Below are 57,671 nucleotides of genomic sequence, written 5' to 3' on the forward strand. Positions count from 1 at the left end.
AATGATAAAGAGAGTTCTTTTAAAGCTATGTGCGAAGGCAAGTGCGGAATTGACACTATTACTCTTTTTGACCCAGAAAATTACAGCGTAAAAATTGCGGGAGAGGTTAAAGATTTTGACCCTTCAACGGTTATGGAAGCAAAAGAGGTCAAAAAAGCGGACAGATTTATCCACCTTGGGCTAAAAGCTGCACAAGAGGCTATGGCTGAAGCTAACCTTCCGCAAGATACTGACATGGAGAGATTCGGTATAAGTGCAGGGTCAGGTATCGGAGGCCTTCCTTCTATCGAGAAAAACTCTATTATCTTAGAGACCAAAGGTTCAAAAAGAATAAGTCCGTTTTTTATCCCTGGAGCTCTTGTAAATATGCTTGGCGGTTTTGTCTCTATAGAGCATGGAACAAAGGGGCCTAACTTATCAAGTGTAACTGCATGTGCCGCAGGAACTCACGCAATAAGCGAAGCGGTAAAGACAATTATGTGCGGCGGAGCGGATAAGATGCTCGTCGTCTCTGCAGAGTGTGCGATCACAGGTGTAGGTGTCGGCGGTTTTGCTTCGATGAAAGCGCTATCGACAAGAAACGATGATCCTAAGAAAGCTTCTCGCCCTTTTGACGCAGATCGTGACGGTTTTGTTATGGGAGAGGGTGCTGCTGCACTTGTTTTAGAGGTATATGAAGATGCGGTTGCTCGCGGAGCAAATATCTACGGAGAGATCATAGGTTTTGGAGAGAGCGGTGATGCGAACCATATCACTACTCCAAGTCTTGACGGTCCAGCTCGTGCTATGAAAGCAGCGTATGCAATGGCAGGCAAACCTAAGCTAGACTATGTAAATGCGCACGGAACAAGTACGCCGATAAACGACAAGAATGAGACTACTGCGGTAAAAGAGCTTCTTGGCGGCAAAGAGAACTGCCCTCCGATGAGCTCTATAAAAGGTCAGATCGGTCACTGTCTTGGTGCTGCCGGCGGTATCGAAGCTGTTGTGTGTCTGATGGCTATGCGTGATGGAATAATCCCTCCGACTATCAACTATGAAACTCCAGATGAGAATTGTGATCTGGATATCGTTCCAAACAAGGCTAGACGTGCCGAACTAAATACTGTTATGAGTAACTCCTTTGGGTTTGGCGGAACAAACGGCGTTTTAATATTCAAAAAAATCTAAGTATAAGGATCTGATTTGGCAACATATTTAGACTTTGAGTATAAGATCAAGTTTATTCAAGAGGATATAATCTCCGCACAGGTTCGTCATGACGAAGTTGCGGTTCAAAGCCTCCAAGAGAACCTGGACAAAGAAGTCTCAAAGATATTTAACAACCTTTCTCCTTTTCAAAAGCTTCAGCTTGCTCGTCATACCGACAGACCTTATGCGCTTGATTATATAAATCTGCTTATGAGAGACAAGTATGAGATACACGGAGACAGACACTTCCGTGACGACGCGGCGATCCTCTGCTACATCGGCTATATCGCAAATGAAAAAGTTATGGTCATCGGTGAGCAAAAAGGGCGCGGAACAAAGAACAAGATAAAAAGAAATTTCGGTATGCCGCATCCTGAAGGTTATAGAAAAGCCCTTCGCGCAGCAAAACTTGCAGAAAAGTTCAACTTACCCGTACTGATGCTTATTGACACTCCGGGTGCATACCCTGGTATCGGAGCTGAAGAGAGAAACCAGAGTGAGGCTATCGCTAGAAATCTTCTTGAACTCTCAGAGCTTAAAACACCGACGATCTCCGTGGTCATCGGAGAGGGCGGAAGCGGTGGCGCCCTTGCTATCGGTGTTGCGGACAAATTCGCGATGATGAGATACTCGGTATTTAGCGTTATCTCGCCTGAGGGGTGTTCGGCAATCCTATGGAACGATCCTGCAAAAGCAGAAGCCGCGACAAACGCTATGAAGATCACCAGCCAAGACCTAAAAGAGCTTGATCTTATTGATGATATTATAGCTGAGCCGCTGATAGGCGCTCATAGAGACAGAGACGGCGCGGCTGCTGCCATCGGCGAGTACTTTTTAGAAGAGCTTGCAAAACTTCGCGCAATGAGCGAAGAGGAGAGAATGGAAGCTAGATATAAAAAGCTTACAGGCGTCGGAGCATTTAGCGAGTAACTACTCTTTTGCTTCTTGAAGCAGAGGGTCAAACTTAGGTCTCTTAAGTACCTTTGCCTCTTTTGAAAATTTTATAAGATCCTCAACACTTTTTACACTCTCATCCAAAGTTCCAAGCGATAGTTTAAAGAGCTCAAACGTAGTCAGTACATCGCTCATCGCTCTGTGGTGAGTGGCACTCGGATTGAGGCTGAAAGATTCGTTTAGATACGAGAGCGCATATCTATACGATGCAATGGTCCTCTCGGCTAGAGAGAGCGAACACAAGCTTCTGTTTAAAAGAGGTGCAAGTCCCACTTTTTGCATGCTCAAAGAGATAAATTTATAGTCAAATTTTACGTCGTGCGCAACAAAGACGGAGTCGGACAAAAAGTTTTTAAACTCATACATAACCTCTTTTAGGCTCGGTGCATCCTCTGTGTCCTCAGTTTTTATACCGGTTATCTCTGTTATGTGCGGATTTATCTCTTTGCAGTTGACAAGAGAATCGAACGTATCAATGATCTTGCCCCCTTTTACTTTTACCGCCGCTATCTCGATTATTTGGTGTTTTTCTATTTTTGAGCCGTTTGTCTCGATATCAACTATGCAAAATATGGCACTCTCTAGAGGGATGAATTTGGTGGCAAAATAGAAATTTCCCTGCTGTTTTAATATCTCCAGACCTTGAGAGTGCCAAAGCTGCAGAAGGAACTCCAGATCTTCGTCTATCTGCTCTTTTAGGCTCTTTAGGGAGAGACCTTTTGATGAGAGCTTGTGAATACTTTTTGAGTCTAAAGAGAAGTCGTTACTAAGCATTATTACAATTTACTTCTTTGCATTTTTTATGAATTCTCTGACTTTTAAAGCGTCCTTCTCGCCGTAAGAGAGCTCTACCCCGCTGCTGACATCCACGCCGTAAAAGCCGTACTCTTTAAGTGATGAGACGTTTTGCGGATCCAACCCTCCTGCAAGGATTATCTTTGAGCAGTCAACACCTTTGAACCACTCAATGTTCAATCTTTTGCCGCTTCCGCCGTAACTCTCACAGTAGGCATCTACCAGTCTGTACTCGTCGCTGAATTTTAAAATATCACTTGGCTCTTTGGCGCGAACGACTTTTATATATGGAACAAATAGCTGCTCGTAAAGTTCATCCGGGGCTTCAAAATGGATCTGAGCCAGAGTAGCGCCGGCCTCTTGGCAGTAGGAGTTTATGACCTGTGCGTCGCTGTTTACAAAGAGAGCGACCTTTTCGACAAACGGGGGGAGTCTTTTGATAATTGCATGAGCCTCTTTTGGAGAGATATATCTAGGTGAAGGCTCATAAAAAACAAAGCCCAGTGCATCCGCACCGGCTTCTATTGCTATCATCGCATCTTCATAAGATGTAATCCCGCAAATTTTAGTGCGCATTATCTATTATCCGTCCGACAAAGGAATTACTTCCTTTGTCTTCGCTAAGACCGCTGTGGTCACTGAAGCTTTATGCTTCGCATAAGAAATCATATCTGCAAACTCTCAATGGCTTCTTTTTTGTTTGCATGGTTAAAAACATAGCTTCCCGCAACGACGATATCTACACCCGCATCTTTTAATAGATGCACGTTTTTATCACTTACGCCACCGTCAACCTCTATAAGACACGCAGGGTTTATCTTGTCTCTCATGGCACTTAGTTTTTTTGCTTTTGGCAAGACCGTCTCTATAAAGCTCTGACCGCCAAAACCAGGATTTACGCTCATCAAAAGAACCATGTCCAGATCACCTAGCAGATACTCTATCGACTCCGGCGGAGTGTGCGGGTTTAGAACGATAGCCGGTTTAATGCCAAGTGAGCGGATCTTTTGGATGAGTCTGTGAGGATGCTTCTCCTCTTCTATATGAAAAGAGATATATTCAGGTTTTAGAGGGGCAAAGAGGTCTACAAAGAATGTGTTGTTCTCCACCATAAGGTGTATGTCAAGCGGCTTTGTCGCACACGCGGCAATAGCCGAGACCACAACGGGACCGATTGTCAGATTTGGAACAAAGTGTCCATCCATTACATCTACGTGAACAAAGTCACAGCCTGCTTCGCAGATGGCTTCAACATCTCTTTGCAGGTTGCCAAAATCAGCGGATAGAACGCTAGGAGCTACTTTCATTTATCTTCCTTCTTTAATTGCGAAATTGTACAGTTTTGTATCTTTTATCTTGTTAAGAAAAATATGAATTTATCATCATTAAAAGAGAGTTCTACCTGAACGCCTTTTCTGTTCTCGACTACTTCAAGCAGACTGTCTATGTCTTGATAGGTTCTTGGAAGAGTTATATTTACGGAGATATCTTCATCAGCAAGCAGAGTTTTTATCTTTCCACCCACTATATTTACAAGTTCTGCCAATGTGTCAAGGATCATATCCAGATCGTTCGTATCTTCGCCTATGAGAAGTTCACACGCTTTCTTTGCGATGCCTGATGGAAAAACCAAGACAACCATACCGTCCAAGTCACCGTAGTAGCCGATAGAGCTTGCGATCTTCCCCTCTTTTTTCTCTATGATGAGATTTTGAACGCTTGCCGACTCTTTATGCGCCTTTGAGTTTGTCATCATCTCTATGGTGACGGCTGCGGCGTTTATGAATTTTGGAAGTTCTATCACGGTCTCTTTGTTTATGACCCTTTTGTTTTTGATGTTTGCGGCACTTGAAGCCCCGAGCTCTTTTAAAAGCTCCTTGTTTTGGAGTATATCATCCATATGGTCATAAAAAAGTATTCCCGCATCTTCCATATTCTCTTTAAATGAGAGCGGAGTCTTGTCAAACTTCATACCTACAAAGCAGATCGTTGCGTTGTATTCTGCGGCTGAAGTTGAGAGTCTAGAGAAGAAGTTTAGGGCGTGAATGTTCATACTGATGACTTTATATGCGTCAAAGATAAAGAGCCTAAAACCTACGTTTAGAGAGTTGTTGTGGTACTCTATGTTAAAGTTGTCGCCTATTTCAACATCTAAAAAAGAAGAGATCGTATAGATGATCGCATTTCCGCTTACTCTTGTTGCCACCTTTTGTCCCATCTGACCCAAAAATGTCGAGTCGATCACATAGTCAAAAGCCCCTTTTTGCTCTTTTTTTTCGTTGTATTCGCTAAGTGTCTTTGCTATTGTCGGATTGTGACCGTTGTCATGCAGCTCAATAGCAATTGCAGAGCGCTGAGATTTATCATCGCTGTAGATGAGAATGGTTTTGTTCTGGTTTTTGTAGCTTGAAGAGAACAGGTAAGCGATATCCAGAGTCTTAAAGAGCGAGAAGTTGATATCCTCTTTGTAAAATCTTCGTATTGCCGCATACTTGTTCTGGTCATAGTCGCAAAACCCTACGGTAGCGCTGTTTGTTTTGCGTATCTTGGAAAAGAGCTTTATAAAGATATCCAGACCGTTGCGGTTGAAAAAGACGACCCGCTTAAGCGATACCAGGATCATATCTACCTTTAGTTTTGTAGCAGCCTCCACATCCTCAATGCTTAGGTATGATGCCGCATTGTTGCCATCAAGAAAGCCCTGCGGCGAAAATGTAGCTATGCCATCTTTGATTACGGCTTTCATTCTATCTCCATCAGCGAAGAGAACTCTTCGTATATATCGCCTATATAATCTATCTGAAAATCAATAAAGTCGTTAAGTCCTGCTTTGATAAATAGCGGGTTTGAGAGCTCGTAAAAGAGCAGAAGATGCATCCACTTTCCCAAGAGGTCTATCTTCTCATCTCTTGACGGTTTTACGCCAGAGGCTGCTTGAACTATATTGGAAATGTCTCTGTTCATCCCCCATTTCTGGGCGATCTGGGAGCAGATGTCAAAAAGATCGACTCCGCAAAGACGCTTTAGAATCGTGTTGTAGTCTATTGCTTTTGTAGTTCTTAAAAGATTCACGTCATCTATCTTCTCTTTAAAAAGAGCCTCTGCTACTATAATACTTGCAGGAAGAAGCGTTATAGCATCGTATGTCTCTTTATCCTCTATCTTTAAGTGTTCAAGTATTATCTGCCACTTCTTGGATAGGTTAGCCTGAAGTTCATAAAAGAGGTGGGAGTTGAGTTTAAAGAGGCTCCAATCTTTCGGACTGAGCAGAGAGACCATGTAGTTATAAACGCTCTGTCTTGCAAGTGAGACACCGAGGATACCGAATATTTGCCCTATATCGCTTACCTCATTGGCAAAACCGTATATTGGCTTGTTCACTATGTTCTTGAGATATGACTTGAGTGCCAGATCACCCTCTGCAACCTTTGCCGCTTTTGTAAGCTCGCCTGCTCTAAGAAGGGCAAACGTCTCATTTAATACCTTGGGAGCAGGCGGAATTTTCTCTATAAAGCTCTCTATTTTTTCTTTTGTTACCATAATCTCTACATATTATTAATTTTGATTATTTTATCTCTAAACGCATAAAACAAATATAAAAGGGTTTTTCAAGCCCTCTTCGTTACGGTTTTGCTTAAGCAGAAGTTTTGTTTAGGCTTGCTATAATTCGCAACTTTAATAAACCTAAACACAAGGAAGCTAGTATGGCAAGAAGATGTGCTATCAGCGGCAAAGGCCCAATGAGCGGAAACAATGTTTCTCACGCTAAAAATAGAACTAAACGTCGTTTTTTGTTAAACCTTAGAACAGTACGCATCACTTTAGAAGATGGTACAACTCAAAAGGTTAAAATCTCTGCGAGAGAGTTGCGCACACTTAAGAAAAACTCTTAAGCAGAGCAGGAAATTAGCTTGAATCTCTTAGAGAAGATTCGAAAATTTCTACACTGGGAGTCATCTCCCAAACCCCATATTACGCTCAATAGTGAGCTCTATTCCCAATTTTTACCTTTTAGAACACCGTTAATATTAGTACAGCTGCTTATGCTCATAGGTACTTTAGGCTATATCTATATTGAAGATTACACCATTATGGATGCGATTTTTCAGGCAGGATATACATTTACAACGGTCGGCTTCGGCTCATTAAAAGAGAGTGAGTTCTCGGCTGCAGGACAGATATTTACCGTAACTCTTATCATACTCGGTTTTACCGTATTTACTCTTGCGATCGGTATCGTCGTCGATGTCGTAGGAAAGGGAAATCTTAGAAGAATTGTAAAGGAGAGAAGAATGCTCTACAGTATAGCAAGGCTAAAAAGACACTTCGTAGTGTGTTACCACAACGAATATACACTTGAAGTGACCAAAGAGCTGAGAAAAAATCATATACCTTTTGTCGTGGTAGATCCGCGTGAAGAGATACACCAGTGGGCGGAAGAGCACAACTACACGACATACCTTAAAGCCGAGCCGCATGCGGAGCTCACTATGTTAAAAGCGCATCTCTCCTCTGCAAAAGGGCTTATCACTCTCTCAAATACAATATCTGACAATATCGCTCTTATAGCTTCGGTCAGGCTCTTTGAAAAGGAGCATTTTCTTCCAAGACCATACTATGTTATCTCTTCTGCTGAGAGTGTCAGCGATGTGGACAAACTAAAAAAGCTCGGAGCTGACACCGTAGTTTCGCCTACAAAGCTCACCGCTCAAAGAGTAAGTGCTATGGCTGCGCGTCCGGATATGGAAAACCTCTTGGAGGAGTTTTTGTATAAGAGCGACAACCCTCTTGATATGGAAGAGATCGAAGTGCCGAAATATAGCTGGGCTGTTCTTAAAAAGCTAAAAGAGACCCATATCAGAGAGATAACTAATACCTCGATAGTGGGCATTACCAAAAAAGACGGAAAGTTCGTGACCATGCCAAAAGGCGACGTACTTATAACTAGTGAGTGTAAGCTTCTTGTTATAGGAACGCAGCACGGCATCAATATTACCAAAGAATTATTAAGAAGAAGAGATAAGCCAAAGGAGCTTAAATTTGTATAATATACTTTATTCACAAGGCGGAGTCTGCGCAAGTGAAGGTTTTTTCGCAGACGGTGTAAGCGCAGGGCTTAAAAAAGAGAATGCCAAAGATATGGCGTTCATATACAGCGAAAATGAGTGCGAAGTAGCATCCGTCTTTACGACAAACAAGATGTACGCGGCTCCTATAAAACATTTTCGCTTAATGGGCGATTTTAAGACAAACTTTGTTCTAATCAACTCAAAAAATGCAAACGCAATGACCGGCAAAGCGGGAGTTGAAGATATAAATGAGGTTCTCTCTAACTGCCCGTCGGGTGTTAAAAATCCTATCATGAGCTCAACCGGCGTTATCGGAGTAAGACTTCCAAAAGCAAAGATTATCGAGGGTATGAAGCTTTTTGACTTATCAAAAAGAGACTCTGCATCTGCTTCAAAAGCGATAATGACAACTGATAGTTTTGCAAAAGAGGTGGCATTCAAGGTTGCTCTGGATGATGGAAGCAGTTTCAACATAGGCGCCATTGCAAAGGGTGCAGGGATGATAGACCCTGCCATGGCAACAATGCTCTGTTTCATAACTACAGATGCAAAAGTTGGCAAAGGCGAGATGCAAGAAGTTCTTGATGAGGTCGTAAAGACGACTTTTAACGCTATAAGTGTGGACGGCGACACATCGACCAACGACACCGTTCTGGTGCTCTCAAATGGCAGAAGCGGCGCGTATGAGAGAGAGGCTTTTAAAGAGGCTCTATTTAAAGTGATGCACTTTTTAGCACTCGAGATGGTACGAGACGGCGAAGGTGCGACAAAGCTGGTGACATACAAAGTGACCGGTGCAAAAAATGACAAAGAGGCTGAGACAGCGGCTAAGGCACTCTCCGACTCGCTTCTTGTCAAGACAGCACTTTTCGGCGAAGACCCTAACTGGGGAAGAATAGCTTCTACTATAGGTGCGAGCGGAGTAGAGGCTTACGAAGAGAAGCTCAAAATCTCGTTTGACAACCTTTGCGTCTATGACAGAGGCGAGATCCTTTTTGACGCAGAGATGGAGAAGAAGTGCGCAGTCGTTATGCAGCATAAAAAATTCACTATCTCATGCGACCTAGGAGTAGGCGAAGGAAGCTTCAAAGCGTACGGATGCGATTTAGGACATGAGTACGTAAAGATCAACGCGGACTATAGAACTTAAAAAACTACTTTCTTGTTCTATGTCATTGTTTAACACTCTTTTTTTGCATATACTAAGTGTAAAAAAAGGAGCAAATTATGTCAAAAGTAGTTCTAATCACGGGTGCGACCTCAGGAATGGGTGCACTTAGTGCAAAATTTCTTTCCGATAACGGATACATTGTTTATGCAGGTACGAGAGACGAGAGTGCGCAAATAGGCGAGGGAAATCTCAAGAACATCTACATAGACGTTACAAAAACAGACACGATCAAAAAAGCGGTCGATACCATCATAAAGAACGAGGGAAAGATAGACGTACTGGTCAACAATGCGGGCTACGGTCTGCTCTCGACACTTGAAGACGGAACTGACGAGGAGATATTTAATCAGTTTGACGTAAACGTGTTCGGGCTTATAAAGACAACGAGAGAAGTTCTTTCGCACATGAGAGAAGCAAAGAGCGGGGTTATTATAAACATCAGCTCATTTTTGGGCAAGATGGGCTTGCCGCTGCTCTCACACTACAACGCTTCAAAATATGCGGTAGAGGGGATAGTCGATTCGCTTAGATTTGAGACTCTTCCTTTTGGCATACGCGTTCACTCTATCCAGTCAGGGCTCTTTGGCACGAACTTTGTAAAAAAAGGTCTAGTCGCAAACGCAAAGACGACAAGCGAAGACTCTCCATATAAAGAGGTCGTGGCTCACTTCGTTCCTATCGTGGCACAAGCTATAAACGAAGGACCTTCGCCTCAGCCTATCGCAGACGCTATCAAGATGATCATAGAGAATGAAAATGCGCCGATAGCCATTCCTGTGGGAGTAGAGGCTACAACATTTGTTCCTCTTAGAAAAGAGCTTAGCGATGAGGCGTTTGAGCAAAAAGTAAAAGAGACCTTTGGCATATAGAGCATGAAAAAGTTTCTCTTAACCATAGTCGCTATTTTTTTTACGGTAGTTACAACCGTTATTTTGCTGGCGGTTTTAACGACCGAAAAAGAGATAAAAGAGTACAGTGACGATGAACTAAGAGAGATGGCTCTAGGCAAAGGGCACGGCTCCTTCCCATCTACATACGAGAAGCTTTTAGAACTTGTAGATGATGCCTCCAACCCGATGAGCGATGAAAAAATAGCTTTGGGCGAAGAGCTCTTCTTTGATACAAACCTCTCAAAAAACAGGCGTACAAGTTGTGCCACATGCCACTCGTTTGATCGGGAGCTTGAAAACAGGGGCGCGATGCTTAAGATGCTCTCCCAAAAAGATACAAAGATAAGTGATTGTGCGGCTTGTCATCTGCAAGACCAGAGCGGAGTTGACAGATTTACCTTCGCTCAAGGCGATTCGGGAGTGATGCATCCGTATCTTTTAAATACTCAAAGCATTTTCAATGTAGGATTTGCAAAGTATTATACCTGGAGCGGCGAGATCGGCAGCATCAAAGAGCAGGCGATGAACTCTTTTGAGGCTTACTACAAGATGAACATAAAACCTCAGGAGCTTCTGCTCAGGCTAAATGAGAGCGCAAAGTACAAGGAGATGTTTGCCAAGGCGTTTGATGATGGTGTATCGTTCGAGAATGCGGCAAAAGCGATAGAGACCTATGTCAAAACATTGGTCACCAGAGCGCCTTATGACAGGTTTTTGGAGGGCGATAACGATGCCATAAGCGATGAGGCAAAGAGAGGACTGGCTAATTTTATAAGTTTTGGATGCAAGGGGTGTCACAACGGGGTGACTTTCGGCGGTCAGACTATACAGCGTTTTCCGCTTAGAGAGTTTGCCCATGTCTACGATATAGAGCCAAACTTCGAGATCCTCCCGCAGATAAAGAGGCTTGATAGAGAGTTCCCTTTTGAGAACAGCGGAGGATTTTTGGGAAAAGATCAAGAACATCTATTTCGCGTTCCCATACTTAGAAACGTAACAAAAACATCCCCATATTTTCATAACGGAGCGGTTGCAAAGATAAGAGAAGCGGTAAATGTTATGGCTAAACATCAGCTTGGGCGTAACCTGACTCTGAGTCAGATAGATGAGATAGTGGCATTTTTGCGAACATTAGAGGGCGATATCGTAGATTATAAAAAGGAGCAAAGATGAGAAGACTCTTTGTAAAGGTCGCTCTTTTTATGATGTTTGTAAGCGGCATCTTGATGTATGAACCGTTTGAGCTCTCTTGGGAGAACTTCAGGCTCATCCAGCCTCTGCATATAGCAGGCTCTATCATGATAATGCTCTTTTTTATGGATTCGTTCATATATAAACATATCCGCAGATACTTCTTTATAAAAAAGATAAACAGCACGGAGGGGTGGCTTCTTCTTTTAGCTTTTGTTTTGGTCACACTTAGCGGTGTTTATCTCTTTTTTATCGGCAACCGCGGCGGAGATATGTTCGGGATAATCTCCTTTAACATCCATCTCTATGGTTCGCTCGCTTTGGCGGCTCTTTTTCTGTGGCATATCATAAAGGCAAAGGGCCAAAACGCACAGCCGCTGGCTCTGCTTAGCGCAGTTTTACTTGCATATCCATCTGTTTCGTACAGCAAGGTCACGGAGCTCTCTCTTTTTGAGATAGAGGAGAAAAGAGAGGCTTATCACAGCGAGGATTGGACTAACTCTGCAAAATGCAAATCTTGCCACAGCGAGATATTTGAGCAGTGGAGCAACTCGAACCATAAACATATGGCAGGCTCGAATCCTTACTATATGGTCATGGAGACGCTTGCAGGAGAGGTCGAAGGACAGGAGTTTCGCAAATGGTGCATGGGGTGTCACAATCCAAGCGCTCTCTCGGTTGGACTTGCTAAGAGCACGCACGCGATGGATGGCAATTTTGTAAGTAACGAGCATTTTGAAAATGGCGCAAAAACGCTTCTTGCGGATTTTAAAGAGCACGGCAACTTCAGGCTTGAAGAGGGTGTCTCATGTATCGCATGTCATCAGATAACCGATGCCTCAAGCAAAGGAAACGCATCTTTTAGAATCTCTTTAGATAGGCAAAAATACGCATTTGAGGATTCCAATTCGGATCTTGGGCGCTGGTTTAGCGAAAAACTTATCAACGCAAACCCTCAAGTCCATAAAGAGAGCTACTCAAAAGAGTTTTACAAAGAGAGCCGCTACTGTGCTTCGTGTCATGATGAGTTTCACCCGCAAAACGGCATAAAGATCGTCTCAACATTCGAGGAGTGGAAAAAGTCGCCGTTTAACAATCCAAATGATAAAACTAAACACAAAACCTGTGTAGATTGTCATATGACATATTTAAAAGATGATAAATTCGCACCTCTAAAAGGTACTTCAACTGAGGGCGGCGTTATAAAGGACGATGTTAAAGTTCACTACTTTGCAGGCTCTAACCACTTTCTGGCAGGGCTTAGAGACAAAAAGCATGAAGAGCAGACACTGCAACTTCTTAGAACTTCTGCAAAGCTTGATATAGATATAAAAGATGGAGTTTTGGAAGTAGGCGTTAAAAACGTCGGAGCAGGGCATCATCTCCCTACGGGTGTTGCTGATTTTAGGGAGCTGTGGCTTGAGGTTGAGGTCAAGGACAGAGAGGGCAGGGTCATCCTCTCAAGCGGAAGATTAAAAGATGACGGCGACATAGAAGATGGAAGCAGACTCTTCCAAAAGGTCTTTGGCGACGAGGAGGGCAAACCTGTTGGGCTTCTGTTTTGGAAGTATAAAACGCTTTTAAGCGATACAAGAATACCCGCAGGAGAGAGAAGGGCGGAGAAGTTTGCGCTGGGAGAGAATTTAAAATATCCGATTCAAGCGAGCGTAAAACTAAACTTCAGGATATATCCGCAGTGGGTGACTGATGCCGTACGAAAGGTATTTCCGGTTCTTGGAAACCCAAATGTGGTCGAGCTTGCAGGTGTGCAAAAAGAGTTTAAATGAAGATACTCTTTGTTCTGTTTATAACGACGGCAGCGCTTTTTTCAGAGCATATAAGATGGCAGAGTGATTTTGACAAAGCTCTGTTTGAAGCAAAAAAAGCCAAAAAAGAGCTGCTTCTTTTGGTGTTAAAAAAAGAGTGCGCGGAGTGCAGAGAAGTTTTTGTAGAGGTCTTTAGTGATGAAGAGGTACAAGAGGAGGTTAATAGAAAATATATTGCCGTCGTCGCTTTTTTTGAGGATAAAAACAGTTACCCTATAGAGCTTTTTTACACACAAGCCTTTCCGAGCCTCTTTTTTGTCTCAAGCAAGGACGAGTCCTACCTGCAAAAACCTCTAAGAGGCCATTTTACAAAAGATGATGTTTTAAAAAGTCTTTGAAATCCACTTTACGTCTTCCAAAGAGCTTGATCATCCGAATAAAAATAGACTATTTTTCACAACTCCACGCTACAAATGCCCAAAAAGTCGGCTTTAGAGAATCTTGTCTATTTTCTACATGTAGCTTAAAGTACTCTTTTGCTTTTTCTTGTTGTTCATCATTTAAAGAACCCAGGCTCCAGATTAAAGATGTTACAAATTCATCGGCATTTGAGTATTTTACGCTTCCGTCTTTTGTTGCTATGTAGTCTATTTTAGGTAGATAACCGTCTTTATAAAGCAGTATCGGGATATACCAGAAATCAGGTTTTGTTATGATTTTTTTCCCTATATAATCCAATATATCCATATCAACAAAACTGCCGCCTGTTTTGTAGGTAAGATAGCATGCCTTTTTTGCATGAGATGACATTTTTGATAACGCATCTTCCAGATCTAGAACTTCAATACTCCTTGAAGCAACGGCAATATCTACCTGCGGTAGATGACTCCAATCATCTTCCCAGCCGATATGGTAAGTCGTGATATTCTTTACTCCCTCTCGCGCGGCATAAGCTTCAAGTTCTTCTAACATCTGCGATGAAAAATCTATGGCTATAACATGTTTGACTTTTTTCGCAAGCGGAATCGCCAAAGTCCCGGGTCCGCAGCCGATATCTAGCACTGTGTCCTCTTTTGATATATTCATGCGGGATATAAAATCTTCAACATAGTGAGATTTTTGCATTCTCGGAGCCATCTCTTTTGATTTGTTATCCCAATCACCGCTATTCTTACCTTTAAAAACAGTTTTTTGTTTATGTTCTTTATACATGCGGGCAAAATTAATCGGTTCTAAAAACATTTTTTTTCCTTTTTTTATTTTCTTTTTTGGTTGCCTAAATTTAACTAAATAGTACAAATCTACAACTTCTTTTTTAAGCCTGTTTTTTCTCAAATAGATATGAAAAAAGACAAACAGGACAAAAATAACTCCGGCACTTACATGTAGAGTATCTGCTGCATAATGAAAGTGTAAGAGATAACCGCTAGAGACTACAATAACAACAGATATGCTCATCAGCAAAACTATAGCCAAGTTCAATATAGCTTTAACTCTCATATATGCCCTTTTTCATGCATATAAAACTATCGCTGCACCATCTTCTAAAAAGGCAGTTGTAGCAAGAGTTTTTTTTAGTTGAAGTGATTAACTCATCTTCATCTTTATCCAGTACAAAATTTTCGCATAGAGCTGCAGACTCTATGGCTTTATCATAATTTTTTTTGCCATATTTAAAAACAAAACTATTATCTCTTTTATAAAACATGCAAACCATCAGTAATCAAGCAGATCTTCTTTAACAAGAGGCTTGTAAAAACCTCCGTATTCTTCAAGAAGCAAAACTGATTTATGGTCAATAAATACTCCTTTTAGATACTCGTCTATGATAATAAGACCGTTTTTATCTGCTATTTTGCCATGTTTTAACCTTACTTCCTCAAATAAACCCTTTTCTAATAGTTCTGAGATGGCAATAGTTTTTTTACGGAGTCTTATCTTCCCTTTTATACGGCCGTCATTTCCGTACGCTCTTAGAGCAACTCCCGCTAAAGCACCGATTATACCGTTGCCTTTGTTCTTTACCTCTTTTAAAAAAAGTTTTTGTGCAGCCGCTGTTTCATAGGCACTCTCTTTGGTTAAAACTATTTTTTTCGCATCAAGACCATAAGCAATAAGCGCATCTCTATTGCAAATATCTCTCTCAAATCCCATGCACACTCCGGGCGATGAAGAGGGTGCACTTTTGTCTGCAACGTATGAGAGTATAAAATTTTTGACTTGCTCAAATGTTTCTAAATCAAGCTCACATGTAAAACACATGGAGCTGTTATGAGAGGTGTAGGGAATCCTATCATCAAGCAAGAGCTGATGGCGCGATATAGGTGTTGTACGAGAGTGATTTTTATCGATATACTCTCTAATATCTTCACAAATTTCTCCCGTGGATGTATAGTATCCTATCTCGTCCGTATCGTCTATGGCTATATATACTTTATGTTTGTTCATAATAGCTTCTTTTTAAAACTTATACTCTAAAGATGCGAAGAATTCTCTGCCTGCCATAGGGTATGCCATATCGTATCTTACAAGTTCGTCCGTTAGATTTTTCACGCCTATTTCAGCCGTTAAGTTTTTTGTAGGCTCATAAATCGCTTTCAAATCAAAAGTTGTGAAGCTAGGGGTTGTGACATAGCTGCCGTCTAGCTTATTTTCATAAGCACCGTTGCGATACTTTGCGTTTGCATAAATAGAAAAACCTCCCCCGATTTCTTGTTGTGCGTAAGCAAAAATCTGGTGTTTTGGAACATCCACTATCTCAACACCGCTATTTTCTTTATCTTTGATGCTTATGTAGGTGTAGTTACCCCCGACATCCAAAGTATCTCTTTTGTAGTTGAGTTCTAGTTCAACGCCTCTATGATCAAATTTCCCTACATTTTGGTTTTGAAGCAACCCTGATGGAATATGAACGACACTTTGAATCGCGTCATCAACTTTTGTGTAGAAAAAATTAGTGCGACCGATAAATGCGCCAAGCTGCTTTTGATAGCTTAACTCATAGTGCGTAGAGATTTCACTTTCCAAATCAGGATTTGGAACAGCAGTTCCAAGTTTTCTAGAGTATCTATCCTTCATGGACGGCATATATGTTTTTCTTGATACGCTAAACTTAGCTTTTGAACTCTTATCCGGTGAGTAGATAATCGCCGCTTGTGGACTAAAAGAGCTTTGTGTCTCCAGAGCCAACATGTCAAGGTAAGCTGTATTTGTGTCAAAAATTTCATCGGCAGTTTTTTTGTCGTAACTTATTCCTGCTAAAAGTTCCCAATCAGATGAGATAGTGTAAATATCTTCTAAACCCAGAGAGAGCGTGTGATCTTCATATCTTTCGGTAAGAGTCTGGGCATCAGTTGTTTTGCTTATATCGTAGCCTCTGTGAACATCTTTTTTATAGTTTGCGGCAGCTTTTAGGAAATTGTTTCCTAGTTCAACTCCATATTCTAATCTGGCACCGTAACTGTAGTCGTCATATCTGCTTTTAAATGCCCAGTTTTTTGTAATAGAGCTAAAAGTGGCGTCGTCATATGAGTAGAGTGAGTTTTTGCTTTTGTCATAATACGCCAAAGCTTTTATATAACTGCTCTCAAAGTTTTTTTGCCCCGTAATAGAGATAGTCTCTTTATCCCAATATGGCCAATCCCAATTTTTGTTTTTTGCAAAATCTGTGTCTGTTACGGGAGGCTGCTGTTTTTCGCCCTGCTGATTTACATAAGAGATTGCTATTTCGCTCTTATCGTCTGCAACATAACCGGCTTTAAGACTTACTTTTTTATCCTCATTTTCACTTCTTAGCCTCTCTCCTGATGGTTGAGTAGCAGTAGTTTCATAATCATCGCTGATTTTAAAATGGTCTTGTTTGCTGTAAGAAGCACCAAGCTGTGCATAAAAATTCCCCTGTTTTGTACCTACATTGATACTCTCTACATGTCGAGCCATTTTTGCATCCGAATCTAAAACAATTTTACCTTTGACATTGCCTTCAAACTCTTTTGTCGGTTTTCTTGAAACAATATTTACAACACCGCCCATTGTGTTTCCACCGTAAACTACGGATGAATACCCTTTTGAAACATCAATAGAACCGATGTCTGTGGTTAAAAATCTACCGTAATCAAAATTGCCGTCATAAGGCACATAAACGGGAATACCGTCTATAAAAACACCCACTCTTTTTGCATCAAATCCTCTGATGTAAAGAGTCGATTCGCCGCGGCCGCCTTGTACATCTTGATTTATGCCGCTTAGGTTGTCCAATGCTTCACTTACCGTATCCGAGCTGTTTTGTGAAATAACCTCCGGCGATATACTTTGTTCAAATAAATTTATATCTTTTACATTATCTTGAACACTCACCTGCCCAAGCGTAAAACTCTCCGCTAGGAGCATAGATGTCGCTATAGATATACCCAATATACCTTTTTTCATTTTTTCTCCTTTTTTTTATCGTATTTCAAGCTACTAAAATGACGCTCGAAGCTTTAAATACGGCATATACGGTGTCGTTTGCCTTGATATCGAGATCTTTGATGGCATCGTTAGTTACGACGGCACAAAGTTTGTTCCCGCCGATAGAGAGTTTTACCTCGCTGTTTACGGCACCCGTTACAACTTCGGATACTTTTGTCTTTATGTTGTTTCTAGCAGTTGCTTTTAGCTTCTCTTTGCTAAGAACAACAAAAGAAGACTTTATAAGAGCAGATACATCTGAGCCGATTTTAAGCACTAAAGAGTCTCTTGCATCATTTGTAATCGTTGCGCATATAGTTATCTCCTCAGAGATTTTCACTGCAACCTCGCTCATTACACCGCCGCTTTTCAATTCTACTACAACTCCGTTTAACTCATTTCTTGCACTTGTTTGCATCTTTTTTCCTTTAAATTTTTGGTTTGATTTTTTGGCTAAATATTTTTAGCATCCCTTTTGTTATGTTCTCATCGCTTGAAGCAACTTTTAGTGTTAAATGCAGATTTTTTATCCTCCTTTTTTATATAAATGAAGAATCTCGGCAAATTCTTCTTGATTTGGTTTATAACCAACGAATCGTGTGTAAAAGCTAGAGCTTTCTTTTTGCATATCTATCTCTTTAAACAATGCAGGATAAAAAGTTTTTGCTGCCCACAGAAGCATAAGAGGCTGTTCAGATGTACGGTATGCCCAAAGATGAATACCTCTAGGTGTAGCAAATATTTGTCTGTTTTTCACTGCATTTAATGTAGAAAACTTTTTATTTTTATATAAATCATCTATATCATTAGGATTGCTCAAAACAATAATGTCTGGATTTGTAAGAATAATCTGCTCAATTGAAAATGTATATTTTTCTATTTTTCTATTGCTATCACTTAAAGGGATTCCTCCTGCATTGCTTATCCACCAGTCAACAATCAAATGAGGCGTTGTCATTGTTCTATAATCAAAATATAAAACTTTTTTCTTCTCTTCTTTTGGAATTGTTTTGATAACAGAACTTACATATTTAAGCTTTTCATCGAAATAATCAAGATAAGAAATTGCTTGTTTTTTGGCATCTAAAACATCCCCAAGTAAAAGCATAATTTTTTTAATATCTTCTGCTTTTTGCCATTGTAATGCAATAGAATTGATTCCTTTTGATTGCAAATTAGCCGCAACAAGAGGGTCCATCGTAAAAACAATGTCCGGTTTGATTTTTAGGAGCGCTTCTACATTTACATCACGATTCATTCCATGTGTGAAATTAGCAGAGGCATAGGGTGCAACGTGATTATAAAAATTTACTGTTGTCGATGAGTGTTTAAATTGATCAGGGAGTTCATTTTTAATCAAATCACCTTTTCCAAGAATAAAAATAAAACTACTTATTACGGGAACTGAGCCGATAGTTATAATGCTCTCTACTTTTTTTGCCATAGCATCTACAAAGAGGATGCTAAGAAGTAAGAGAATTTTAATTATATGGCTTGTTTTTCGCATTAGAATTTTGCACTCAATGAAATAACCGCAGCAAAAGGTGCCCCAGACATGTATGATGTAGTATTGTTTAATGAAAAATCATTATTGCTGATGATACCAATGTATTTTTCATCAAAAACATTCAGTAAACTAGCATTAAGAGAAACCTCTTTCAAAGATAACACATTCTTTAAGTTATAGCCTGCATGAATATCTACAACACTGTACGCATCTACTTTTTGAGTATTTTCAGCATCTCCATATCTAGAATCAGAATAACGAACAATGGGAGAAATAAAGAAATCTCCTGTCTCATAAGTCATACCTAATTTAACAAGTAATTTTGGAATATCAGGAACTTGATTGCCATCTGTTTTGACTGTTTGTGTAGCAGATATTACAGTATCACTATCGTATTTTGATATCGTATAAGATGGCGAACAAAATAACGATAACGTTGGTGTTGCTTGATATGAGAGTTCCGCTTCAGCTCCATAAGCATGAGCTTCACTCGAACTGATGTTATATCTTTGTCCAGCCTCAGCATCATAAATATTTAACTCCTTATCTGTATATATAGAATAAAACAAAACAGGTTTGAAGTGAAGATTTTTATTATTGTACGTCATAGAAAGCTCAAAATTATCTGCCATTTCAGGTTTTAGCATGTCAAACATATCTTGCATGGTATGATTGGCTTTATATGTAACACTTGCTTTTTGATAAGCAACAGCTTGTGGACCCCAGTCTGGTCTTCCGTATGTTTTTGAATACTGCAAAGCGCTTGAAAGCAGATTGTCGAACTTATAATCAAGTGAAATGTTTGGAAGTACTCTATGGTAAGTTTGAGATTTAACATTTTCTCTGACTGCTGGTGTCGCAGCACTAATGGCTTCATCATAAGAAAGAGTACCCGGAAGCGTATTTATATTTTCGTAATACTGAAGATCCGCTGTTTTCCAAATCAAATACTTTAAACCACCCGAGAAAGTAAAATTATCAATGCTTTTAACACCAGATACAAAAAAAGTATGTAAAAGATTATCTGTTTGTTTAGATAGGGTTGAATAGTAAGAAGGTAATTGATTTCCGGATGCATCAAGTAAAGAGTCTTTTCTATAAACAGGCGGTGGCGGAGCTTCCATATTTAAAAAGTCATAGCCGATAGTAAACTCGGTGCCTCCAATGTAAGCATCAATCTTTGTAAGCAATCCAAACTGTTCATGTTCAATATCCCATCTTGTAATTTTATTGCTCCCTGCACTATATAATCTATACCCATCTTCAGCCCAATAGTGAGGCTTTATCGTTAAAATAGCTTCATCTGCAATTACGGCTTTGATGTCAGCAATAATGGCATACGATTCATATTCTTGTCGATTATAGTCGTAATATTTATCGTTATCAGTAGCCCCAGAAGTAAGTTTTGAGTTAAAATCATATTTGTAGTATGTATCTAAATCACTTGCTTGTGCAAAGCTTAGCGATCTATAATCATGTGTTTTTATTTTGCCATATGCAGCATAAATATTTGCAGTTACTTTATCTCCAAAATTTTGAGTATAGCCTAAATTAAAATTCTGTTTTCCATCAGGACTACCACCTTCTCCTTTCCATTTATCGCCGGAAGTATTTGAAAAAGAGAGAAAAAATGAACTGTCCGTGGAGAGTTTACCGCTGTCAATTCTTCCAAATGTTCTTAGAAAATTATTGCTTCCAAAGCTTTGTTTGATACTACCTCCAAAATCTTTAGAAGGTGAAAGTAAATTGGCATTGATAACGCCACCCGATGTTGAAAGCGAAAAACCTTTGTCTGAAGCTACAGCACCTTTATAAAGGTTAAGTTCACTTAAATTTTCCATATCAAAAAGCTCACCGCCCCCAATAGCATTAGCACCTACTACACCTGTAAGCGGAAGATCTTCAATGGTTCGACCAATATGAAAAGAACTTTTCCCTCGAACCTTGATATTTTGCGCACCTATACCTGACATATCTGCTGTTTGTACATTCACCCCGGGAAGTATGTCAAGCGCTTTATAGTAGTTACTTTGTGCCGGACCGCCAATGTTGTCAAGTGCTTTTTTAGTTAATGTGTTTGTACTAACGGCATTGACGGGTTCTTTTGCATATATGGAATTTTCTTGCTGCTCATAAACAGCTTCAACACCATCTAATGTATAAACTTTTGATGCTGTTTTTTCTTCCGCCAAAAGATTATTGCTTGATAACAATAAGATAGATGCGATATAACTCACATGTATAAAGTTGAGATTTTTCCCTTTTTTCATCTTTTTCCCTTTAAATTTTTGGTTTGATTTTTTGGTTAAATATTTTTAGCATCCCTTTTGTTATGTTCTCATCGCTTGAAGCAACTTTTAGTGTTAAATGCAGATTTTTTATCCTCCCTTTTATATTTAAGATATGTTCAATACAATCATCTACGCTACCGACAATAGCAGCTTCCATAAAAGTTTTTGCATCAAAAAAAGCGTATCTTTGAGCTAAAAGTTCATCATAATTTGCTTTGTTAAATTTTGGTTGTGCTCCTTTGGCTTTTACGGCTCTCATGGACTTTACAAAGTGGTCGGTTGCCGGCAATGCTATCTCTTTTGCTTCTTCTTTTGTGTCTGCTACTGCAAACACTCTCATAAGCACTGTTTGCGGGTAAAACCCTGCTATATTTTTATAACTCTCTTGCGCTTCTTCACAAGCACCCAGCGTTGCCCCTTGAGAAAACATTAGCCCATAACCGTTGTGTGCAGCAAATATGATTGTCTCTTTCGTCGCAAAAGTTGCTATAAAAGTTGGGATTTTTTCTTGAAGCGGTTTTGGTTGAAACTGCTCATCTTTGTAGAGTTTTTGCTCTATATCTTTTACATTTACATAAAGTTCATCTCTAAGAGTGTCGGAGTTTTTGTTAAAGTACTCCAAATCAAGAGCAAACCCGCCTTTGGCAAACCCTGCATTAATGCGTCCACTCGATAGATTGTCAAGTGTTGCTATCTCCTCTGCCAATCTTGTAGTGTTATAAAACGGTGTCAAAAATGCAGCCGTCCCGATACGGATGCTCTTAGTTTTTGCTGCCAAATAAGCCATCATAAGAGATGGATTGGGGATAACGCTAAAAGAGTTAAAGTGATGTTCGGCAAACCACACTTCATCAAAACCTAACTCTTCAGCAAGAACACCCAGCTCAACATCATTTAAGATGGTGTTATGGGCATCGTCGTGAAAGTTTTCGGTAAGTAAAAAAATACCGAGTTTCATGCCATCTTGATTGTTAAAACTTAAATTCATAAGATGCTCCTATGACTCTTCCCTGATTTTCAAATCCAAATATAGTTACATAGTTATCATCCGTAAGATTTCTACTATATATACTTAACTTGGCATCGTTTCCGAGCAGTTTATGGTTATAGTCCAAAGAGAGATTTATAGAGATAAAATCCCCTATATCATGATACTTTTTGTCAATCGTAAAAAAGTTTGATTCATAAGCGCTTAGATATTTACCGGAAAAGTTTAGAGCATAGTCCCCGATTTTCTTCTGCAAAATTGCCGATACGGTGTGTTTTGGTATTTCGTTGTTTTTTACATCTGCCGTGGCATAGGCATAACTAAAGGAGTAATAAAGTTCTTTATCCGTGCCCTCAAAACCTAGTTCACCGCCGTATCTTTTTTGGTCTATTTGATTAAAAACTATATACGGATCCGTATTTGTTCCCAGATAAATAGGCGATTTGATATTTTTATTGTCGTATAAAAATAGATTTAAAGTAGGATTGAAATATTCGTTTATTCTTTTTTTAAGTCCCGCCTCATATCTATAGCTTTCTTCGTCTTTCATATCCGAACCGTCGGCACTCAAAGCGTCGTCGGGAGTCCCGGAAGTTAAATACGCAAATCTTGCACTCCCCTCTAAGTTGTCGTCGAACTTATAAATTGCCCCCAGAGATAAAGCTATAGATGATTTTGCCCATTGATCTTCTATAATTGAGAGTTCCGCATTATTTAGTTTTGTGACATTTCCTGCCAATACAGAGTTTGGATCATACCTCTCTATAGAAGAATCTATATGTTTTCTATCAACTCTAAAAGACTCGTCAATAGTGAGTCTGTTATTGTCAAATGAGTGTGAAGCATGTATAAAAGTGCCGTAGATTTGCTCTTTTCTCTCATACCCTTCATAAAACAGCTCTCCGTCGGGAGCATTATAGAACATTGCCTGCACACCGACTTTTACTAAAGTATTGTTTAATTTAATAGCATGTCGTAAATCTATGGAGTCGGTGCTTTGTTCCCCTTTAAAGTAGTATGGAGGTAGTTGTGAGGGGTTTGTTCTGTCATAATCTTGACTCCATGTCGTTTTTGTATGTGAAAGCTGTAAGGTTGTCTTATTGTTTTGGTTAAAATCTTTCTCAAGTATGGCAGAAATAAACTCATTTTCCATAGGCTCGTATTTCCACTCGGAAGAGGTGACTTTGCTAAGTGGGTCGGTCGCTTTTTGTGTTTCTTTATCCGCATTGGAATAGTATGCACTTATTGTTGCACTAAAGCCCTCATCTATATAACCGCTTCTGACAAATACGCTGCCTCTCTCCTGGGCGGTATTGAAATTGTCTCTTCCATCGGTAAAATAACCACTTAAACTTGCCAGATAAAATATCTTATCGTTTATGCCTCCATAGCTTATATCTGCGATTTTCGTGTTGAAGCTCTCATAAGCAAATTTTGCCGAACCGCCGTCTCTTTTTGGAAGCTTTGTTTTTATAACGATATATCCCAAAGTCGGGGAGCCGTTTGGAGTTCCAAATCCTGCAATTGGTCCAAGGGTAAGCGCACTCGCATCCCTGATGACCTCAATAGACTCTATAACATCCATACTTAAAGATTCCATCATTCTTAGCGATGACATAGGAGCTAGAAGAGCGCCGTCTAGTATTACGCCAAATGCCGCGGCACTATAGATGTTGGGGCTGCCTCTAAAGGTTATGATAGCCGAGTTTTTTCGCCCTTGAAACTGAATATTCGCACCGGCGGTCATATTGATGGCTTCAAATACATTTTTAGGGTTTGCTATCTTTATCTCTTCCTCGGTAAGCTTGTCTATCGTAAGCTTTGAAGTTTCAGGAGCACTGAATGCTTCATTTTGCATAGGTGCTTTTAGGCTGCCTTCTTGTGTAACCTCTACTTTTTTCAAACCGTAGCTCTCGTTTGCAAAAGCATACATGTTCACATTTGCTATTAAAGCCAAGCTTAAAGCTATTCTTTTATTCATTTTATCTTCCTTATTTTGTTATAAAAACCCACCAGCCGCTCTCATCGTCGATTATGGTGTGTGACGCTGGATTTAGTTTTTCCATTATCTGCGGCAGTGCTTCTCGCTCTGCTTTGATTCTATCTTTGAATGAGTCTCTCCAGTCAGGTTTTTCTTTACTCATGTGAGCGGTTATCTGCTCTTTTAGCTCTTTTGTACCAAATCCGCCGCCTATATAAGCATGTCCTCCTACTTTTAAAACCCTCAATATTTCGCTGTACGCTCTATGCCAATCATCCCAAAACGGCGATGAACCACGGCTTATTATCAAGTCCATACTCTCGTCTAATAAATCTATATTATGGATATCCCCTTCCAGAAAAGAGCACTCCTTTATGCCTTCTTGCGAGGCGTATTTTGCGGCAAATCTCAGCATCCCTATCGATTGATCAAGAAAAGTCACATGCAAATCCGTAATAGCGGCTATCGCACGCCCAAGTGCTCCCGTACCGCACCCTGCATCTAGACATCTGCCTGATGTCGTGAGTGTTTTTGCTACTATTTGCTGTGCAATAACAGGGTAAATCGGTGCAAACACTTCACGCACTATGCGGTCAAAACCTTGAGGATTTGTTCCGCCCTTATGCTCTTTTGTTTCTCTGTTCTTATCTTTATCTATCACTTTAACTCCTTTGCTATATAATTTTTCACATAACGCTATATAAAAATATACCTTTATGCCCAGTCTAAAAGTCGTCTCTCACCTTCGATTTTCTTTATATCCGTGATATCTTGGGTTATTTCGACTACGCCTTTGTACTTTTTCTCTTTGTCTCTAAGTGCAAAATAGCGGATGTGAATGAGCCGCTCATTAAAAGTAATCCAAAACTCCGCGCTATCTTTGCTTCCGTTTTTAAACGCTTCTAGTATAGTTAGTACCGTATCTACGCTTTTTGGAGGATGGCAAAATTTCACCTCTCTGCCTATGATACTTGGGCTTCTTGGAAAAGTCCTCTCCGAGCCTTTGTTAAAAAAAACAACGCGGTCATTCTCATCGACAAAAGTAATATCAAAAGGCAGATGAGAGAAAAACAGATTGAGTTGTGTTTGCGAGAGAGAACCTGTTTGCAGCAATAGTTTATCAAGTGTTGTATTTTGTATATCTTCGTCGCTTGATTGTGGCCACATCGGCGGATTTTCTATAAATACATACCCTATCTCATCTTTTGATTCTTCCTCTTCTTTGCGAATTTTGATCCACTCTTCTTGTGAAAGAAGCTTCACGGAAGTAGGCAAAAGCATCTTCTCTTCTCTTGTGGTCATGTCAAAAATATCTTTTACTGTCTCCTTCATAAGCTTTGATGTCTCATCATCTAATGTGTGTGTCTCAACCGCTTTTGTTACAGTTTTGAGATTTGCTCTCATCTCATCATGAAATTTCCACATACCCGTACTTGGATAGGTAAAATTGTGTTTTTCAAGATAAGGAAAAAGCTGATCCTCTTTTCTCAAATAGTGAATATGGATTTTTGACAACTCATGAAGCATCTCCAATGTCGGTTGATAAGTTTGCAGCTTTGTTACATCAAAAATATTTTCTATTTTCATGCAGATTTCTCGAATCACGATATTTTCATCAAGATAGTTGGTAACGGGGTGTCCTTTGGGAAATTTCAAAGGGTCGGATTTGACTCTGTTTTTGATTACATCAAGAAAAAAATCTCTTCTTTGTTGAGATTTTGCTTTATTGGGATTTGCTTTATGCGGACCGTCTTCATCAAATACTCTTTGATTGGCTTTAAAGAAGTGTTCGATATTTATCTCTCCCATCTCTTTAAGCCATGCTTCTCTCTCGGCTTGGCTCATATCATCAAAAGATCTGTTAAATTTCATAATCTTTTCTATCCTCGTTTGCTCTTCGTTCTTCATTAAAAATTCACTCATTGCTTTCTTCCTTTTATTTTAAATTAAATGCGACAGGCAATACTATCGACATGTTGTTTTGTGGAGGAGCATCAAACGGAGATACGCTTAAAATGGTATCTATGGCTTGTCTGTCCAAACTTTTGTGTCCGCTTGAGTTTTTTATCCGAATGGATGACTCTCTTACGCTTCCGTCATCTAAAATCTCAAACGCCACGATACTCTCTCCCTCTAGCTTAAGGCGTTTTGCAAGAGGCGGGTATCTTAGATTTTCTTGGATTTTTATTCTGATTTTAGATAGATACAGCGCTAGCTCATCTTCACTCTTTTTAGACTTCATCTCTTGTTTTTCTCTTTTTTCTTGAGCTACAAGAGTCTCTTTTACCTCTGTGTTTATCTCGTTTTTAACAATTTTTGGAGCCTCTTTATAGAGAAGAGGTTCTTTTTCAACGATAGGTTCTTGTTTGATTATCGGTTTTTCTTTAACGAAAAGTTTTGGCTCTATTTTTGGTTCTTTTTTAATGATAGGCTTCGGTTTGATAATCGGTTTTTCTTTGATAACAGGTTTTGGCTTGATTATCGGTTTTGGTTCTTTTTTTGGTTTTACCTCCTCTTTTTTTTCAATCTCCACTTTGTCTATCAGTGATATCTCCACGGCTTTTTGACTAACGATTTGCGGCTGATTTACGGTACTAAGAGAGTAAAATATCGAAGCGTGCAAAATCGTAGTTGAAGCTATGGAGATAAGAGTTCTTTGCCAAAAACTGTTCATCTGTTTTGCTCTTGTGTTTGGATTGAGAACTTTGAGATATTGTTTTGTTTACATGTATCGATAACTTTTACTACATGTTCAAACTCTGTTTTTGCGTCGCTGCGAAGAATAACACCGGTTTTTGAAGCAATATCGCTACTTCCCTGCAAAGCGGTACTTAGATTTTTTATCTCAATCTTTTTGTCGTTAAAATAAAGAGCTCCCTCTTTATCGATAGTGATTATTATCGGCTTTGCGGGTTTTGACACCTCTTTGTGCTGCGTGGCTTTTGGAAGAGATATGGCTATTTTGCCCTGTGCGACAAAGGTTGCAGTAGCCATAAAGATAACTAAAACTACAAGAACTATATCCACAAAAGGGGTCATGTTTATCTCTGATATTTCGTTATCTTCGTAAGCGTTAGAGGTTTTCATCTCTCGTTTGCCTCCATCTCAAGGAGCATCATCTTTATTTTTCTTACAAAATAGTTATAGGCAATAACGCTGGGAATCGCTACAAAAAGCCCCACGGCTGTTGCAACTAAAGCTTCGGAAATACCTCCCATAACAGCGTTTACTCCAAATTCGCTTCCCTCTTTTGAGAGTGAATGAAAAGCGTTGATTATCCCGAGAACGGTTCCAAAAAGTCCGATAAAAGGAGCGTTGTTCCCAAATGTGGCAAGGATACCCAGCCTTTTTTCAAGCAACACTCTTAACTCTGCTTGGTTTAGATTTTTTAAAGAGTTTTTTACATGTATAAACGCAAGCACCCTCTCCACAATCACTCCAAAAGAGATAACGCTCATAGCTATAAGCACCCACAACACAGGCTCAACCCCGATGATGGCGACTCCTAAAAGTTTTTCTATTAACATTTTCAATTCTCCTTTAGCTGAGGAAAAAAGAGTGCTTCAAACTCTTTTTTCTCCTCTTCAAATGGTTTTTCTAAAAGCGATGGATAAAAAGAGTCAATCAGCCATCTGATACCTAGAAGTCTCATAAAAGAGGGCGGTCTTGAGATGTAGTTAAAAGGAGTTGCGGGAACGGTAAAAACTTTACCCTCTTTAACGGCTCTTAGATTTCTCCATTGCGGATTTTGCATTAGCGTATCGGTAAATGTTTTTTCCATGGCAACTATAACATCGGGATTGCTTAAGATAACGCTCTCCATGCTTATCTTCTCCATCCCGTAATTAGAACTCATGCGGCAATCAAGCGCATTATTTGCACCTGCATATTTAAACGGCTCTAAATGAAATGAGCCTTCACATTCGCTGGATAACCCGTCTAACCCCTGTGCGAAGTAGTAACGCACCTCTTTTTGCTTGGATAGTTCTTTTTTGAGTGATTCTATAAGAGAGAGGTTTTTCTTTGTATAAGCTATTAGTTCATCCGCTCTTGTGGTGTCGCCTGTGAGTTTTGCAAAGAGTTCAAACTGGGTGATGATGCTGTATATCGACTCGTTTTCAACCAATAAAACGGGTATGCCTAATTTTTGAAATTTGTTCAAAACTTTCTCGTATCCTCTCATTCTAGCCCACATGATTATCACATCGGGTTTTATGCCTGCTAATATCTCAAAGTTCGGAGTGTTTCCCTGCCCCATAAAACCGCCTATTACTGGCTTGTTGTATGCACTCGCTGCATACTTTTTTTGCGTCTCGTTAAACGGGGAATTAAGCCCCGCTACCAAATCAGGGTTAAATGCCAAAAGGCTCATGGTAAGCGGCGGCGAGGCGGCGTAGATTTTGGTAATATGCTCTGGAACTTCAACGACTCTGCCGTAATCGTCAGTAATAGTTCTTGCATTGATGTTTACACTAAAGATAATTGCTAAAGCAAATAAAATATTTTTCATCTGTTTTTCCTTTTGTTATTTCATAATTGATATAACGGTATATAAATTTTTACTTCTTCTTAAAAAGCTTGTATGCCGAGATTAAGAGTATTACCGCTAGAAGTATCTCTATGATTGAAGCATTTACCTCTCCAAAGAGCATAGCACCTATAAAAGCGCCGACTATCGAGCCTATAAACATAAATATTAAAACATCTCTAAAGTTTAAAATTTCTAAAAATCTACCATTTTTATGATATCTGTAAAGTCCTACTAAAAGGGTGGGAAGTGATATGGCAAGACTAAGCGTTCCTGCAGTTTTAATATCTACTCCGTATAAAAGCACAATAGTCGGAATAAGCAGTTCCCCTCCCGCTACGCCTAAAAGCGAACTGACTAAACCTATGCCTACTCCTGCAATCAAGCCAAGCACTGCTTGAGATAGCGTTTGAAGCGAAATAACATTTTTTATTTCTAAAAAGGTATGGCTAAATAGAACAAGACTTAAAAATATCAAAAGATAAAAGATGAGTGTATGCAGCGTTTCTTTATTTATTTTTGTAGCGTATGAAACACCGATATAAGCACCAATGAGCGTTCCGCTAAGAAGATTTAGGACTATATCGGTGTGAGATACTATGTTTGCATCTACTCCTCTAAAGAGAAGCGCAAACAAAACCGTTACCAATGAAATAGAGAGATTGATAATTATGGCATGAAGAGTGTCTATTTTGAGTATTCCCACCAGAAAAGGCAGCCTGAATTCCGCTCCGCCAAGTCCTATTAATCCGCCCAATATACCGATAATGCTAGAGCCGAAAAAACTTTTTATTTTCATCTATTCGTCTCCTTTATAGTCACTTTTATATCAAGAGGTTTTGCATGATAAGGCGATGAAGTGACTATAAAATCAACACCGCACGCTGCAAAATCGGCAATATTTTTCTCGTTTATCCCGCCCGTTGCAGAGAGTAAAAGATGAGGAAACTCATGTTTGAGTTTTACACATTTTTTAAGAAGTTCAAAATCCATCTTTTCGCATTGAAGTATGTCTGCACTCAGTGAAGCAAAGTATGAAGCCTGCTCAAAACTCTCAACTTCAACGGCAATTTTTCTCTCTATAAAATTGTGTTTTAGCTCTTTGAAACCTCGCTCCAATTCTGCCTTGTCGCTAAAAAAATTCAGATGCTGCTCAAAAATCAAAACAGAGTCGTAAAGCCCGAGACGATGAGGCGCACCGCCGCCGCACATGACGGCTTTTAGCATAAGCTCTTTAGCTCCGGGGAAGTTTTTTCTGGTTGTTGAGACACTAATGTTTGGGTTTATCGCTTTGGCACTCTTTACAAGCGTGTTCGTATATGTTGCGATACCGCTCATATACTCAAAGATATTTTGAGAGATTTTCCATGCTTGATGAAGCGAAGCCGCATCTGATTTGCACTCCAAGATGGTCTCGTTTGCCATAACTCTATCGCCGTTTTTTTTAAAAAAAATGTGTTTTATGTCAAGCTTTTTTAAAATCTTTTCAACTTCATCCGCTCCGCAAAGCACTATCTCGTCTTTAGGCGCAAAACTCATAACTCCTTTTTTATCCCCAATCCCTAGTCCATGTGTGGTTAAGTCAAAATAACCCATATCTTCAAACAGTAAATCCATCTTATATAACCTCTCTTTTTTGCTCAAATATCGGAACACATCTTTTGTGTGAGTCGTGCATGATGATGTCTGCACTGATGGAGTAAACATCTTGTATCATATCTTTGGTAATCACTTCATGCGGTGTTCCATTTGCTATGATTTTCCCACCATTCATAACCACTACACGGCTTGATACCAAAAGTGCATGGTCTGGGTAATGCGTGGTTTTTAAAAATGTGTACCCTTGCGCACTTAGTTCGTTTATGAGTTCCAATAGTCTTATCTGATTGCCGTAATCAAGCCCTGCGACAGGCTCGTCCATGATAAAAACATTTACTTCCTGAGCGATGGCACGAGCCAAAAGCACCATCTGTTTTTGTCCGCCGCTTAGCTGTCCGAACGCTTTGTATCGCAGATGCTCAATGTTTATTTTTTCAAGCGCTTTGTTTGCCACCTCATAATCATTTGCTGATGGAAGAGCAAAAAAATCAAGTTTTGAGACTCTTCCCATAACCACCATCTCAAGAACCGTATAGTTAAAAGGCGTATTATTGTACTGCGGAATATAAGCTACATGTGAAGCTATATCTTTGTGCGAATATTTTCCAATCTCTTTGGAGGCTATTTTTATCTCCCCTTTTCCATGCAAAAGCTTTAGGATAAGCTTGATAAGCGTACTTTTTCCGCATCCGTTTGGTCCTAGCAAAGAGACGACTTCGCCTCTGTAAAGCTCTAAGTCAACACCTGCTAAAACTTGATGTTTTTTATATGAAAAATGGAGGTCTTTTACCTCTATGATGGGTTTTAGTTCCATGCCGCCCTCGCATTTTTTAAAACAATTATAAAGATAGGAATTCCTATTAGCGAAGTCAAAATCCCTATCGGTATCTCAACGCTAAGAGCAAGTCTTGATACCCCGTCGGCAAGAAGCAAAAAAGCTCCTCCCGCAATAGCCGAGAGAGGAATGAGCAGACGGTGTGAGGGACCAACCGCCATGCGGATAATATGCGGTATGATAAGCCCTACCCAGCCGATAATGCCCGCCATAACGACCGACAATGAACTTGCCAGCGTAGCAAGAACGATAGCTATGATGCGTATAAGCTTGACATTTACGCCAAGTGCTTTTGCCTCCTCGTCTCCCAAGCTCATCAAATCAAAATATTTACTCATAAATATCATGCCCGCAATGCTGATTGAAATAGGAATCGCTACAAGAAAAACTTCGTTTAGATTTGCCATAGACAGTGAACCCATAAGCCAGTAAACAATGGCAGGCAGCGTGCTGTAAGGGTCTGCAACATACTTTATGATAGAGAGCAGAGAAGTAAAAAGCGAACCGCTGATAACACCGCCCAGAACCAGCATGACGGTTGAGCGGGAGGAGGTAACCATTGAACCTATGAACACGGCAAAACCGACCGCGATAAATCCGAAAGAAAAAGCAAATATCTGCACTAAATACCAGTGTTCGCTTAGCAGCATCCCCAAAGCCGCACCGAATGATGCTCCTGCAAGTACTCCTAAAATCCCGGGAGAGACAAGAGGATTTACAAACATTGCCTGAAAAACCGCTCCGCTTGTAGAGAGTGCCGCACCGATAAGAATAGCAAGCAAAACACGAGGAAGGCGAATCTCGGTGATAATATTGTGAATAAGTTCAATATTATAAGATTCATCTACAGGAGTTGAAAAAAGGATATTTTTTACATAGGCGGAAAATACTTCCAGACTTATAGGATACTGTCCCCAAAGCAAAGAAAAAAGTGCTAAAAAAACCAAAAGCACTCCCCCTGCGATGAGATAGCGTGTCTCTTTTGAAAAGCTCATAGTTTAATGGCCGCCGTATCGTCTATAACGATTTTTTCTATACTGATAGGAGCAGCCAAAAGGAGGCTTGAAGCCATCATTGAGATAAATAAAGATTTTGTTTTCACTCTTTTTCTCCTATTATTTGGTATATCTGCTCTTGTGTGAGTTCTACATCTAAAAACAGTTTATAAAATTTTTCTATTTGCGTATAGATGTCGTTTTTGTAGTGTGTTGGATGGAAGTTGCGAGCCAACCACTCTATTCCTATAATTCTCATAAAAGAAGGCGGTCTGTCTATCCAGTTAAAAGGCGTGTTGGGTACTACATAGACTCTTTTGTTCTTCACTGCTTGCAGATGTTTCCAAAGAGGATTGGAGAGTATGGTGTTGTAAACAAGTCTGTTTTGTGCGATGATGACTTGCGGATCATAACCCACAAGTGTCTCAAAACTAATGCGTTCAAGACCTTTTAGGTTACTTTGAGTGCATTTATGTACATTTTCTCCTCCTGCAAAGTTTAATGCTTCAACATGCATAGAGTCGCTGCACTCCGTAGCTAAACCGTCGGCTCCTTCGGCATAATAATATTTTACAGGTTCAACCTCTTGCAACATATTTTTGATATATTCGATACGCTCTTTTGTGTAATCAGAGAGTATCTTGCCGCGTTTATGTTCATTCATGGCTTTGGCGGCTGTCAATATAGAAGAGGGCATAGACTCTATCTTTCTAAAAGGGATTGTTATACTGGGTATTTGAGCTTTTCTTATCTGCTCTTCAACGCGTTTGTAAAAATAAACATCTTCCCAGATTAAAATAAGATCAGGATTGTGTTTTATGATAGTCTCTAAATTTATCCCTTGTCCTGAGCCGGGAAACGACCCTATGACGGGAAGTTCTAAAAAACTCTGTTTTAAAAACCTCACTTCGGCATTATTGTTGATATTGTTCGCATAAAAGTTCAAACCGACCATCTTGTTCGGGTTTATAGCGTAAATGAGATAGTTCATCGGAGGAGAAGAGCCAAATACTTTTTTGGGATTTTCATTTATAACTTTTGAGTGTAATGTAAAACTTAAAATCAGTAAAAGAAGAGTAATTGTTTTTTTTAACATGTTGATACCTTAATCATGATGTTTGTTTATTCAGAGCATATATAAATCTAGTGAAACAATTTTTTTGTTTTGTGTCTATGGTTTGTTTTGGACATTTAACAGGATAATACAGAGAAAAAGAAGAAGGTAACTTCATTTTGTAGAGCAGCACATAAAAAAATAGTTCACTAGATATCTGAGGCGTAAACGCCTCAGAAGATAATACGCTGTTTTTAATATGCCGTACTATCTTCTGAAGAGTTGTTTCATGCTTGGACAAGTTTTTATTTTTTAAACCAATATAATTATATATCTTTTTTGATATAACGATAAATACTTTATCCGACATTTTTATCTCCTTGTATTAAATATAGTCTAAATACAAAAAAATATCGTTGTATCTTGTAAGACATAACGAATGATAATCAAATATTTCTTAAAGTTTTATTTAACTCTAAACTATAAACCTATTATTATATTATTGGTATTTATAAGTGCAAAAGCTTTAGAGCCTATTTTTAAAGAAGCGGCATCCTCTTTATTTAAAAGGGCGGTAAGCGTTATATGTTCGTTGATTTTAAAAGATACTTCCAAAGAGTCTTGAGATATTTCTATTAGTTCTATATCGCCTTTTAAAATGTTTATGTTCTTGTTTGAAGCAGGTGTTTCATTTACGATATTTATGTCGCTAGATTTGATGATGGCGTAGACTTTGCTTCCTACATGTAAGCCCATGTTTTTTATAGATTTGGTTGTTATACTTGAGGTTAAAGAGCATCCCCCAAAAAGAGAGAGTTCGATATATGCGTTTAAGCCGTTGAATTTTATCTCTTTTATCGTAGAAGGAAGTTGATTTCTGGCACTAGTGGTTAAGAAGGTTCTTGCTAGTATTTTGGCTAAATGTTCAGGGTCATCACCTGCTTCGGCAAAACGGTTGATGAACTCTCTATGCAGCTCATTTAGACGGTTATATGTTTCGATAAGTTTATGTGCGTAAGGAGTAAGTGTCGTTCCGCCTCCGCCTTTTCCTCCCGTTGTTCTTGTAATAAGCGGCTCGTCTGCAAGGTTATTCATTGAATTTATACGCTCCCAAGCTGCTTTATAACTCATTTTCATCTCTTTTGCCGCAGCATTTATAGAACCTGTCTTTTCTATAGTTCTTAATAGTTCGACCCTGCCTGAACCTAAAAAGCTCTCATTGTCTTTTGTCAGCCAAAAACGACCGTCTATCTTCATGTCAAATACCTTTTATAAAAAAATAGTTAGTATATTTTAAAGTGCGGTCATTATAGTATCAAAATTAACTTTTGTAAATATTCAAGCTTTACTTATAAAAAACCGTTATGAAAATAATGTCAAAATATATATAATATATTTCATACAATCCTAGGCAGATGCCATCTTCTGTTATAGGCTAAAAGCCTTAGCGCTATGCTAAAGAGTGCGGTTGTGAGGATACTAAACTCATTAACAACGTCAAAAATGCTAAGCGTGCCTAAGATAAGTGCAACTATGACCGCAATGGAGCCGTAAAAATCACTGATAAGCACTGCTGGGACCTGGTTTATCATAATGTCTCTTGCAACCCCTCCGCCTACTGCGGTAATAAAGCTTAGTATCACTATGCCAAAGAAGTTAAACTCTGCATCTATCGCCATCAGCGCGCCTGTGATGCTAAATGCTACAAGCCCTATCGTGTCGCTTACTACAAATATCCATCCTCTCTCAATGGAGTCTTTTTTGTATATTTTAAATATAAACACCAAAGCGATTGTAATTGTGAGCGTTAGCGCGGGATGAATGTAGGTAAAGGCAAATGGCGGAGTGCTCAGAATAGCATCGCGTACTATCCCGCCGCCAAGAGCGGTAAGTGTTGCTGCTATAAGTATGCCGAGTATATCAAGATTGTTTTTTATGGCGATCAAAAAACCGCTTATGGCAAAAGCGGTAATGCCCAAAATGTCCGCAAAAATAAAATATTCAGGCATCTATTTTTGGTAGTGAGATTTAAACTCTACATAGCGTGAAGCAGAAGCATAAAGCTCTTTTATCTCTTCATCGCTTAGCTCTCTGATTACTTTTGCAGGGCTTCCCATGATAAGCGAGCGTGGCGGAAAAACTTTATTTTTTGTCACAAGTGCGCCAGCTCCCACAATAGACTCTTTTCCTATAACTGCACCGTCAAGGATCGTCGCGCTCATACCGATAAGACAAGCGTCTTCGATTGTGCATCCGTGAAGCATTACGCGGTGACCGATTGTCACGTCACTGCCGATAATTGTCGGGTTTCCGTCGCTTCTGTCCGCTTTTTTGTGGTGTGTGACATGAACCATGCTGAGGTCTTGTATGCTTACGCGATCACCTATCTTTATATAGTGGACATCGCCTCTCACAACGGTTCCAAACCAGATGGAGCAATCCTCTCCGCACTCGACATCTCCTATGACATCGGCAGAAGGTGCTATCCATGTGTTCTTTCCGATCTTTGGACTCATATCTTTAAAATCGTACAGCATGATTACAGCTCCTGTTTAAATATATTGCTTGAGAGCTCTTTGACTAATTGAGCACTCTCTTTTGTCGAGGCTTTTGCTATCTTGTTTGCATAATCTTCCAGATACTTATGGTTGTCTATGACCTTTGCATCATCAGATTTTATTTTTTTGTATGAACCGTCACTTTGAAGTTCGTGCGCGAGAGTGTTATCTGCACATTGAAGTTCTAGTATCTGAATTATCTTCTCTTTTGCGGTTTTATCTTTTATGGCGGTTAAAAGCTCTATGCGTCTCATTAGGTTTCTCGGCATCCAATCCGCACTTGAGATATATACTCCTGCTTCGTCGTTCTTAAAGTAAAAGGTTCTTGCGTGTTCAAGATATTTTCCAAGGATGGAGATGACTCTTATATTTTCGCTCACACCTTCTATGCCCGGTTTTAGACAGCAGATACCGCGTATGATCAGGTCGATCTTTACTCCTGCTTGACTCGCCTTGTAGAGCGCTTTTATGACATCATCGTCAACAAGTGAGTTAAGTTTTGCGATTATACGCCCTTCGCTCTTTTTTCTCGTCTCGTTTTGTATAAGCGATAAAACTTTAGGTTTTATTTGAGACGGCGACATATATAGCTCGTTAAGTTTGCCTTTTTTGCTGAAGCCGGTCAGAAAGTGAAAAAACCTCGTCATATCGTTTGTTATCTCATCTTTTGAGGTAAGGTAACTCATATCCGTATATACTTTTGAGGTGGAAGGGTTGTAGTTCCCAGTTCCCAGATGCGCATACTGTTTTAGTTTACCGTTCTTTCTTCTTGTAATAAGTGTCGCTTTGGCATGGACTTTAAAACCTTTTATACCGTATATAACGTGTGCGCCAGCTTTTTCAAGAGCTTTTGCCCAAATAAGGTTGTTCTCTTCGTCAAACCTCGCTTTTAGCTCAACCATAACGGTTACCTGTTTGCCAGATTCGCTCGCACTCATAAGAGATTTAACAATAGGGGAATCGGTTCCTGAGCGGTAGAGAGTCATCTTTATAGATACTACATCAGGGTCTTTTGCAGCTTCTTGGATTAGTTTTACAACAGGGTCAAAACTCTCATAAGGGTGGTAGAGCAGAACATCCTCTTTTTCCAAAGTTGAAAAAATATTTTCGTTGTTATCCAAAGGAGGAAGAGTTTTTGGTTTGTAAGGAGCCGATAAAAGATGAGCGAAATTTTTATTTGATACGATCTGCCAAAGACTGGAGAGGTTTAAGAAAGTATGAAATCTATATATGTCGTCTTGGTAAACGTTCGTGTGGCGGTTAAAGAAGTTAACGATCTCATCATCGCCGTTAATTCCGACTTCAAGTCTTACCATTGCACCTTTGCGGCGAAGTTTCAGTCCCTCTTCTAAAATCTCCAAAAAGTCGTCTGCCTCCTCCTCTTCGATCTCAATGTCTGCATTTCTTGTTACTCTAAAGGCTGCATATTTTATAAGTGTGTAGCCTGGAAAAAGGTCTTCGATATGTTGTGCAACAACACTTCCTATTGGGACATATGTTCCGTTGTCGATCTCAATAAATCTCTCTAAAACTCTTGGGACACGAACTATGCCAAATCTCTCAATTGTTGTGTTGTCACTGTCTTTTAGCTTTACGATAAGCCCGAAGCTTAGGTTGTTAAGATGTGGAAAAGGGTGCGTTGCGTCAACGGCGATAGGTATTATTACAGGGTATATGTTTTCGTTAAAATATCTATTTAGCCTGTTCTTTTCGTGTTGGTTGAGGTCTTGATAATATTTGACTCTAATTCCCTCAGGCTCCAGCTTTTTTAAAATACCGCTCAAGCAGTGTTCTACGACCTGCTGCTCTTGATGTAGGTACTTTCTTATCTCTCTAAGCTGCTCAAGCGGTGTCAGCTTGTCCGCACTTGAGACTATGATGCCCGCAGCGAACAGTTTTTTAAGTCCGGCAACCCTTATCATATAAAACTCATCCAGGTTTGTTCCGTAGATCGCCAGAAACTTCAAACGCTCCAACAGCGGCAGAGACTCATCTTGTGCCTGTTTTAAAACTCTTGTATTAAATTGAAGCCATGAGATCTCGCGATTGTTGTAAAGGCTCGGGTTTTTTAGATTTATCATTATAAATCCCTGTAAAATAAAATAAGGTGCAATTATACCAAATAAAGGTTACTTAATAATCCCAGTACCTCTATAGTTTGCGCTGTGGTATATTGTGGCACCGTTTTTTCTAGCATAGTATCTCATAAGAAGCTTTTGCAGTGTCGGCTCAATTGATGGAGCAAACCAGGCGTTGTTGCTTATGGCTATAACAAAATCAACCTCGCCTTCATATATCTCCTTGCACGTCGCTTCGTAACAGATAGCATTTCTAAACTTCACCCCTTTGATGGTAAAGTCGGTCGGCTCGGTTGCGGTTTTAAAGTCGGACACTCCGCCGAAAAATATTTCATTTATAAAATCCTGTGCGAATTTTGGAAGCGGAATATACTCTCCGAACGGGACTAGAACCAGCTTTTTTGCCACTTTAAAATTGCCCTCTTCAAACATATATGTCACATTGTAGTGCATACCGTTCTCACTAAGCAGAGAGCCCGCGACGATAGCTATATCATAAGAGGCTTTTTTTAGCTCTTCAAAGATAAGAGGTGCTTTGTTCATAAAAAACGGAAAAACGGACTCAGGAAATATGACAACGTCATACCCATTCTCTTTAGCCCCTCTTATTTCCTTAAAGACCAGCTCTATTGTCGGAGAGAGGCTCTCCTTTTGCCATTTTTTGTCTTGAGATATGTCGGTTGCTACAAGTTTTATCTTCAGAGGAGCATCTTTTTGAACAGCAGGAGCAAAGTTTATGCTAAATAGAAGCAGCAGAAGCGGAAGAAATGTGTATGGTTTTTTTATGAAAGAGGGCAGTGCAAGAGAAGCGAGAATAAGAGCGAACTGATACTTCTGTACACCAAAATAGCTATCGACAAAGAGAAGCTCCATCTGCAGCCAGTTAAAATCAAAAGGCTCTACAAAGCTTAGAACAAATAGCATTAAAGCTCTTATGAAAGCACTTCTCGTAAGTGCCAAGACGCCGAAAAAGAGCATATAGACAAGTGCAAAAAGCAGAGTTACAATAGGCTCCATATAGCCTACGCCGTTGTATTTAAAGCTGTACCCTATCCAGTAAAACCACAAAAGACCTATAAAGAAACCGGCTACTAAAACAGCTCTTTTTGGGATGTAGAGAAGAAGCGCAAAAGCAAAAAGCCCAAAGAGCGTGTTTATGAATTTTAGAGTTATTTCGAAGTGTTCAAGATATAAAAAGGCACTGAATAAAAGAGAGGTTACGACTCCGCATATTAGATCAAAAAGAAGTGGATTATAGTTATCTCTAATGTTTTGGATCTTTTTTATCATCTTTTAACGCTCTGTTTTTTGGTTTGAATTATAGCACCATTCAGTCTTTTATTAATATAGTTCTTGTATAATCGCCGCAATTTATTCAAAGGAAACCCGGACTCATGGAAATAATAAGTCAACTACTCCCGTTTATAATACTCATCGCGATTATGTACTTCATAATCATCCGCCCGCAGCAAAAAGCGGCAAAAACTCATCAGGAGATGGTAACATCTCTGAAAAAAGGCGACAAGATAGTCACTATCGGCGGAATTATATCGACTGTTTATAAAGTTGAAGAGCAGTTCTTTACAGTTAAGATAAATGACGACGTAATCGTAAAGATAACAAAAGACGCCGTTGCAAGAAAGTATGAGGATGAAGCTTAATTACCGCATAGTAATATTTGCTCTTGCCATACTCTTTGGTGTTTTCTTCTCTGCACCTTCTCTGTTTCAAATGCAAGATGGCAAGAAGGTGACTCTTGGTCTTGATCTCCAAGGCGGACTTCATATGCTTCTTGGTGTCAAGACCGAAGAAGCCGTCAAATCACGTATTAAGTCGATCGCTGCAAGTGTAAAACATTTCAGCGAGAGAAAAGATATATTGATAGACACGCTTCAGTTCGATGAAGAGGGCATTACACTTACGCTCTTAGATAAAGATGATGTCAAGACAATCCAATCTTTTTTTCACGAGATAAAAGGGGCTATAGTCGTTGTAGTCGATGAGAGAATATCTCTTAGCCTTAGCGATGAGGAGATTCTAAGAACCGAGCAGCAGGCGATCTCTCAGGCAATCGAGACGATCAGAAACAGGCTTGATCAGTTTGGTCTGACCGAGCCGGTGGTAGCTCGTCAAGGCGAGGAGAAGATCCTTGTCCAACTCGCAGGCATTAAGACCATAGAGGAGGAGCAGCGTGCCCGTGAGTTGATATCGCGTGCAGCAAAACTCGAACTTATGGCAGTCGATGAAGACAGAACGGCAAGAGTTTACAGCATGAGCGAGAGCGAGGCAGCCTCTTACGGTGACGTGATCCTTGAAGATGTAGCAAATCCGAGCGTAAAACATCTTGTAAGAGAGATACCTATACTAGACGGATCAATGCTTACAGATGCAAATGTAGGATTTGATGAGAACAACCGCCCGCTTATCAGCTTTTCGCTAAATGCCGAAGGAGCCGAGATATTTGGTGACTTTACGGGCAGAAGTGTAGGAAAGCGTTTAGCAGTTGTTCTTGATGGCAAAGTTTACTCAGCTCCCGTTATAAACGAGCGTATCGGCGGCGGAAGCGGGCAGATATCAGGAAACTATACGGTTATGGAAGCAAAAGACCTCGCAATTGCGCTTCGCTCAGGCTCTCTTTTGGCTCCTATCTACCTTATGGAGAAGCGTTCGGTCGGTCCTAGTCTGGGAGCTGACAGCATCAAGGCAAGCCTTATTGCGCTTGTTGGCGGTTTTGTGCTTGTAATCGTATTTATGGTTGTCTATTACAGAATGGCGGGAGTGATCGCAAATATCGCTTTGATCGCAAACCTCTTCATCATCTTGGCGGTTATGAGTCTCTTCGGGGCTACGCTTACGCTTCCGGGGATGGCAGGAATCGTTCTTACCGTCGGTATGGCAGTTGATGCGAACGTTATTATCTCAGAGCGTATACGAGAGCTTATACATGAAGGAAAGTCGATTCACAAAGCTATAGAAGAGGGTTATGCGAATGCAATGAGCGCTATTTTGGATGCGAACATAACAACACTTATAGCTGCTGTCGTCCTTTACGCTTACGGAACGGGTGCTATCAAAGGTTTTGCAATTACTATTAGTATAGGAATACTCGCTTCAATGCTTACTGCAATTCTTGGAACACATGGGATCTACGAGATGCTTGAGAAGAGAATACAAAAAAGCAAAAACAACCTTTTTTGGTTCGGGATTAAGGGGTAATTATGGAATTTTTTAAACTAACAAAAACCTTTAATTTTATGGGCAAGTCAAAGTTAGCTATGGTCTTATCAATAGTTTTAGTGCTCTCTTCGTTTCTTATATTGGCTATTAAAGGTCTTAACTACGGTGTCGATTTTGCAGGCGGAACGATCGTTCAGGTCAAGTATGACACTGCCGCACCGATAGATGAGATGAGAGAGAAGCTAAAGGGCAACGCTATTTTTGAGGGTGCTTCAATAACGGAGTTCGGCTCAGAAGATGAGGTCGTTATCCGTATGAGAACAACGACCGGAGACGTAGTGGTCGATGTCGGAGATCTCACTCGTGAGACTCTTGTGGGTACAGGAGATTTTGAGATACGCCGTGTCGATATTGTCGGTCCAAAGGTTGGAAGCGAGCTGAAAGAGAAAGGGATTATGTCTCTCATCTTAGCAGTAATCGGCATCTTGATATATGTAGCATTCAGATTTGAGTGGAGATTTGCAGTAGCCTCTATAATGGCGCTTGTTCATGACGTCTCGATCGCTCTTGGAGCTATCGCTCTTGTAGGGCTGGAGGTAAACCTTGATGTTCTCGCAGCGCTTTTGACCATCCTTGGTTACTCGCTCAACGATACAATTATCGTATTTGACAGGATCCGTGAGGGTGTCGTAAAAGGCAAAGATGTTGAGCTTTCAGAGATAATTGATGACTCCGTCACAAAAACTTTGGCTAGAACGACGCTTACGTCACTCACAACTTTCTTTGTTGTGTTTACGCTCTTTATGTTCGGCGGCGAGATCATTCACGCCTTTGCATTTACTCTTTTGGTGGGAATCGTGGTCGGAACATACTCATCTATCTTTGTTGCGTCTCCGACACTGCTTCTTTTTGGTTTTGATGTAAAAAATTACTACGTCAAACTTGCAGAAAAAGCAAAAAGAGAAGCTGAAAAAGAGAGAATGAGATCTCAATTTGAATCAGGGGTAATGTAGAACGCATTACCCATTGGTTACCTAATAAAGTTACAATTGTCTATCACAACAAGGAGTTAGTCATGAGTAATGTTTCATTTTTAGTCTTTTTTCTGTTTGTAGCTTTTTGGATATACTCCATAGTCTCTGTATATAAAGCTGAGTTTAAAGAGGAGAAGCAAAAAACATTTTGGCTTATAGGCATTGTTTTTGTTCCCCCTTTGGCAATTTTTTACTTTTTTATGAAAAAAAATCTGATTCTTAAATAGCTTAAGCAATATGATATAAGTCGCTACTTAAGATACTTTTTGTATAATCACTCCAATTTAATTTTAAAGCTAAGGTGTCAACATGGATTGGGGCAAGGTAATATACGTATTTTTTTCATTGATGAGTTTAACATCAATCGCGGGTTTTTTATATGAGCATAGTGCTGTCGCGCTTTTTGTGGCGGGCAGCTTGAATCTGGTCTCTACATTTTTGAAAATCGGTGTTAGAAACCTCCTCTCTGCCGAACTATTGGCATCATCACTGGTTGCGGATCTGCATCTTATTCCTGCATTTATCTATCTAGAAGTAGTCGGAAACCTTGAGTGGGCGATAGCTCTGGCAATCGGAGCTCTGATTGCGAACCTCTTTTCCGTAGGACTTGTCTATATAGAGAGTTCTAAAAACCGTGAAGAGTATTAGGAGATTTTTTTGCAATACAGTTCAAAAGAGTTAGAAAAGAGTTGGCAAGAGTATTGGTCACAAAATAGAAGTTTTGAGCCGAGTGAAGATTTTGGCAAAGAGAAAAAATATATACTAAGCATGTTCCCTTTCCCAAGCGGGCGACTTCATATGGGGCATGTCAGAAACTACACTCTAAGCGATGCTTTTGCAAGATATTACCGTCAGCAGGGTTTTAACGTTCTTCATCCGATAGGTTTTGACAGTTTCGGTATGCCTGCGGAAAACGCGGCTATAAAGAACGGTTCTCATCCAAAAAAATGGACATACGACAATATTGACTATATGAAGGGCGAGTTCAAGTCGCTCGGATTCTCATTTTCAAAAGAGCGCGAACTTGCTACGAGCGATGAGCTCTACACAAAGTTTGAGCAGGGCTTTATCATCGATATGTATGAGAAAGATCTTCTCTACCGCAAAAAGGGATTTTTAAACTGGTGTGAGAGCTGTCATACGGTTTTGGCAAACGAGCAGGTGATCGAGGGTTGCTGCTGGAGATGTGACAACCAGGTAGTCAAAAAAGATATGAATCAGTACTACTTCAAGATCACCAAGTATGCAGATGAACTTTTAGATGATCTGCATAAACTTGAAGGTGGCTGGCCTAAGCAGGTTTTGACCATGCAGGAGAACTGGATAGGCAGATCAAACGGGCTTGAGTTTAAGCTTCGTTTTGACGATGAATCACTTTCAAAACTTGGAAAAAACTTTGAGGGCTTCGATGTATTTACAACGCGCCCCGATACTATCTACGGTGTTAGCTATACCGCTTTGGCACCTGAGCATGAGATAGTGACATATATGATCGAAAACTTGCTTATTGATGATGAGAGCATCACTCGTATAAAAGAGATGAAGAATGCTTCATCGATCGATAGACAAAAAGAGAAGAGCGGTATCGCTTTAAACCTGAGTGTCACTCATCCGCTTACAGGCAAAAAAGTGCCTGTATGGGTTGCGAACTTTGTTCTGATGGATTACGGAAGCGGTGCTGTAATGGCTGTTCCGGCTCATGATGAGAGGGATTTTGACTTTGCAAAAAAGTATGACCTGCCTATCAATGCGGTAATAAAGCCTTTTGATGGCGAGTTGGAGTCTGATAAAGCGTATACGGAAGCGGGAGAGCTCTTTAACTCGGAGATCTTTAACGGCATGAACTCCAAAGATGCTCAGTCAAAGATCATAGATTACTTTGAAGAGAAAAAGATAGGTAAAAAAACAACGAATTACAAACTCAAAGATTGGGGAGTTTCGCGCCAGAGATATTGGGGCGCGCCTATCCCTTTTGTCCACTGCGAGAGCTGCGGTATCGTTATGGAGAAAAAAGAGAATCTCCCGATCGCGCTTCCTGAGGACATTGAGATCACGGGAGAGGGAAACCCTCTTGAGAAACATCCGACTTGGAAGCAGTGCAAGTGTCCAAAATGCGGCAATGATGCTGTGCGCGAGACCGATACTATGGATACTTTTGTGGAGTCGTCGTGGTACTTCTTGCGTTTTTGCGCATCGCCTAAGAACTGGCAGGATGAGGCTTTTTCAAAAGAGCAGATCAAGTACTGGATGGGCGTTGACCACTACATCGGCGGGATAGAGCATGCGATACTGCACCTTCTTTATGCAAGGTTCTTTACAAAAGTTTTCCGCGATCTGGGCTATTTGGAGTTTGACGAGCCTTTTGATAGACTTCTGACACAAGGTATGGTTTTAAAAGACGGCGCTAAAATGAGCAAATCCAAAGGCAACACGGTTGACCCTGACGCTATCATAGAGAAGTACGGTGCAGATACGGCAAGACTTTTCATACTCTTCGCAGCGCCTCCTACGCAGGAGCTTGAGTGGAACGACAGCGCCGTTGAGGGTGCATACAAGTTTATAAAAAGATTTTATGACAGAAGCGCGAATGTGCGCAAGATGGATACTCTTGTAAATATTGAGCACAACTCTCTTTCTAAAGATGAGAAGTTTGCCAGAAAGAAAGTCTACGAAGCGCTTGTTCGTGCCGAGGATGTCTACACCCAAAGATATACTTTCAACACAATGATCGCAGGTGTTATGGAGGCTATGAACGCTCTTAATCTCCAGAGTAACGAGGATGTCTGGAGCGAAGGCTACTGGATACTGAGTTCGATTATGGAGCCTGTCATACCTCACGTCTGCTGGGAGATATCTAAGAGATGTTTCTCTCTTAAAAATATGACTCCGCAAAAAGTGATAGAAGAGGTTTTTGTAGAGGACTCTATTACTCTTGGTGTCTCGATCAACGGAAAAAGAAGATGCGAGATCGAGGTATCCCTTGATGCACCGCAGGATGAGATACTTGAGATAGCAAAAAAAGAGGCTCATAAATGGCTTGAGGGCAAGACTCTCATAAAAGAGATATTGGTTCCAAAGAAGTTAGTAAACCTAGTTGTCAAGGATTGATATTGAACTTTTTTTCAAACATTAAAACGTTATTGCTTCTCTCTCTGCTCTTAGTCGCAGTAAGCGGATGCGGGTACAAATCAAGCGCAAAGTTTTCGCGTGAGGTAATGGGAGATAAGATAAGTACAAGTGTCATTATCTCGGCTATAGACCCGCAAAATACAGTTATCATCAAAGATGCGGTCGATAAAGCCATTATAGAGGTGTTTCAGGCATCTTTGGTAAGCAGAGATGAGTCTAAGACACACTTGGTGCTAAAGATGGGAACACCGTCCTACTCACCGATAGTCTATGATGAGAACGGCTATATTACAGGTTATAGGATGAGTGTTGCGCTAAATATTATAAAGCATACAAACGGCGAATCAAAAAGCTATAATACAAGAGGGTTTCATGATTTCTCGGTAGCGCCTAATGCTATCGTCACGGATCAAGACAGATTTGAAGCTATCGGCTTTGCGGCACAAAGAGCTATCAAGTCGTTCGTTGCGCAGGTCTCCGCCGAGGGAGCTAGAGCAAAAAAGTAAGGGGTGGTTATGAATATTCAGGCGATTATAAAAAAAGCTGTAAAAAGATTAGAGTTAGAGGGTAAGCTTCTAACGCCTGATTTCTATGCCGAAGCTTTTTGCAAAGAGGCCGCAAAAGCCGGATTTGCGACAGAGGACTGCTCAAAACTTGAAAAATTTACCGCATCTTTGAACAAAGAGTTTCAAGATGAGTTGAAAAAATATCATATTAAAAATATCTCGGAGCTCTCCCGTTTTCTGATCTCAAAACTAAACAGAACAAATCCGTCCCACTGTGCCAATCTGCTTGATGCTCAGAGTGTTTTTACGAGAAGGGTTCTCCAGGTCATAGAGGTCCTTCATAACAAAGAGGCGACGGAACTTGCAAAAAGGAGTCTGGATCTTCTAAACAGGGAGCCTTCGGTCACGGAGATAGACCAGTTTAGACAGCTTTGGATAAACTTTATAACGACATACGATGATACATTTTTGCAGAAGTTAAAAGCGCTCGGCGAGGTCGATAAAACAAATCTTAAAAAAACCATAGAAGATCTAAACCTGACAAATCTATGTGACAAACCTTTGGGCATAATAGAGCTCTCAACCATTGCTTCGCTGCTTGTATCATCATTGACCCCGTCAATCGCACCAAGCATTAACGACAAGATAGCTGATATCAGCCAGAAGATAAAGAGCAACCCTGAGCTTCTGCAGAGTGCCTCCGTAGAGGCTGAGATAAAATCTGCCATAGCTCTAAGAATAGCGCTTGACAAGCAGAGCGTCAAAGAGATGATAGAATCAATTGACGGTGTGCTAGACAAACTCTCGCTAAGACTTATAGAGATGATAGAGAGCTCAGACAGCTCAACTGCAGAGATACAGAAGATCAAAAAAGAGCTTGAGAGCTATAATGAAAAGACGATCACGAACTTTAGCGTAGCCCATAAAAAAATATACGCTATTGCTATAGCTCTGGAGAAAAATACACAAGCACTCACAAGCGATCTGAAAAAACACAACAATGAAGTTAATCTGCTCAGCAAGAAGATAGAACATCTGGAACAGGAGCTTCAGCGTGCAAGAGATGAATCAAAAGAGGATTTTTTAACAAAGCTATATAATAAGCGCGCACTTGAAGAGCTTATGAACATAAAAGAGGCAGAGTTCGAGAGATACGGACATAACTTTACAGTCGTCTTTTTGGACCTTGACCATTTTAAAGCTATTAACGATACATACGGGCATGATGCAGGCGATGCGGTACTGTTCGCTTTTGCAAAAATACTTAAAAACGAAGCAAGAGCGGTTGATATAGTAGGAAGATTCGGCGGCGAAGAGTTTATTGCGATCCTCGGTGAGACCGATGCCAAAGGCGGTGTGGTGTTTGCCGAGAAGGTAAGAAAGAAACTCAAAAAAAGCTCTCTGATGTATAAGGATAATCAGATAAAACTAACAGTAAGCTGCGGCGTAAGTGACAGAAAATCGAACTTTTCGCTTCAAAGCCTGCTAAAGAGTGCAGACGAGAACCTTTATAAAGCCAAACATGATGGCAGAGACAGGGTTGTTCATAAGTGAGACTCAAAGAGTATCTGGATATTAAACCGCTCTACTACGAGAAGATCGACTATGAGCGTATGCCCAGAGTATATGATAAGAGAAAAGCCGCTCTGCCTGCTCCAAAGATAATCCACATTATCGGAACAAACGGCAAAGGCACAACGGGAAGGTTTTTGGCAGATGCGCTTTTTTCCATGGGATACGGCACCGGGCACTACACATCTCCTCATATACTTGAGTTTAACGAACGCATATATAAAAACGGCAAAAACGCCAGTGATAGTGAACTGCAAGAGGCGCATCAGGAGCTTCAAAATATATTGGCAAAAGATGATGCAGACTCACTTAGTTACTTTGAATATACGACGCTTCTTGCCATGCTTGTTTTTCGTGGATGCGACTATGTAGTTATGGAAGCTGGGCTTGGCGGGGAGCATGATGCAACTGCCGTATTTGCAAAAACGCTCACCCTTGTAACTCCTATTGCTTATGACCATGAGGCTTTTTTGGGCTCTAATATTAAAGAGATCGCAACTACTAAACTAAATGCAGTGCAAAAAAGTGCTATTTTAGGTATTCAGAAGTATGAAGAGGTTTATACTACGGCAAAGAGATTAGCTGCAGAAAGATCACTCGATATATACAGGTTGGACGATATATTGGATGAGGGCGATAGAGAGATCAGGGATGAAGTCGCAAAAAGATACTCACTTGCTCCTTATCTCATTCAGAACCTCTCTTTAAGCATTGCCGCTTTAAAGTTTTTGGGACTTGACTATAGTGCAGAGAACTTCTCCTGCGAACAGCTTTTTGGACGACTTACAAAAATATCAAAAAATATCACTATAGATGTGGGGCACAATGTTCTTGCTGCTCAAAGCATAGCGGATGCGCTTGCTGGGGAGAAGGTGGTACTTGTATATAACAGCTATAGGGATAAAAACTATCAAGAGATATTAAAAGTGTTAAAACCTATAATCTTGCATGTTGAGATAATAGCCATAAATGACCAAAGAGCGGCAGCCATAGAGGATATTAAAACTGTTTTAACCAATATAGGGGTAAAATACAAAGAATTTAAAGCGATAAAACCGGAGTCTGACTATCTGGTTTTTGGTTCTTTTAGCGTTGTCGAGACATTTTTAAGAGAGTATTATGAATAATCACTTTACGATTACGATAAATGACGATAATGGCGTAAAGCAGTTCAATCTTCATAAGATCATAAAAAAAGCTATCTTTTACGCAGTTCTCTTTATCGCAACCATTGCACTAAGCGCAATAGGGACTATCTTATATCTAAATCATGCGGTAGATGAGATTGAGACAAAGCATAAGAGCGTAGAAAAAGCCTATTTGGCACAAAAAGAGAAGAACAGGCTCTTGGATGAGAGTATGAAAGAGACTCAGATGGCTCTAGTTGACAAAAAAAGAGAGCTTATGGAGGTATCAGACACGCTCTCGGAGATAGAGACACTGATAGGACTTGCTCCCGTGGCAGAGATGTCGCTTCAAGAGAGAGTGAGCGTTACAAAACTAAACTCTGAGCATATGGCTACTCTTATGCAGTTCATTCCAAGCGGCTCTCCTATAAGGTACAACGGAGTTACAAGCAATTTCGGCTACAGAATACACCCTACGCTTAACTCAAAAGAGCTTCACCGCGGACTGGATATGAAAGCTGCAATGAATACCCCTGTTTATGCGACTGCCGACGGTATCGTAGAGTGGTCCGGATTCCATGAGAAGAGCGGATTTGGCAATCTTGTGATCCTGCAACACAACTACGGTTTTAGGTCCTACTTCGCTCATTTAAACAAAGTTGTGATAAAATCGGGCAGTTTTGTTAAAAAGGGCGATCTTATTGCCTACACAGGCAACTCAGGAATGAGCAGCGGCCCGCATCTCCATTATGAGATCAGATTTATTCAAAGGGCGGTAAACCCCATAGAATTTGTAAGATGGAGCGTAAAAAACTATAATGAAATATTCGAAAAGGAGAAACAGATACCATGGCAATCTTTAATAACAGCGACAGCGCACATAAAAGTACCAAACCCGACACAAACACTACCATCATCACAGCTGGCTCTACAATCAAAGGAGAGATGACGTTAGCGTGCAATCTCTATGTGGACGGAGAGTTTGAGGGGACGATAAACTCTAGCAAAGAGGTAAACATCGGTAAAAGCGGACATATCAAAGGGGATATATCTACGACAAGACTTGTAGTCCAAGGCTATGTAGAAGGCAGTATTAGTGCCGCAAGAGTAGAGATAAAAGCTCACGGAAGAGTAAGCGGCTCCATAGAGTCAGGCGAGCTTGTCATAGAAGCAAAGGGTATTTTTGAAGGAAACAGCATCGTAAAAGATGTCACTGCCGCTCCAAAAAAAGCGTCGCAAAACGAGAACATCCCTGCTGATACGCTAAAGAGCCTTATTAATGATGATGAGGTAAAAGTATCATAATCCTCAACTTAATATAATGTCACAAAACAGACTGTTTCAATACTACAAAACCTCTAAAGATCAAGATCTTGAGATCCTGATCTGCCAAGACTCAAAAGAGGCGCACTCTCTTGAGAGCGTAGCAAAGTTTTTTCAAAAAGATGTTCTTGTTTTTCCTGATCTTAGAGCGACTTTCGGGGATGATTTAAGAGTATACAAAGAGGAGATCCACGAACTCTTCTCTGCTCTTAGAAAGTACTACTCTCTTAAAAAAAAGCCGCTTATAATAGCGCCACTAAAGACGCTGCTTTTTAACCTTCCAAAAGAGAGCCTTTTAAGCTCAACAACGCTTGAATTTGGTTCTACTTTAGAGCTAAAAAAGTTTCAGGAGCAGATGCTTTTTTGGGGCTACAGCTTTGTAGATATGGTTCAAGTGGAGGGTGAGATATCCTTTCGCGGCGACATCATAGATATATTTCCGCCATCATCTGCTATGCCTCTTAGGATATCGCTATTTGACGATGAGATAGAGCAGATAAAATATTTTGAGCTCGAATCGCAAAGAACTCAAAAAGATGAGCTTGAGAAGATAGAGATAACACCCGCTTTTTACTCGCTTAATGAGGATGAGTTTAATACTCTAAATGAGAAGGTCTCAAAAAGCGAGTTTAACTCTCTGGTTAAAGATATTGCTTCTTTGGGGTTTTGGCATCTTGATGAGAGTGCGGCGAATTTTTTGGAGGGCAAAAAGGCCAAGCTTGTCAGAAATCTTGATGCTTTTTTGGTAGATGCCTATGCCCTAAATAAGCCGACACTATCAAGAGAGTGTTTCAACCTTGAGGTTTTGGACGAATCAGATGACTATAAAGAGATATCCGTAACGGATATCAACGCTCTTTTAAAAGTGCATAAAGATAAAAAGATAACGCTTATAGCTTCAAACGAGGCGGTCGTTAAGCAAGCCGGGCTCTTTGATCTAAAGGGTATCGAGACCCGCTATGCTCCATATATATTAAATATACTTACAAAAGATGAGCTTGTAATTTCGCTTAACAAGCCTGATAGAATCAGACGCAGAAGAAAAAGCTCTATTTTGCTCGATGATCTAAAAGCCGGCGATTATGTAGTTCACGAGGATTACGGCGTCGGCATCTTTGAGAGCATTGAGAAGACCGAGATACTGGGCGGTATTAAAGATTTTATAGTCATCAAATATGTTGGCGACGACAAGATATTGCTCCCCGTCGAAAACCTTGATGTCATAGACCGCTATATCGCCTCTGGCGGTTCTGTTCCCGTTTTGGATAAACTCGGCAAAGGGAGCTTCGGCAAACTAAAAGAGAGCGTAAAGAAACGGCTTATGGAGATCGCGGGACAGATCGTAAATACCGCCGCTGCAAGGGAGCTTATAAAGGCACCCAAAATTAGCGTAGATGAGGATGAACTAAGAGCGTTTCAAAAGCTATCTGGATTTGAGTATACAGACGATCAGACGCAATCGATAAGTGAGATAATTGCGCAGATGAGTTCGGGTCATATTATGGACAGGCTTCTAAGCGGAGATGTCGGTTTTGGCAAGACCGAAGTTGCGATGAATACCATATTTGCAGCCTATAAATCAGGCTATCAATCGGCTCTGATCGTTCCAACGACACTGCTTTCGGCACAGCACTACCGCTCGCTCCATGAGAGATTTGACGAACTTGGGATAAAGTGCTCTAAGCTCGATAGATTTGTAAGCGCAAAAGATAAGAAAAACATCACCAAAGCTCTTGCAAGCGGAGATCTTGACGTTGTTGTCGGAACGCATGCTCTTTTTGACCTGGAGTTTAAAAACTTAGGCGTTGTAATCATAGATGAGGAGCATAAGTTCGGCGTTAAGCAAAAAGAGAAGATAAAAGAGCTCTATAACGACGTGCATCTACTCTCAATGAGCGCGACTCCTATACCGCGCTCACTTAACCAAGCGCTAAGCTCTATCAAAACAATGTCGCAGCTGCTAACTCCGCCAAGCGAGAGAGAGCCTGTGCGTACATTCGTAAAAGAGTATGAGGAGAAGCTTATAAAAGAGGTGATTTTAAGAGAGATCAGACGCGGCGGGCAGATATTTTACGTTCATAACTCGATAGATCATATGCCTATAAAACTTGGAGAGCTAAAGGCGATACTCCCAGAGCTAAGAGTCGTTATGCTTCACTCCAAGATATCGGCGACGGAGACGGAAAAAGAGCTTTTGAAGTTTGAAGCTGGAGAGTATGACCTTATGCTTGCAACCTCCATCATAGAGTCTGGTATTCATATGCCGCGCGTCAACACCATCATAGTAGACGGTGCTGACAGGTTCGGAATGGCAGATCTGCATCAGCTTCGCGGTCGTGTAGGACGCAGCAGCGTGGAAGGGTTTGCGTACTTTATTGTCGAGAATAAAGAGACCCTAACTGACGATGCCAAAAAAAGGCTTCTTGCATTAGAGTCAAACTCATTCTTGGGAAGCGGCTCGGTGCTTGCATATCACGACTTGGAGATAAGAGGCGGCGGAAATCTGGTAGGAGATGCCCAAAGCGGACATATCAAGAACATAGGCTACTCTTTGTATCTCAGAATGTTAGAAGATGCCATAAAACTTCTTAGCAATCAAGCGCAGAGCGAAAAGCTAAAGGTGGATATAAAGCTTACAATATCGGCTTTTATATCCGACGAAGTGGTCAAAGAGGACAGGCTGCGTCTTGACATCTACAGACGACTCTCATCATGCGAAACACCGCTTGAGATATATGAGATACAAGAGGAGATGATAGACCGCTTCGGCGAGCTCGACACACCGACCAAACAGTTCTTTGAACTTATGGTCATCAAAATTTTGAGTTTGCATAAGAAGATCAAGAGCGTTTCAAACTATGGACAGAACATCACACTTACCTATATGGACGAGAAAAAAGAGAGCATAAAATCGGACTCCAAAGATGACGACGACATTATAAAAGCGGTGCTGAAGTATTTAAGAGGAGCTTGACGTTGAGAGTAGCATTTATAGGCGATATTGTAGGAAGTCCGGGCAGAGAGATGTTAAAGAGCCACTTGGCAAAGATAAGAGCGGAGTACGGCATTGACTTTGTCATAGCAAACTATGAGAATGCCTCCCACGGTTTCGGGCTGACCCTTAAAAATGCCAATGAGATCGTAGGTTACGGCGTGGACTGCATGAGCGGCGGAAATCACACGTGGGATAAAAAAGAGGTCGAAGCGCTCTTTGATACACATGAGATACTAAGGCCGCATAACTACCCGGATGAGGTAAACGGAACAGGGTGCAAGGTTTATGAAATTGGCACAGAGAAACTGGCTGTTCTTAACCTTATGGGGCACTATGCCATGCCATATACCGACAACGCTTTTAGATGTGCAAAAGAGAGCGTGGAGGCGCTGCATGAGCAGGGAGTGAAAAATATTTTTATAGATTTTCATGCCGAAGCTACTAGTGAGAAAAGAGCTATGATGATGCTTCTTCAAGGAAAAGTTAGTGCGATAATCGGAACACATACGCATGTCTCTACAGATGATTTTCAAATCTCTTGCGGCACCGCATATATGACAGACATGGGGCTTACCGGATGCAGGGATAATGTCATAGGGATGGATGAAAAGGTGCCTTTAAAGCAGTTTCTTACAGGCATGAGAGGGCATTTTGATATTCCTAAAAAGTGCAAAAAGATAATGCAGATAGCTATAATGGACTTCAGTGAGGGAAGATGTGAGAGCGCATTTAAGCTTAAGATATTTGACGATGGAGATATCTTAAGAAGCGATGCATGGATCGAGAAGTAGCTGTAATCAAAAAGAGACCCTTTTTTGCTACAATAGTATAAAATCAAACTAGGAATTCTTAAAATATGAGTGCAAAAATCGTCGTAGTAGAAGATGAAGAGGATATTCTGGAACTCATTGAGTACAATCTGCAAAAAGAGGGTTATGAGGTCATCGGCTTTTTAAACACCAAAAGCGTCGAGCAGATGCTTGTCGAAGAGGATATCGATCTTCTTATTATGGATAGAAATCTCCCCGGCGTAGAGGGGAGCGAGTTTGTTCAAGCCCTGAGAAAAGATGGATTTGCCACACCCGTCATATATCTGAGTGCCAAAAATGCGGACTCTGAGATAGAAGAGGGCTTTATAAGAGGCGGAGACGATTACATAACAAAACCTTTCAATATGAAAGAGCTCCTTCTTCGCATAAAGGCCGTTTTGAGAAGAACATCAAAAAAGGTCGAAGAGGGGATGCTCTCGCATAGAGACCTGCTGCTCGATAAAAGTTCAAGGACTCTTACCGTAGCCGGCAAAAAAGCGGATGTCACAAAGCTTGAGTTCAATCTTTTAAGCGAGTTTATTATTAATAAAAACAGCGTGCTTGACCGTGACTACCTTTTGGAGAACGTCTGGGGTGACGGCGAAGAGTACCAGTACAGAACCGTCAACGTGGCTATTAACAGGCTCAAAGAGAAGATAGACCCCGATAAAACTAAAAACTACATAGAGACTGTCCGCGGAGTAGGGTACAAGCTGTGCTGAAAATACATCAGATATTTATTTTAAAGTTCCTGCTCCTTTTTGCAACATCCCTGCTTATATCATCTATCATCAGTTACATTGCGCTAAAAGATATAATAATCGAGCACAATAAAAATCATCTAAAACATGCCATAGAGTTTATGGAGATGGATCTAAAAAGTGCAGATGATCTTGAGAACTTTGCATCAGAGATAAACAAGAGAACATCTCTTAGGGTGACGATAGTCGCCGCTGACGGTGTGGTCTTGGCTGAGTCCGATGCAGATAAAAAAGAGATGGACAACCACGCTTCAAGATTTGAGATCATGCAGTCAAACTCTCAGGACTACGGAGATATAACGAGGTATTCAGATACCGTAAAAACCGATTTTTTATATATCGCCAAACGGGTTGTCTACAAAAATGAGCATATATATCTGAGACTCTCAATGAGCTTAGAGCAGATAATGTATGACTTTTACTCTCTGTGGACAAAGCTCTTTTTTGTTTTTATGGGGATACTTATCCTTGCCACTTTTATCTCCAAGACGATGAGCCAGAAAGTGGTCTACGATATTGAACAGATAACAAACTATCTAGATGAGGTCTCAAACAAAAACTATAAAGCCATCATAAAGACAAAATATTTCTATGAGTTTTTACAGATTTCGTTGCTTCTGAAAAACCTGGTAAAAAAACTGAGCAAGAACGAGAGAAAAAAATCAAAACATATGGCAAAGCTGAGATTGATGAACAAGCAGAGAAACGACATTCTATCTGCGCTCTCCCACGAGTTTAAAAATCCTGTTGCCGCAATTATCGGCTATGCCGAGACGATCGAAGAGGACAACAATATGCCGCAGAGCATTAGAGAGAAGTTTCTGGGCAAAATCAGCTCAAATGCCCAGAAGATATCAAAGATGCTCGACAGACTCGCTCTCTCCGTAAAGCTTGAAAACGGTGATCTTGTGCTTAATAAAAGTGAGTTCGACATAAGTCAGTTATGCTCAGAAGTCGCGTTAAACCTAAAGTCAAAATATAGAGATAGAGATATAAGAGTCGATGTCGGGGAGCTTGGCGTAATAAGCGATAAGACCATGCTGGAACTGGTCTTGGACAACCTGGTCGATAACGCTCTGAAATACTCAAACGGCGATGTATTTATAACTCTAAGGGAGAATAAAATATCTATTCAAGACAGCGGTGTCGGTATAAAAGAGGAGCATCTCCAAAAGATCACCAACAAATTTTACAGGGTAGATAAAAACAGCTGGGACAACTCTATGGGACTGGGCTTGGCTATGGTTACCTATGTCTTAAAACTGCTTGGTTCATCTCTGGAGATAAGCTCGGAGTTTGGCAAAGGCTCTACTTTTAGCTTTAGTATTGAGAGTATGATAAAGAGCTAAATCTTTGACTGAATGGTCATCTTTTTAGCTTCAAAAAGCTCGATCGCCTTTTGGACCATAGGCTCATCTTTTATCTCTGCCGCATCGATCTCTCTGGTGGTATCGCTGCTTTGACAGTTTGTTACACAGCTTGCACTCCCGCCCATCTCGGCATCTTCTATCATCGAGGTTGATTGCTCATATTGCTGTGGTTCTGCTTCTTTTGGAGCACTCTCTTTTTGCTCCTCTTGTTCGTCATCGTCTGTTTTTGTGCAGGGCTCATGTTTTATTTTCGTCTCAAAGCCGAAGATCTCTCTGACAAACTGTTTTACGACCGAGTAGCCGTGTGTGAGAACTCTTTTGCAATCACCGTTCGCACAGCTCTCCCATGTAAGCGTGTTGTTCTCAAAAGAGATAAAATAGATACTTTTCTCAAAGCATTCGCCAAGCTCGGGACTTCTGTCTTTTAACTTCGCTATGAGCTCTTCAAACATCTTTGCATAAGGGTTTATGGATGCTGATGGCTCCTCTGTTTTTTGTTCGCCTGCAGGTTCGCTCTCTTTTGTCTCTTCAACTTGAGTCTGCTCGCTTTTTTGCACTGCAGGTGCGGCGCATGAGATGGATGGCCTTTGAATCTCTTTTTGGAGAGACTCTATCATCTGGTCTACCTCTTTTATGCGAAGCGCCTCTATCATCTTGAAAAATATAAGCGATAGCACAAAAGAGCCGTCTGCATTTATGCTAAAGAGGTATTTGGAGTCACTTAGTATTCTGAAAAATCTATCTAGTACGAGAGTAGAGTAGAGAGCATCGCCTGCATACATTCTCTCTTTGAGGTAGGCTATAAGCTCATCTACGACCATCTCCGCTTCATACTCTTCCAAGATCTTCGTAAACTCTACAAGTGCGGCATGATCTTTTGCAAATACGGCTCTAAAGAGCTTGCTAATGAAGTCTGGGTCAACAAGACCGAGCATATCTGTAACCGTGCGTACATCCACATGGTTTTTTGAGTAGATTATAGCCTGGTCAAGCAGTGTGAGCGTATCTCTTAGGCTTCCGCTTCCGCTTCTTGCCAAGATCTCCAAAGCGTCGCTCTCATATTTGATGCCCTCAAGATTTAGTATGTGAGAGAGATGGTCAACCACCTTGTTCGTAGCGATCGATTTAAATCTGAAGTGCTGTGTACGGCTCAGTATAGTTGCAGGAAGTTTTAGAGGATCGGTGGTCGCTAGTATGAACTTCACATATGCAGGCGGCTCTTCAAGCGTTTTTAGCAGTGCATTGAACGCCTCTTTTGTAAGCATATGTACTTCATCGATAATAAATATCTTAAATCTAGCACTTGATGGTTTATATTTTGTCTGTTCTATAAGATCTCTGATGTCATCTATTTTTCTCGATGATGCCCCATCCATCTCGACTATGTCTATGTGGCGGTTCTCAAGAGAGTCTACGCAGTTTTGGCAGCTTCCGCACGGCTGATGGGTTATACCCGTCTCGCAGATAAGAGCTTTTGCAAATATGCGGGCGGTTGAAGTTTTGCCGCTTCCTCTAAGACCTGAAAAGAGGTATGCGTGAGAGAGCCTGTTCGCATCGAGTGCAAGCGAGAGGGTTTGAGAGATGGTATCTTGACCTATAAGCTCGTCAAAGTTTTTTGGTCTATATTTTCTTGCTAATACTTCTGAACTTGCTCTCACATATACTCTCCGTCTTTAGTTGAAGAGATTCTAACATTTATAGGGTTAAAAAATCATAACAGACAACTGATGGAGATGTGGCTGCTGTCCTGTTTTGCAACTTTTTTTTGAATAGATAAAATAGTATTGATACTATCGGCGCTTCTTTTATTTGCGCCGTTGCGTACTATTAGCAGCGAAGCGCTTACGCAGAGAAGAGGAAACTTTTTTTTATTTCCCTCCCTGTCTGTAGAGATAATATACTCTTTTTCTTTATCCTCTTTTGAGTAGAGTTCTCTTGCGTCGTATTCAAATTTTTGCACTACCTTAGATAGAATTTT

56 protein-coding genes (2 of these 56 running past the window's edge) are annotated in these 57,671 nt (G+C 40.5%); 24 read left to right on the forward strand and 32 right to left on the reverse strand.

The window, feature by feature from the left end:
- Positions 1 to 1,170 carry the 3' portion of a beta-ketoacyl-ACP synthase II gene (locus RBR61_RS04000; protein ID WP_320342249.1) on the forward strand. It extends 48 nt beyond the left edge of the window, so the window shows 1,170 of its 1,218 coding nt (coding positions 49-1,218); the start codon falls outside the window, past its left edge; it ends in the stop codon at positions 1,168 to 1,170.
- A gap of 15 nt (positions 1,171 to 1,185) precedes the next feature.
- Positions 1,186 to 2,121, forward strand: a complete 936-nt coding sequence (accA, locus tag RBR61_RS04005; RefSeq protein WP_320342251.1) for an acetyl-CoA carboxylase carboxyl transferase subunit alpha — start codon at positions 1,186 to 1,188, stop codon at positions 2,119 to 2,121.
- Here accA and RBR61_RS04010 read toward each other — a convergent pair whose 3' ends face one another.
- The 5 genes from RBR61_RS04010 to RBR61_RS04030 all read right to left on the reverse strand — a co-directional run bounded on the left by RBR61_RS04010 (position 2,122) and on the right by RBR61_RS04030 (position 6,480).
- Positions 2,122 to 2,919 carry a 3'-5' exonuclease gene (locus RBR61_RS04010; RefSeq protein WP_320342252.1) on the reverse strand — a complete coding sequence of 266 codons (798 nt, stop codon included), beginning with the start codon at positions 2,917 to 2,919 and terminating at the stop codon, positions 2,122 to 2,124. It lies immediately after the preceding gene.
- Between the two features lie 9 nt (positions 2,920 to 2,928).
- A complete protein-coding gene (locus tag RBR61_RS04015; protein ID WP_320342253.1) occupies positions 2,929 to 3,516 on the reverse strand; it encodes a phosphoribosylanthranilate isomerase in 588 nt (195 codons plus the stop codon).
- A gap of 89 nt (positions 3,517 to 3,605) precedes the next feature.
- Positions 3,606 to 4,247 carry a ribulose-phosphate 3-epimerase gene (gene rpe, locus RBR61_RS04020; protein WP_320342255.1) on the reverse strand — a complete coding sequence of 214 codons (642 nt, stop codon included), beginning with the start codon at positions 4,245 to 4,247 and terminating at the stop codon, positions 3,606 to 3,608.
- A gap of 44 nt (positions 4,248 to 4,291) precedes the next feature.
- Positions 4,292 to 5,686, reverse strand: a complete 1,395-nt coding sequence (locus RBR61_RS04025; protein WP_320342257.1) for a chemotaxis protein CheX — start codon at positions 5,684 to 5,686, stop codon at positions 4,292 to 4,294.
- Positions 5,683 to 6,480 (reverse strand): HDOD domain-containing protein, encoded by a 798-nt coding sequence (locus RBR61_RS04030; RefSeq protein WP_320342258.1) that lies wholly within the window; start codon positions 6,478 to 6,480, stop codon positions 5,683 to 5,685. The genes RBR61_RS04025 and RBR61_RS04030 overlap by 4 nt, the downstream gene beginning before the upstream one ends.
- A 164-nt stretch (positions 6,481 to 6,644) precedes the next feature.
- On the opposite strand from RBR61_RS04030, the gene rpmB reads away from it, so the two are divergent.
- From rpmB to RBR61_RS04065, 7 genes are all read left to right on the forward strand, one after another.
- Positions 6,645 to 6,833 carry a 50S ribosomal protein L28 gene (rpmB, locus tag RBR61_RS04035; protein WP_320342259.1) on the forward strand — a complete coding sequence of 63 codons (189 nt, stop codon included), beginning with the start codon at positions 6,645 to 6,647 and terminating at the stop codon, positions 6,831 to 6,833.
- Between the two features lie 144 nt (positions 6,834 to 6,977).
- The gene (locus RBR61_RS04040; RefSeq protein ID WP_320342357.1) at positions 6,978 to 7,988 is read left to right on the forward strand and encodes an NAD-binding protein; all 1,011 of its coding nucleotides are present in this window, start codon (positions 6,978 to 6,980) and stop codon (positions 7,986 to 7,988) included.
- The gene (gene argJ / locus RBR61_RS04045) at positions 7,981 to 9,159 is read left to right on the forward strand and encodes a bifunctional glutamate N-acetyltransferase/amino-acid acetyltransferase ArgJ (RefSeq protein WP_320342261.1); all 1,179 of its coding nucleotides are present in this window, start codon (positions 7,981 to 7,983) and stop codon (positions 9,157 to 9,159) included. The genes RBR61_RS04040 and argJ overlap by 8 nt, the downstream gene beginning before the upstream one ends.
- Positions 9,160 to 9,236: 77 nt before the next feature.
- Complete coding sequence (locus RBR61_RS04050) at positions 9,237 to 10,049, forward strand: SDR family oxidoreductase (RefSeq protein ID WP_320342263.1); 813 nt, start codon at positions 9,237 to 9,239, stop codon at positions 10,047 to 10,049.
- Between the two features lie 3 nt (positions 10,050 to 10,052).
- Positions 10,053 to 11,243 (forward strand): cytochrome c peroxidase, encoded by a 1,191-nt coding sequence (locus RBR61_RS04055; protein WP_320342266.1) that lies wholly within the window; start codon positions 10,053 to 10,055, stop codon positions 11,241 to 11,243.
- Positions 11,240 to 13,048 (forward strand): multiheme c-type cytochrome, encoded by a 1,809-nt coding sequence (locus RBR61_RS04060; protein ID WP_320342267.1) that lies wholly within the window; start codon positions 11,240 to 11,242, stop codon positions 13,046 to 13,048. The genes RBR61_RS04055 and RBR61_RS04060 overlap by 4 nt, the downstream gene beginning before the upstream one ends.
- Positions 13,045 to 13,425, forward strand: coding sequence for a thioredoxin family protein (locus tag RBR61_RS04065; protein WP_320342268.1), 381 nt, complete (start codon positions 13,045 to 13,047; stop codon positions 13,423 to 13,425). The genes RBR61_RS04060 and RBR61_RS04065 overlap by 4 nt, the downstream gene beginning before the upstream one ends.
- 49 nt (positions 13,426 to 13,474) lie before the next feature.
- On the opposite strand, the gene RBR61_RS04070 is transcribed toward RBR61_RS04065, so the two are convergent.
- From RBR61_RS04070 to RBR61_RS04190, 25 genes are all read right to left on the reverse strand, one after another.
- A complete protein-coding gene (locus RBR61_RS04070; RefSeq protein ID WP_320342270.1) occupies positions 13,475 to 14,269 on the reverse strand; it encodes a class I SAM-dependent methyltransferase in 795 nt (264 codons plus the stop codon).
- 247 nt (positions 14,270 to 14,516) lie between these two features.
- Positions 14,517 to 14,735 (reverse strand): molybdopterin biosynthesis protein MoeB, encoded by a 219-nt coding sequence (locus tag RBR61_RS04075; RefSeq protein ID WP_320342271.1) that lies wholly within the window; start codon positions 14,733 to 14,735, stop codon positions 14,517 to 14,519.
- Positions 14,736 to 14,743: 8 nt separating this feature from the next.
- A complete protein-coding gene (locus RBR61_RS04080) occupies positions 14,744 to 15,475 on the reverse strand; it encodes a hypothetical protein (RefSeq protein ID WP_320342273.1) in 732 nt (243 codons plus the stop codon).
- A 12-nt stretch (positions 15,476 to 15,487) separates the two neighbouring features.
- Positions 15,488 to 17,455 (reverse strand): TonB-dependent receptor, encoded by a 1,968-nt coding sequence (locus RBR61_RS04085; RefSeq protein ID WP_320342275.1) that lies wholly within the window; start codon positions 17,453 to 17,455, stop codon positions 15,488 to 15,490.
- Between the two features lie 25 nt (positions 17,456 to 17,480).
- Entirely contained in the window at positions 17,481 to 17,894 is a 414-nt protein-coding gene (locus RBR61_RS04090; RefSeq protein ID WP_320342277.1) for a TOBE domain-containing protein, read from the reverse strand.
- Positions 17,895 to 18,002: 108 nt separating this feature from the next.
- Positions 18,003 to 18,920 carry an ABC transporter substrate-binding protein gene (locus RBR61_RS04095; RefSeq protein WP_320342279.1) on the reverse strand — a complete coding sequence of 306 codons (918 nt, stop codon included), beginning with the start codon at positions 18,918 to 18,920 and terminating at the stop codon, positions 18,003 to 18,005.
- Positions 18,921 to 18,982: 62 nt separating this feature from the next.
- The gene (locus RBR61_RS04100; protein WP_320342281.1) at positions 18,983 to 21,253 is read right to left on the reverse strand and encodes a TonB-dependent receptor; all 2,271 of its coding nucleotides are present in this window, start codon (positions 21,251 to 21,253) and stop codon (positions 18,983 to 18,985) included.
- 10 nt (positions 21,254 to 21,263) lie between these two features.
- Complete coding sequence (locus tag RBR61_RS04105; RefSeq protein WP_320342282.1) at positions 21,264 to 22,262, reverse strand: LLM class flavin-dependent oxidoreductase; 999 nt, start codon at positions 22,260 to 22,262, stop codon at positions 21,264 to 21,266.
- Positions 22,246 to 24,243 carry a TonB-dependent receptor plug domain-containing protein gene (locus RBR61_RS04110; RefSeq protein WP_320342283.1) on the reverse strand — a complete coding sequence of 666 codons (1,998 nt, stop codon included), beginning with the start codon at positions 24,241 to 24,243 and terminating at the stop codon, positions 22,246 to 22,248. The genes RBR61_RS04105 and RBR61_RS04110 overlap by 17 nt, the downstream gene beginning before the upstream one ends.
- Positions 24,244 to 24,253: 10 nt before the next feature.
- Positions 24,254 to 24,904: a class I SAM-dependent methyltransferase gene (locus tag RBR61_RS04115; RefSeq protein WP_320342284.1), complete on the reverse strand. Its 651-nt coding sequence runs from the start codon at positions 24,902 to 24,904 to the stop codon at positions 24,254 to 24,256.
- A gap of 53 nt (positions 24,905 to 24,957) precedes the next feature.
- Positions 24,958 to 26,166 (reverse strand): PAS domain-containing protein, encoded by a 1,209-nt coding sequence (locus tag RBR61_RS04120; protein ID WP_320342285.1) that lies wholly within the window; start codon positions 26,164 to 26,166, stop codon positions 24,958 to 24,960.
- 13 nt (positions 26,167 to 26,179) lie between these two features.
- Entirely contained in the window at positions 26,180 to 26,917 is a 738-nt protein-coding gene (locus RBR61_RS04125) for a TonB family protein (protein WP_320342286.1), read from the reverse strand.
- A complete protein-coding gene (locus tag RBR61_RS04130) occupies positions 26,914 to 27,330 on the reverse strand; it encodes a biopolymer transporter ExbD (protein WP_320342287.1) in 417 nt (138 codons plus the stop codon). The genes RBR61_RS04125 and RBR61_RS04130 overlap by 4 nt, the downstream gene beginning before the upstream one ends.
- On the reverse strand, positions 27,327 to 27,770 hold the full coding sequence (locus RBR61_RS04135; protein ID WP_320342288.1) for a MotA/TolQ/ExbB proton channel family protein: 444 nt from the start codon (positions 27,768 to 27,770) through the stop codon (positions 27,327 to 27,329). Before RBR61_RS04135 ends, RBR61_RS04130 begins: the two co-directional genes overlap by 4 nt.
- 2 nt (positions 27,771 to 27,772) lie before the next feature.
- A complete protein-coding gene (locus tag RBR61_RS04140) occupies positions 27,773 to 28,753 on the reverse strand; it encodes an ABC transporter substrate-binding protein (RefSeq protein ID WP_320342289.1) in 981 nt (326 codons plus the stop codon).
- A gap of 49 nt (positions 28,754 to 28,802) precedes the next feature.
- The gene (locus RBR61_RS04145) at positions 28,803 to 29,570 is read right to left on the reverse strand and encodes a sulfite exporter TauE/SafE family protein (RefSeq protein WP_320342291.1); all 768 of its coding nucleotides are present in this window, start codon (positions 29,568 to 29,570) and stop codon (positions 28,803 to 28,805) included.
- Positions 29,567 to 30,388: a ModD protein gene (gene modD, locus RBR61_RS04150; protein ID WP_320342292.1), complete on the reverse strand. Its 822-nt coding sequence runs from the start codon at positions 30,386 to 30,388 to the stop codon at positions 29,567 to 29,569. Before modD ends, RBR61_RS04145 begins: the two co-directional genes overlap by 4 nt.
- Before the next feature lies 1 nt (position 30,389).
- On the reverse strand, positions 30,390 to 31,184 hold the full coding sequence (locus tag RBR61_RS04155) for an ABC transporter ATP-binding protein (RefSeq protein WP_320342294.1): 795 nt from the start codon (positions 31,182 to 31,184) through the stop codon (positions 30,390 to 30,392).
- Positions 31,175 to 32,200: an iron ABC transporter permease gene (locus tag RBR61_RS04160; RefSeq protein ID WP_320342295.1), complete on the reverse strand. Its 1,026-nt coding sequence runs from the start codon at positions 32,198 to 32,200 to the stop codon at positions 31,175 to 31,177. The genes RBR61_RS04155 and RBR61_RS04160 overlap by 10 nt, the downstream gene beginning before the upstream one ends.
- A 103-nt stretch (positions 32,201 to 32,303) precedes the next feature.
- Positions 32,304 to 33,296 carry an ABC transporter substrate-binding protein gene (locus RBR61_RS04165; RefSeq protein ID WP_320342296.1) on the reverse strand — a complete coding sequence of 331 codons (993 nt, stop codon included), beginning with the start codon at positions 33,294 to 33,296 and terminating at the stop codon, positions 32,304 to 32,306.
- A 438-nt stretch (positions 33,297 to 33,734) separates the two neighbouring features.
- Positions 33,735 to 34,511 (reverse strand): TOBE domain-containing protein, encoded by a 777-nt coding sequence (locus RBR61_RS04170; RefSeq protein WP_320342298.1) that lies wholly within the window; start codon positions 34,509 to 34,511, stop codon positions 33,735 to 33,737.
- Positions 34,512 to 34,651: 140 nt separating this feature from the next.
- Positions 34,652 to 35,263, reverse strand: a complete 612-nt coding sequence (locus RBR61_RS04175; RefSeq protein ID WP_320342299.1) for a TRIC cation channel family protein — start codon at positions 35,261 to 35,263, stop codon at positions 34,652 to 34,654.
- The gene (locus RBR61_RS04180; RefSeq protein WP_320342301.1) at positions 35,264 to 35,791 is read right to left on the reverse strand and encodes a gamma carbonic anhydrase family protein; all 528 of its coding nucleotides are present in this window, start codon (positions 35,789 to 35,791) and stop codon (positions 35,264 to 35,266) included. It lies immediately after the preceding gene.
- Positions 35,792 to 35,793: 2 nt separating this feature from the next.
- On the reverse strand, positions 35,794 to 37,893 hold the full coding sequence (locus tag RBR61_RS04185; RefSeq protein WP_320342303.1) for an RNA degradosome polyphosphate kinase: 2,100 nt from the start codon (positions 37,891 to 37,893) through the stop codon (positions 35,794 to 35,796).
- A 48-nt stretch (positions 37,894 to 37,941) separates the two neighbouring features.
- Positions 37,942 to 39,180 (reverse strand): apolipoprotein N-acyltransferase, encoded by a 1,239-nt coding sequence (locus RBR61_RS04190; protein WP_320342305.1) that lies wholly within the window; start codon positions 39,178 to 39,180, stop codon positions 37,942 to 37,944.
- A 104-nt stretch (positions 39,181 to 39,284) separates the two neighbouring features.
- Here RBR61_RS04190 and yajC point away from each other — a divergent pair, with 104 nt between their 5' ends.
- The 15 genes from yajC (at position 39,285) to RBR61_RS04265 (ending at position 55,672) form a co-directional block, all read left to right on the forward strand.
- The gene (gene yajC, locus RBR61_RS04195) at positions 39,285 to 39,551 is read left to right on the forward strand and encodes a preprotein translocase subunit YajC (protein ID WP_320342307.1); all 267 of its coding nucleotides are present in this window, start codon (positions 39,285 to 39,287) and stop codon (positions 39,549 to 39,551) included.
- The gene (gene secD, locus RBR61_RS04200) at positions 39,541 to 41,106 is read left to right on the forward strand and encodes a protein translocase subunit SecD (protein ID WP_320342308.1); all 1,566 of its coding nucleotides are present in this window, start codon (positions 39,541 to 39,543) and stop codon (positions 41,104 to 41,106) included. Before yajC ends, secD begins: the two co-directional genes overlap by 11 nt.
- 2 nt (positions 41,107 to 41,108) lie before the next feature.
- On the forward strand, positions 41,109 to 42,080 hold the full coding sequence (gene secF / locus RBR61_RS04205) for a protein translocase subunit SecF (protein ID WP_320342309.1): 972 nt from the start codon (positions 41,109 to 41,111) through the stop codon (positions 42,078 to 42,080).
- 62 nt (positions 42,081 to 42,142) lie between these two features.
- Positions 42,143 to 42,328, forward strand: a complete 186-nt coding sequence (locus RBR61_RS04210; RefSeq protein ID WP_320342310.1) for a PLDc N-terminal domain-containing protein — start codon at positions 42,143 to 42,145, stop codon at positions 42,326 to 42,328.
- Between the two features lie 82 nt (positions 42,329 to 42,410).
- Positions 42,411 to 42,749 (forward strand): DUF6394 family protein, encoded by a 339-nt coding sequence (locus tag RBR61_RS04215; RefSeq protein WP_137013803.1) that lies wholly within the window; start codon positions 42,411 to 42,413, stop codon positions 42,747 to 42,749.
- Positions 42,750 to 42,758: 9 nt separating this feature from the next.
- A complete protein-coding gene (gene leuS / locus RBR61_RS04220; RefSeq protein WP_320342311.1) occupies positions 42,759 to 45,209 on the forward strand; it encodes a leucine--tRNA ligase in 2,451 nt (816 codons plus the stop codon).
- A gap of 2 nt (positions 45,210 to 45,211) precedes the next feature.
- A complete protein-coding gene (gene lptE, locus RBR61_RS04225) occupies positions 45,212 to 45,736 on the forward strand; it encodes an LPS assembly lipoprotein LptE (protein WP_320342312.1) in 525 nt (174 codons plus the stop codon).
- Between the two features lie 9 nt (positions 45,737 to 45,745).
- On the forward strand, positions 45,746 to 47,290 hold the full coding sequence (locus tag RBR61_RS04230) for a diguanylate cyclase (RefSeq protein WP_320342314.1): 1,545 nt from the start codon (positions 45,746 to 45,748) through the stop codon (positions 47,288 to 47,290).
- Positions 47,287 to 48,435 (forward strand): bifunctional folylpolyglutamate synthase/dihydrofolate synthase, encoded by a 1,149-nt coding sequence (locus RBR61_RS04235; RefSeq protein ID WP_320342315.1) that lies wholly within the window; start codon positions 47,287 to 47,289, stop codon positions 48,433 to 48,435. Before RBR61_RS04230 ends, RBR61_RS04235 begins: the two co-directional genes overlap by 4 nt.
- Entirely contained in the window at positions 48,428 to 49,384 is a 957-nt protein-coding gene (locus RBR61_RS04240) for a M23 family metallopeptidase (RefSeq protein WP_320342316.1), read from the forward strand. Before RBR61_RS04235 ends, RBR61_RS04240 begins: the two co-directional genes overlap by 8 nt.
- The gene (locus tag RBR61_RS04245; protein WP_320342317.1) at positions 49,381 to 49,740 is read left to right on the forward strand and encodes a polymer-forming cytoskeletal protein; all 360 of its coding nucleotides are present in this window, start codon (positions 49,381 to 49,383) and stop codon (positions 49,738 to 49,740) included. Before RBR61_RS04240 ends, RBR61_RS04245 begins: the two co-directional genes overlap by 4 nt.
- A gap of 16 nt (positions 49,741 to 49,756) precedes the next feature.
- A complete protein-coding gene (locus RBR61_RS04250) occupies positions 49,757 to 52,732 on the forward strand; it encodes a DEAD/DEAH box helicase (RefSeq protein ID WP_320342318.1) in 2,976 nt (991 codons plus the stop codon).
- Positions 52,733 to 52,734: 2 nt separating this feature from the next.
- Positions 52,735 to 53,544, forward strand: coding sequence for a TIGR00282 family metallophosphoesterase (locus tag RBR61_RS04255; RefSeq protein WP_320342319.1), 810 nt, complete (start codon positions 52,735 to 52,737; stop codon positions 53,542 to 53,544).
- A gap of 65 nt (positions 53,545 to 53,609) precedes the next feature.
- Positions 53,610 to 54,284: a response regulator transcription factor gene (locus RBR61_RS04260; protein ID WP_320342320.1), complete on the forward strand. Its 675-nt coding sequence runs from the start codon at positions 53,610 to 53,612 to the stop codon at positions 54,282 to 54,284.
- Positions 54,278 to 55,672 (forward strand): ATP-binding protein, encoded by a 1,395-nt coding sequence (locus RBR61_RS04265; RefSeq protein WP_320342321.1) that lies wholly within the window; start codon positions 54,278 to 54,280, stop codon positions 55,670 to 55,672. The genes RBR61_RS04260 and RBR61_RS04265 overlap by 7 nt, the downstream gene beginning before the upstream one ends.
- On the opposite strand, the gene RBR61_RS04270 is transcribed toward RBR61_RS04265, so the two are convergent.
- Positions 55,669 to 57,351, reverse strand: coding sequence for a DNA polymerase III subunit gamma/tau (locus tag RBR61_RS04270; protein ID WP_320342322.1), 1,683 nt, complete (start codon positions 57,349 to 57,351; stop codon positions 55,669 to 55,671). The two genes, RBR61_RS04265 and RBR61_RS04270, sit on opposite strands and share 4 nt — an antisense overlap.
- 53 nt (positions 57,352 to 57,404) lie before the next feature.
- Positions 57,405 to 57,671: the 3' end of a GGDEF domain-containing protein gene (locus tag RBR61_RS04275; protein WP_320342323.1), read on the reverse strand. 1,494 nt of this gene lie beyond the right edge of the window; the window shows 267 of its 1,761 coding nt (coding positions 1,495-1,761); the start codon falls outside the window, past its right edge; it ends in the stop codon at positions 57,405 to 57,407.

This window comes from Sulfurimonas sp. (genome assembly GCF_034005705.1).
Taxonomy (GTDB): domain Bacteria; phylum Campylobacterota; class Campylobacteria; order Campylobacterales; family Sulfurimonadaceae; genus Sulfurimonas.

What these genes read in the sequence shown, in the direction of transcription:
- RBR61_RS04010 (WP_320342252.1), bottom strand. Translation starts at nt 2,919, where the DNA reads ATGCTTAGTAACGACTTCTCTTTAGACTCAAAAAGTATTCACAAGCTC.
- RBR61_RS04015 (WP_320342253.1), bottom strand. Translation starts at nt 3,516, where the DNA reads ATGCGCACTAAAATTTGCGGGATTACATCTTATGAAGATGCGATGATA.
- rpe (WP_320342255.1), bottom strand. Translation starts at nt 4,247, where the DNA reads ATGAAAGTAGCTCCTAGCGTTCTATCCGCTGATTTTGGCAACCTGCAA.
- RBR61_RS04025 (WP_320342257.1), bottom strand. Translation starts at nt 5,686, where the DNA reads ATGAAAGCCGTAATCAAAGATGGCATAGCTACATTTTCGCCGCAGGGC.
- RBR61_RS04030 (WP_320342258.1), bottom strand. Translation starts at nt 6,480, where the DNA reads ATGGTAACAAAAGAAAAAATAGAGAGCTTTATAGAGAAAATTCCGCCT.
- rpmB (WP_320342259.1), top strand. Translation starts at nt 6,645, where the DNA reads ATGGCAAGAAGATGTGCTATCAGCGGCAAAGGCCCAATGAGCGGAAAC.
- RBR61_RS04050 (WP_320342263.1), top strand. Translation starts at nt 9,237, where the DNA reads ATGTCAAAAGTAGTTCTAATCACGGGTGCGACCTCAGGAATGGGTGCA.
- RBR61_RS04055 (WP_320342266.1), top strand. Translation starts at nt 10,053, where the DNA reads ATGAAAAAGTTTCTCTTAACCATAGTCGCTATTTTTTTTACGGTAGTT.
- RBR61_RS04060 (WP_320342267.1), top strand. Translation starts at nt 11,240, where the DNA reads ATGAGAAGACTCTTTGTAAAGGTCGCTCTTTTTATGATGTTTGTAAGC.
- RBR61_RS04065 (WP_320342268.1), top strand. Translation starts at nt 13,045, where the DNA reads ATGAAGATACTCTTTGTTCTGTTTATAACGACGGCAGCGCTTTTTTCA.
- RBR61_RS04070 (WP_320342270.1), bottom strand. Translation starts at nt 14,269, where the DNA reads ATGTTTTTAGAACCGATTAATTTTGCCCGCATGTATAAAGAACATAAA.
- RBR61_RS04075 (WP_320342271.1), bottom strand. Translation starts at nt 14,735, where the DNA reads ATGTTTTATAAAAGAGATAATAGTTTTGTTTTTAAATATGGCAAAAAA.
- RBR61_RS04080 (WP_320342273.1), bottom strand. Translation starts at nt 15,475, where the DNA reads ATGAACAAACATAAAGTATATATAGCCATAGACGATACGGACGAGATA.
- RBR61_RS04085 (WP_320342275.1), bottom strand. Translation starts at nt 17,455, where the DNA reads ATGAAAAAAGGTATATTGGGTATATCTATAGCGACATCTATGCTCCTA.
- RBR61_RS04090 (WP_320342277.1), bottom strand. Translation starts at nt 17,894, where the DNA reads ATGCAAACAAGTGCAAGAAATGAGTTAAACGGAGTTGTAGTAGAATTG.
- RBR61_RS04095 (WP_320342279.1), bottom strand. Translation starts at nt 18,920, where the DNA reads ATGGCAAAAAAAGTAGAGAGCATTATAACTATCGGCTCAGTTCCCGTA.
- RBR61_RS04100 (WP_320342281.1), bottom strand. Translation starts at nt 21,253, where the DNA reads ATGAAAAAAGGGAAAAATCTCAACTTTATACATGTGAGTTATATCGCA.
- RBR61_RS04105 (WP_320342282.1), bottom strand. Translation starts at nt 22,262, where the DNA reads ATGAATTTAAGTTTTAACAATCAAGATGGCATGAAACTCGGTATTTTT.
- RBR61_RS04110 (WP_320342283.1), bottom strand. Translation starts at nt 24,243, where the DNA reads ATGAATAAAAGAATAGCTTTAAGCTTGGCTTTAATAGCAAATGTGAAC.
- RBR61_RS04120 (WP_320342285.1), bottom strand. Translation starts at nt 26,166, where the DNA reads ATGAGTGAATTTTTAATGAAGAACGAAGAGCAAACGAGGATAGAAAAG.
- RBR61_RS04125 (WP_320342286.1), bottom strand. Translation starts at nt 26,917, where the DNA reads ATGAACAGTTTTTGGCAAAGAACTCTTATCTCCATAGCTTCAACTACG.
- RBR61_RS04130 (WP_320342287.1), bottom strand. Translation starts at nt 27,330, where the DNA reads ATGAAAACCTCTAACGCTTACGAAGATAACGAAATATCAGAGATAAAC.
- RBR61_RS04135 (WP_320342288.1), bottom strand. Translation starts at nt 27,770, where the DNA reads ATGTTAATAGAAAAACTTTTAGGAGTCGCCATCATCGGGGTTGAGCCT.
- RBR61_RS04140 (WP_320342289.1), bottom strand. Translation starts at nt 28,753, where the DNA reads ATGAAAAATATTTTATTTGCTTTAGCAATTATCTTTAGTGTAAACATC.
- RBR61_RS04145 (WP_320342291.1), bottom strand. Translation starts at nt 29,570, where the DNA reads ATGAAAATAAAAAGTTTTTTCGGCTCTAGCATTATCGGTATATTGGGC.
- modD (WP_320342292.1), bottom strand. Translation starts at nt 30,388, where the DNA reads ATGGATTTACTGTTTGAAGATATGGGTTATTTTGACTTAACCACACAT.
- RBR61_RS04155 (WP_320342294.1), bottom strand. Translation starts at nt 31,184, where the DNA reads ATGGAACTAAAACCCATCATAGAGGTAAAAGACCTCCATTTTTCATAT.
- RBR61_RS04160 (WP_320342295.1), bottom strand. Translation starts at nt 32,200, where the DNA reads ATGAGCTTTTCAAAAGAGACACGCTATCTCATCGCAGGGGGAGTGCTT.
- RBR61_RS04165 (WP_320342296.1), bottom strand. Translation starts at nt 33,296, where the DNA reads ATGTTAAAAAAAACAATTACTCTTCTTTTACTGATTTTAAGTTTTACA.
- RBR61_RS04170 (WP_320342298.1), bottom strand. Translation starts at nt 34,511, where the DNA reads ATGAAGATAGACGGTCGTTTTTGGCTGACAAAAGACAATGAGAGCTTT.
- RBR61_RS04175 (WP_320342299.1), bottom strand. Translation starts at nt 35,263, where the DNA reads ATGCCTGAATATTTTATTTTTGCGGACATTTTGGGCATTACCGCTTTT.
- RBR61_RS04180 (WP_320342301.1), bottom strand. Translation starts at nt 35,791, where the DNA reads ATGCTGTACGATTTTAAAGATATGAGTCCAAAGATCGGAAAGAACACA.
- RBR61_RS04185 (WP_320342303.1), bottom strand. Translation starts at nt 37,893, where the DNA reads ATGATAAATCTAAAAAACCCGAGCCTTTACAACAATCGCGAGATCTCA.
- RBR61_RS04190 (WP_320342305.1), bottom strand. Translation starts at nt 39,180, where the DNA reads ATGATAAAAAAGATCCAAAACATTAGAGATAACTATAATCCACTTCTT.
- yajC (WP_320342307.1), top strand. Translation starts at nt 39,285, where the DNA reads ATGGAAATAATAAGTCAACTACTCCCGTTTATAATACTCATCGCGATT.
- secD (WP_320342308.1), top strand. Translation starts at nt 39,541, where the DNA reads ATGAAGCTTAATTACCGCATAGTAATATTTGCTCTTGCCATACTCTTT.
- secF (WP_320342309.1), top strand. Translation starts at nt 41,109, where the DNA reads ATGGAATTTTTTAAACTAACAAAAACCTTTAATTTTATGGGCAAGTCA.
- RBR61_RS04210 (WP_320342310.1), top strand. Translation starts at nt 42,143, where the DNA reads ATGAGTAATGTTTCATTTTTAGTCTTTTTTCTGTTTGTAGCTTTTTGG.
- RBR61_RS04215 (WP_137013803.1), top strand. Translation starts at nt 42,411, where the DNA reads ATGGATTGGGGCAAGGTAATATACGTATTTTTTTCATTGATGAGTTTA.
- RBR61_RS04230 (WP_320342314.1), top strand. Translation starts at nt 45,746, where the DNA reads ATGAATATTCAGGCGATTATAAAAAAAGCTGTAAAAAGATTAGAGTTA.
- RBR61_RS04240 (WP_320342316.1), top strand. Translation starts at nt 48,428, where the DNA reads ATGAATAATCACTTTACGATTACGATAAATGACGATAATGGCGTAAAG.
- RBR61_RS04245 (WP_320342317.1), top strand. Translation starts at nt 49,381, where the DNA reads ATGACGTTAGCGTGCAATCTCTATGTGGACGGAGAGTTTGAGGGGACG.
- RBR61_RS04250 (WP_320342318.1), top strand. Translation starts at nt 49,757, where the DNA reads ATGTCACAAAACAGACTGTTTCAATACTACAAAACCTCTAAAGATCAA.
- RBR61_RS04260 (WP_320342320.1), top strand. Translation starts at nt 53,610, where the DNA reads ATGAGTGCAAAAATCGTCGTAGTAGAAGATGAAGAGGATATTCTGGAA.